Raw genomic sequence first — 56,949 nt, forward strand, 5'->3', positions numbered from 1 at the left:
CCCAGCATTATTTTCTTCACAAAAGGGGTTAAAGCAAGGTTGTTTAGTTGTTTGATTTCTATCCACTGTGCCCCATCAGAGTCTTGTCCGTCTCCATCGGTCTTAAGCTCAAAGTTCACATCTAACAATGAAACATTATATATGATCCCTATATGGTGTAATTCTTCTAACTGGGTATCACTGTATGGATAAATTAACGTATAGGAAATGGAATCATGAAGCAATCCTTTTAAACTTGTAATTCCGGTCTCTTCCCAAAACTCCCTCTTAAGGGCCTCATACGGCTCCTCTCCAAACTCAATAGAACCCCCTGGAAAGTCCCACTTCCCCGTATGAGGGCCTCTTGCTTTCTTAATTAGTAATACTTTATCGTTCTTCACTAAGACTCCATACACTCCAAGCTGAGTATATTTTATCATCTCCATAAATCTACCTCCCCCACAAATACCGCAGTTCCAGAAATAAACACATCCATTCTATCAGAATCTAATCGATACACTTCTACATTTACTTTCCCATCTCTACCGATTTCTTGTCCTTGTTCTACAACAAATTGGATCGAGTCCAAATGCGGATCAATATATTTTAAATAATAAGCCCCCATGACTCCCGATGCTGTACCTGTTACTGGATCTTCAACGGTTCCTGAATAAGGAGATGAGAAATGTCTGGCATGCATTAAAGCGTGCGGATCAAGCGTTTGGAGTGAAAATGGGTGTACAGATGCTTTTGGAAGCTGCGTTAAAATCTCCGGAAACAACGAGTTAATCGGTTTCATTTTATTAAAGCTATCTATTCTCTTAATCGGGACTAATAGAGTCCATGCGCCAGTACAGCTATAAACAATAGGCAGATCCTCTTCTATCTCGTCAAGGGTTAAACCTATGGCGTGTGCAAGCTTCGCTCTATCGCCGTTAAATTCAATAAACTTCGGTTGATCTTGCTTCATTTTTATTAGTAAGTGATTATTGTTGTCCATACTAAATTGAATGGGTAGCACACCCACATTTGTTTCGATCTTTACCGAGCTAGCCTCTCCAAGAATACCCTTTGTTTTTAAAGCAAATAAAGATGCCATTGTTGCATGTCCACAAAGATTGATCTCATGGCCTGGCGTAAAATACTTAAGCCTTAAATCAGCTATTTCTGATGAGACTACAAAAACTGTTTCATTAAAACCGACCTTATGAGCTATCGATTGCATGTCACTTTCGCTTAAATGATCAGCTTCTAACACTACTCCCGCAGGATTCCCTTTGTTCGGATAGGGAGAAAACGCATCATAATGAAGCACTTTGATGTTGTTCACTGATAAGTCTCCTTTATTTAAATTCATATAGACTGACTAAGTAAGACACTCTGCTGTGACAATCTCTATTTCTCTTAAAACTTCTTGGGGGTTAGATATCGCATTACATATAAAAAAACGTTCTTTATTGTGCTCATAAAATGATTTAATCAAATTAGGCTGCTTGATGATTATCTCATTGAATTCTTTTTTAAGAGCTTCACAATCAATTTCAGGATGAGTATCATGAAGTTCCTTGAGTTCAAAAGCAATGACATCTTTTTTACACTGGATTATTTCACAGACCACATCTTTTGCGTATATACCGTGAGTTAATAAGATTCTCAATGCCGAAAGGTCATTGGCTTTTTCCTGTGAAATCTTAATTAATTCTGCTTGTATCTGTACGACTTGTACCGTATTCCAATGATTAATTAATACTTCAAAAATCCAGTACACCCATTCTTGATCATCGCTGTGTTGATTTAGTACATCTTTAACATATGGAATCATCGGATCCCCTATTTCAAGTAAAAAATCAGCTATTTCCCCCGCGCCTGGCCAATTCCTATCTTGTATCCATTCAAGTAAACCCGGCAATATGCTTTTCACACGTGGATATCCTAAACGTATGACTGTTTCAGCCGCTCCATCCCAATAGTCTTTTGATATAGGTTGTACTAATAAATGCAAATCTTCATCCTTTATGTATTGTAGCTTATTAATTGCATCTTCCTTTTCCTCTTGGGGTGTGTCCCATGATAATTTTTTGATTAGACTAGATACTTCTTCCACTAGATTCACCCTTCGAACTTGAATTTTTCACCTATTAAAATCAGTACTGTTCACTCTATTGTATTCTTCTACTAACTTGATATATCGATCTTTATCCTCGTTTAACATCCATTCGAATAATCCCTGTAAATCTTTAAAAATATATGGTTTTACTTTATATGGAATAGCCTGCAAGGTACTTTCATCTTCAACTAAATGTTCATAAAAGCCAACACAAATAGCATTATGCATATAAGGACTTCGCTTATATTGGTTAAAACACCACTCCGCATAATTATAAATTTTCTCCTGTTCTGTCAAATCATTATTTCTATGCGCTTCTATAATTCTATCTCGCAGAAATACCAATAAAGAATAGATAGAATCATCTTTATGATTAAAATGAAACCTGAGATCATAAAACAATTTTTGGGCAATTCTCCTCCATGCACTCATAGTTATCGCTTATTCCTTTCTCTCTACGTAAACCCAAAGAAATGCAAAAATAATTACACAAACAAAAAAAACAAGTACAGAGTTATCTCATTTCACCACGCCGTTCTAGCTACAACACTGCTTTCTTCCGCTTTATTATCCAAATTATTAATAAGACGATAACCGATGTCCCCAATAAGAAATACATCCAAATCGTTTTTTTAACCAATTCATCATTGGGATAATGGCCTTTATTATAAGCTTTTACAAAGATATCCTCTTGGGTCTTAATAGCAATAAAATCTTTTGGATCGGTATTGATAATTGAGTAGTAGGGCGTACCTTTAGGATAAATATTCGAGAAATTCCCCCTGTACGTGCCTTCCTCATCGGAAAATTTAGTTACATGCCCTATCTTCTTATCGATTTCTTCCGAGGGGATGAGTTCATCGTCTGATATTTCGTAGATGTCACCTGAATAAACAACAAACGAACCGGCCCAATCCGCGGAGACCGTATGCAATGGCAATAAAGCAATTATGGCTAGAATTACAATAATGAATTTCTTCATCTCAACCTCCTAGCTTTGGGATTCGATTGATTTATAGATTGTTTTGAACTCTTTTCCATTATTTAATCCATCAATAAGCTCCACTAAACCTGACTTTCCAACGATTCCAAACCATCTATTAATTTCTGAATGGGCGATCTCATAATTTTCTTTTACATGTGAGGGTTCATAAAAGTCATCTCTACTACTTAGCTCATTTATCTTGTCAAAACTTATAAACTTATCGCTGTTATATCTATAGTCAACTAAGGTAGCCAAACCTTCATCAAACCACACAGGAACCTTATCCTTATTCTTCAACCTCTTTCTTAACTCACTATGCATCAATTCATGGGCGATCACATCCGCGTTAAATCCGTCTGGACCAATAACAATGTAATTTCCCCAATAAGTATAATAAGTCTGGCCCGTTCGATTCTTCTGAGCATACTTCTCTAGAGCGTGTGGAGATTGAACAAAAAGAAGGGTTGGATTGTCTTTTAAATCTTCGAAGAACCCAGGAACTCTCTCCCTCGATTGTTCGAAATCGTTCAAAAGTATCGTTGTTGTGACCTCTGAAATATCTGGTTCTACATAAACATGCTTACCTTGCTTCTCCATACTAGAAAATTCTACCATCATTGCATTAACAGGTTGAGGATTTATCATATAGACTACAATCAGCATCAGAAGTAAAAAGGAAAGAAATGCGGTGATGATTATGGGTTTCTTTGATTTCATATATCTCACACTAATCATAGTTTTTAATGAAAATCTTAAACGAGCTCTCAATAGCGTCAAAATCAGTCGAGCCAATAATTTGATCCATAACCTTGCCATCAGAGTTCATAAAAAACAACGCAGGAAAAGCTTGTTCACCAAATTGTTTATGGAGATCACCTGTTTCATCTAGGAGAACGGGATACTTAATGTTGTAATCCGCCACGTATTGTTCTACTTCAGAAAGATCATCTTGATAAAGCAAATTGATTCCGTATATGTTCACTCTATCTTTATATTTCTCATACAATGAGACAATCTTAGGAGCGTCGTCATTACAATATGGACACCATGAGGTGAAAAATACGAATACAGTGGGTTTCTCCGAGAAGTCCACTTGTATTTTGTTTCCATTCGCCAACTCTTTTAGTTCAATGTTTTCAGGATACTTAATGGGTTTAGCAGTGTTGTTTACCACGACAAATATAATCGAGCTTAATGCAATCAATAATATAAATGTACTTACAATAATAGATGTTTTCTTCAAAAATAATCCGCCCTTTTCTAATCTATTCACCCACTGCTATACATTCTCTTCCACTAAACCTATATCCTCCATATTGATCATTGAACAGCTCAAAACAGCCCCTACTTCAGAAATTTCTCTTAGGCGGGGGCTTGATTTATACTTCCTTAGTTACATTGAGCTTTTTCCATTTACGAATCTTCGAACGAAAAGTCTTGAACGGTGCAACGGAATTGATATGAATCCATTTGACCATAGGCCATCTTGGATTCTTCCCTGTCCAATTCCGGACTCCTTGTGTAAAGAGCTCTTCATCACTTAAAGAATCAATCCAGTTCTGCCATTGCTGTTCTGTTTCTTTAAATAAAGATCTTAATTCGTCTAATGAGTAGGTAGCATATGTATGATAAAACGATTGATATAATCCGCCAAGTTGATTCCATTTATAGTCCGGTGAAGGCGTAATGACGGTTTCACCTGCTTTTTCATCCCTATCCCATTTCATTACAAGGTTCAACCAACCCAATTGATAGGCAAGGATTTCTGCAGGAGTACGATCGCCCCCTTCCATTCGAATGTCTTTTTGAGCATTCTCAATGCCCTCAAATTCATGATCAAGAGACAGGTAGGCCGTATGTATAGCATTTTTCAATGCTTCTTTAGATGGATAGTCGTTTGTAGACATCTTAACTCTCCTTTATGTGCTTAACTCCAGAACATGCCTCTACTATCGTTATCAACAATTTCCAGTTGCTTCTCAAAATCATCTTGGGGGGCAAAATCATCGACAAAATGCCACATTTCTTACTATCTCTCCAATAGATTTTCCATTTATTTTCTTCAAATCGAAATTGTGCGATGGGTAACTCTACCCATACTTCACTCATATATGCAGGCCTTTCTTCATTTAAAGTAACGCTATTCCCTCTGAACTTATAGTTAAGCCTGATTTGGTTTCTTACATGCTTTGGAATCTTCGCTTCAATGTAAGTCGACAATATCTTTTCAATTCTCTTTTTAGTAAATGAATCCAGCAACTGAACACCCTCTTAGTAGTAAATTTGATCTTATAAAGTTATATTCTCACCCACAACAATACACTTACTGTCACTACCATGCCCGATCTCGTTCGTCTTCACGATAGGAATCCCGCTGATTTCCTTCAAATACGCTTCAACGATTGAAAATTCATTATAGCTCTCAAGCTCAGTAAACGACCCAAGAATCACTCCAGCACATTTATCAAAAGTTCTAGCTTGCTGAAGCTGAGCAAATAAGGAGACGATTTTGTTAGCTCTGCCACTTAAACTCTCTAAGAATAAAATCTTGTTCGAAGGGTCTGGAAAATAACTTGTTCCTGCTAGCTTCATAAAACATCGAATATTGCCGCCAATTACAATCCCACTCATCTGGTTCCCACGGACCCAATGAAAGTCGAAATCGTAAAGATCGTTATGTCCTTCGAAAAATGTTCGATAAAAAGCAGCTTGCTGCTCCGCACCATCAGAAGATACGAGATTCATCAACTGATAGTGATAGGATTTTGAATTACTTTGCGTATGTAAAGCGTTCAAAATAACGGACAAGTCACTCATTCCGAAAAAAGGCTTCGGATGCAAACGAATATTATCGTAGTCGAGATATTCCAAGATCTGGTTCGCGGAATCCCCACCTGAAATATCAAAAATCGCAAGAATTTCATCATTATTAAATAGACGATTCAACTCCGTTGCTCTTTCCTTAGGATTGCCACTGAAATAACCATCTCTTCTAAACAAGGTGTTAGACATTACTACCTCTAGACCAACTGAGTTCAGAATTCTAATTAATTCTTCTACTTTAGGCAGGTTCTCCAGTCTCACACCATCAGAACAAGCGATAAGTCCTACTTTATTCCCTGGAGTGAGTTTTAAAGCTTTGCTCATCTTAGTTAATCCTTTCATTTCTAATATAACCGATTCTCATAGCTATCCTTTAATCCCTTTGATACATCCTCTTGAGAAATCCCAAGCTCTTTCGCATGTTCTGCAATGATTACTGAGGGTTTAGGCAGCTCTGCTTTCAATGGCCAATACGTATCATCCCATAGATGTGATCTTTTAAAAGCTTTAGCACAATGCATATAACACTCTTCCACTTCAACGGCAATGCCCAATTTCGGTAGTTTACCTTGAGCCTCCATATGAACCATTATTTCTTGATCTTTGATAATCCTTGCATGTCCATTTATTCTTAAGGTTTCTTCAAGACCGGGAATAATAAATATCAAACCCACTTTTGAATTTAAAAGGATGTTGCGCAAAGAATCAAACCGTCGATTACCAGGTCGCTCAGGAATCACTAAATGTTTGTCGTCTAACACATATACAAAACCTGCAGCATCCCCACGCGGAGATACATCACAATTGCCTGATGAATCACTTGTTGCTATAAAGAGTAACGGTGATTTGGATATATAATCTCGGCAATGATGATCGATGAAGGTTATACTCTTATTGTTAACCAATTCACTGGGATACCCATACATTGACCTTAACTCTTCTTCAGAGTCTATAACTTCTTTGAAAATATTATGGTTCATCTTTCTCCCCCCTATTTTCGCAGTTTAAAAACCAAAAAATCGCTGCAGCGAAAATCCTCCTCAAAAGACGGATACTTCTCAAGCATTTCAGCAGATGGCTTCGGCTCGATCATTTCTTCAATTTGAAAGCCAGCCCGTACAATCGTATTTACATAACTGGATAACGTCCTATGAAAAATCAGAAACTTTTCCTCTTGATCTATAGGGAAGATCTGATTATAAGTGCCCTCGTAAAAATAATTATCTACTTTCCAATAAAGCTTCTCACCAGTATCCGACTTCACCCATCCGCTACCAGGGGTTACAAAGCAAGGATGTGGAATTGAGAATATAAACGTCCCTCCATCAACTAACAACCGATACATTTCATGAATCGCCATCTCATAATCAGATAAGTCATGAATCACCATGTTAGAAACGATGAGATCATAACTCTCATTCTGAAGAAAGCTGAGATCTTCACAATTGCCATGATGGAAGTTTATCTTTAATTCCTCTGGTGATTTACTCTTGGCTATCGTTATCATGTTCTGCGAGTAATCAACGCCAGTGACTGAGGCACCTGCCTTAGCTAACATTCTGCTTAAATATCCTTCACCACAGCCTGCATCTAGCACCTTCTTATTTTCAACAGAACCCATAAGACTGAATAAAGCTGGATTCAAAAAAATTTCTCGATGGATATCCCCGTTTTTGCTGTACGAAGTTGAGATTAGTTCTGCGTATTTATCCCATCTTTTTATGGCCTCTTTACTGCCCAATTCATCATTCATTTGATCACCTCTAAATTTCTGAAATAATCCATTTTACTGTCGATAAATCCATTGTCAAAGTCAGCTGCACCAATAAGCTCACCTTCACTGAAACATAAAGCAAATAACCAAAGCTGTCTAAGCGCAACGAACATAGGTACAGCACTAATATCATTGTCACTGAGATCTCTTAAACTTTTATATCCATTTAAAAATGATGCCCATAACCGTTCTACTTCATCTTTATCATGGCCGCTATGAATCTCTCTTGCCAATCTAAACTCAGCGATATCATAGGCTCTCCATCCGTAACCACAAATATCGAAATCATAATGAGTTAATTTCCCTTCGTCCGTGAAAGTCACATTCGTATTCCCATGCAAATCGCCATGGCAGATGCCCCAGTCGAGCCCCGCTTCCAGATGTACTTCAATCTGCGCTTTTAATTGTATGGCAAGGTCATACAGGAATTGATAATCCTCTTGTCGATGGCTCATATGCAGTTTGATCGTATGAAGCGGTTCCTCAATTAAATGTTCAAAATCAAGCTTACCTCTTACATGTTCACTCTTAAAGTTGTCCGTAGCTGTGTGGATTTGTGCAACTGACTGACCAAATAAATAGCTGTCTTCTACCGCATGAATAGGCTTTTCATTTCCTACAGCAAAACTAAACATAACGCCATACTTCACACCCTCAGGCACCAAAAATTCATTAAATATGATCCCATCTTTTCGAGGAATAGGAATGGAGACGTTTACACCTTTTTCGTGCAAATCGTTCAACAATTCTAATTCAAAATCAATCTCCGATCTACTCCGTCTATCCGCACGATAAACACGAAAGATGTATTTTTCCAATGCCGTTTCTAAGATGTATGTATCGTTCATGCCTCTAAGAAAATACTGCAACTGTACTGGTTCTGGAATCTCATAATGCTCTTTAATATGTAATAATGCGTCTGTTGCCAACAGTGAGTATGTAATAGGAAAAAAACTCAAGTGTATCCCATCCCTTTAGGTTATTGATAGTAATACTTACACCATACCATATTTAGGGAATTGAATCATTTCCTTCTTGAAGCTGTGAAACTAATGTATGGTAATATAAGTATAATAATACAGAATCAATTACATGGAGGTGTTCGAATGCGTAAATCACCGTTGATATTGAGTATGATTTTATTATCCCTAACGTTAATTATGGGCTGTAGTTCAGAAGTGGATGATGCCACTAAAGCCGCTGAGAAGTACAAAAATGTTGAATATACCATTAAGGTTTCTGATGACTTATTTTCTGAGGAATCCATTCTAGCCCGAAATGAAGAAATGAAACCGTACTTTACTGAATACTATACCGAAAAAGCTATAGGAAGCCGAATCACAACTATCCCTTTTCAAATCGCTAATAAACAAAAGCTTTCTTTAAAACCAGATAATCTAAAGTTCACCCTTTCCGAACAAAAGAAAAATATTGTTGAGTTAAAATATACTTGTGATCTTGTTATGTTGGATAAGGATGACAAAGAAAGTAAACGTGTCCCTTTGGAGGGAATACTGACTATGTTTGATGTGGATGGTCAATGGTTAGTGCAAGGAGATCGTTTTGACTCGGAGGCTTTAATGAAATTGATTTATGACTAATCACCCTTCATATACCATATTATTACTGGAACATATTATCTAACAATAGTAATATTAATTTCCAGTACATTGTAATATGATAAGGAGCTAATGAGTCATGAAGCGAACTGCGTGGATCATAGTAACATTACTTTTATTATTGGGGAGTATTCCAATTACTGCGTCAGCAAAAGCAGCAACTGCAAAATCATGGAAGACACTTTACTCTGAGTATATCAAGAAAACGTTAATGGATGCTACTAGAGATAGGTCTTATGACGGCGACTTCAATTATTTCACTTTAGTAGATTTGAACTTTGATGGTACTCCTGAACTTATACAGGGGTATTCTTTACGATTCATTCAGCCCATCAACATTGCTCTAACCGTCCAAAATGGAAAAGTCATTCCATTCAATTATCAAGGAAAACTGAAGGATATTTCAGAGGGTATATTTAATGTAGGTATGGGTGGATTTCTACCGCGCGATGAAAATCGTGGCCTGCATCTCTATAAGAACAAAAAAGATGGAACATTACGTTATATCGCTTTTGTAGATGGCAGTGGTTCGTACAATTCTAATTTGCAGGTTTTCGAGATTAGTTTCCAAGGAACCAAATTTAATGACAAAGAGATATTCTTGGTCGACATTCCAGATCAAGAAAAAACGGATGATTTGCCAAGCTATTATGTAAATCAAAAAGAAGTGAATAAATCCGCCTATGATAAGGCGTATAAGCAATATTTTTCAAACTTGACGTTAGTACCAAGTAAAGTTATCACTGCAAACTATACAGACCTGTTTAATAATGAAGTTAACAAATTCGTTCCAAATGGAATCGCTAATTTTATAAATCGTTATTCTTCATCCAAATAAAGCTTGTTGATTGATCCTCCTTCAATAGATAAAAAAGCAGACTGCTCACCATAGCAATCTGCTTTTTTGATTAAATTAGCTTTTTACTCATCCGATAATTAACTAACAGTACTCCTTTTCGTTCTACACTTTGTTTCATCATAAGCTGGTATCCCTGTCGTTCAAAAAAGGGTCTAGCTGTAATACTTGCTTCGGTATCCATTTCATGAAGACCAAGCTCTCTCGCCTTCATTTCAAGCTTGTTCACGAGAGCAGAGGCTACGCCTTGGCCTTGGAAATCTTTGTGGACATAAAGACAATCCAAATGTCCTTCCAACGTCATATCCGAAAAGCCAACTATGTACCCGTTAATTTCGGCTACATAAGTAATATTTTGACGTAAAGAAGTGCTCCAAGCATCAAGTTTGAGGGTCTTTTCCTCTTTAGGTGCCCAAGCATCAAGCTGTTCTTGTGAATAATGTTGTTTGTTTACGAAATGAACTGTCTCATAGAACAATGAGATAAGCTGACTAATATCCGATTCTTGATAAGCTCTAATTTCCATTGCTTGTTCTCCTTGCTGGCATTGCTACAACCCCACTACATCTTTAAGCTCCAGAAGAGAACTAATCATATAGTTAGGCTTGAGGTCTTTAGGAACCTCTATATTCTGGCGATTGTAATAGCAGAAGTCAATGTCAGAATTCACAGCACCATGGTAATCATCTTGTAAAGAATCCCCAACGAACAGCACTTCATGATTGCTTAGCTGTAGATCTATTAAAGACATTTCAAAAATCCTTTTATCAGGTTTTCGGATGCCTACCTCATCAGAGATCATTATGGATTTGAATATTTCATAGATCTTACCGGCTTGCAGTCTTTTTCTTTGTGCCTCACTGATCCCATTGGTGATAATCCCCAGAGCATACTTATCTTTAAATGAAGTTAAGATCTGTTCCGCTCCTTCTTCAAAATAACAGGAATTGCAAAAATAATCCCAATAAGTATCTGACAGTTTGCTATGAAAAAGCTGATCCTGTTTAAGGGTGTCTCTAAAAGAATACCTCAATACCTCTCCTATAGTCTTCACCTCACCACCACCCACAAAGTTCATCCAATGGCGAAAATTATGACCTGAAAACTCTCCATAAAATAAAGACCACGCCTCAATATCTTCTACGAAGAGATTATGATCGTTACAGGTTCTTTTCATCGCTTCGATTTCACAAGCACTATAATTTATTAATGTATTATCTAGATCAAATATAATGGCTTTGTACATAATATCCTCCCCGAATAATGTTCTTATCTATCATAACATGAACATTAAAGTTTGGATAAAATTAACAAAAGGTTTTCATCACTCTGAGGTACTCATGAACTCTACTAGATCAATTTTCTGACCTGTTTTAGCACTTTCCAGCGCTCCAAATACCATTGCCATACTATACCGATTATCTCTACAATTTGTCTCTGCTGGACGCTCTTCTGCTAGTGAAAGGAACATTTCCTCCAAACATCCTTGATGGAAGGTTTTGTCCATATTAACAGCTTCTCCATTTACACGCTCTACATCACGAATAAATTTATCACTCTGATCTCCTGATACGACTACCTCTGCATATGGCATCTCATGACCATCCCAAATCGCAGTTCCTTTTTCCCCATTCAGACGCCAAGCTGCTTCCCAAGAGGTAGAGGCACCTTCTGCACACCAAGACCCCTGATAAGTAAATACAGATCCGTCCGACATCTCAAAGATACACACTGCCGACGCATTCCCCTTATACCATGATCCGGGAGGATTAAACTCCTGACAGTAAACGGAAATCGGATTGGCTCCACTAATAAATCGGGCCTGATCAAAGGTATGAATCGCCATATCCAGCAGCAGAGGACTTTCCATGACATCACGGAACCCTCCGAAATGAGCGCCGAGGAAAAAGCTAGAACTGATGTATCCTACTCTACCAATGGTGTCAGACTCGATTAAGTTGCGCAAAGAACGAATACGAGGGTCATAACGTCGGTTCTGCATCACAGCATGGGCATTTCCGGTTCTTTCAGAGATCTCAACAATCTTAGTGCACTCTTCCATAGTCTCGGCCAGTGGCTTCTCACTAAACACATTACATCCGAGTTCTAATGCAGTGCTAGAAATGCTGTAATGGCTTCCTGGAACTGTAACGTCAAACACAAGATTAGCTTCAGTCGCCTGAATTGCTTCTTTAATGTCAGTAAACGTCAGACAAGAAATCTCATGCTTTGCCGCCATCGCTTGTGCTGACTCCAATCGTATATCTATAAGTGCAACAATCTGAGTATCTGAACGTGATAAAGCGTATTCAATCCAGGCGTTAGCCATTCCTCCGCAACCTGCAACCGCTACACGGTACTGTGCTGTCATCATTCTCCCCCTCTACGGTTACAGCGGATTAGGTACAAAGCTACCGCCCCGGCATTGTTTTAAATAATTTAAAGCATGTACTTGTCCCATCATTTCCAGCTCATCCCGATAAACAGGATCATGCCAGCCTTCAATATCAATCGTACCTTTATAACCTGCCTGACGCAAAATAGAAATAACATCAGTCCAGTTCGTATCTCCAAAGCCGGGAGTACGGTGCCATACATAAGGATTGGGGCCATGAATTCCATATTCTTTTACGATATCCCAAGCGATGGTGGCATCCTTACCATGTACATGGAAGATCTTATCTGTCCATTTACGAAGCTGCGGAATCGGATCAATTAATTGGACCATCTGATGACATGGCTCCCATTCGAGTCCTATATTATCAGCAGGCACAGCATTGAACATCTTCTCCCAAGCTAATGGATTGTGAGCAATATTCCAGTCACCTGATCCCCAGTCTCCACCCATGGAACAGTTCTCGAAGGCAATTCGCAAACCGCGATCCGCTGCTCTTTTGGACAACTCTCCAAACACCTCGGTGAACTTCGGAATAGATTCATCAATGGATACCCCTGGTAACCTTCCTGTAAAACCTGATACCATATCCGTTCCGAACAAATGAGCATGATCAATCAGTCGCTCCCAGCTCGCGATTGCATCGGAATTATCACCAGTATTCGTCAATGGATTGCCGAAGATCCCAACAGATGAGATCACGAAGTCATGTTCTGCTGCAAGCTCTTGCACACGCTTTCCAGTTTCCACGAGATCTGTTTTCCCTGTAGTTTGCCAGAAGGTTAAGCTAAAAGATTCAAATCCATGTCCTACTATTTGTGGAATCACTCTTACAGCGTCGCCGCCGCCTACTAATGTTCCAATTCGCATTGTATCCTTCATCTTGTGACCACTCCAATATTGGTTTATAGTAAGTGCTATAACCCGAGTATATACTGCTTCTGAGCTTAAAACTCTTATTATCTTGTGTTTATATAGTCGTATCTTGTGGGAGTTGAGTGAATTATGAGTTATCCTAATGATCTTAAAGAATATCCTCAATTAGAAGAAAAAACGTATCCATTCCGTTTATTTTTTAATGAATGCAAGAACGCAAAGATCGGTCAGAATATCCTGTATTTACACTGGCACGAGCATTTCGAAATCATCATTATGCAAGAAGGCAGCGCCATTTTTCACATAGACAGCAAGCCCTATGAACTGCATGCCGGAGAGGTATTGTTTGTTCCCTCTGGAGGTTTGCATGTTGGGTACAGTCTGCGGGATGATCATGTTCGTTTTATCTCCGTCGTATTCCATAGTTCTTTATTTAAAGATTGGAAGCAGGATCCTCAGCATGAGCAGTTTGTAATCCCTTATTTAGAGAATCGTTATCAGCTGCCGGTCAAACCTGCAGAGCTTGTTCCGACCTGCTCCACATATTTTTCTCTTCTGGATACCATCGTTGATGAAGTACTGCAGAAGGGACCTGCTTTTCAACTGGTCATCAAGAATCAACTGCATTTACTCTTTGTGCTGCTCTCTCGCACCTTTCTACCTGAACAAGTATCCGGTAGAACGAATGAGCGGCACTCCTTTAATCGCGAACGTTTTAAGCCACTTCTAGAGTACATGGAGAATCATTTCGATGACAAAATGACCGTAGAAAGCGCCGCAAGATCCGTAAATCTAAATCCATATCATTTCTGTAAAACCTTTAAGAAGCTAACAGGTCGAACCTTCATCGATTATGTTAATCTTTGCCGAGTAAATGAAGCAGAGCGATTGCTGCTCGAGACCAATTTTACAGTGACTGAGATTGCAGGTAGAGTCGGCTGCGACAATCCCAATTATTTTACCAAGCTGTACAAGCAGTACAAAGGGATCACCCCTTCAGGGGTTCGAAAATAGGCGATTCTCTCTATTCACGAAAAATAGCACCGTTTGCCTCTCCCAAACGGTGCTGGCTATTGGATTATTCCGTAGCATTAAGCTGTAACCTCCGCACACTTGCAAGCGCGGGAAAAGATTCATCCACCATACCGGTACTCCATAGCTCAACCTGCTGTCCAACCTTCAAATCCTTAAAGCTAATCGATTCTCCAGCTTCATTAAACATTGTTGACTTCTGATTGAATGAGAACCAGTAAGAGGGATCTTCCATGCCAGGTTCAAGGATGAGAATCCGCTTCGCCTGTTTGGTATCGATATCTACGATTTGACCTATTACATGTGGTTCGCCTAGCTCTGAAATGTCGTAGGTCAACATATCAGGAGCGATCCATTTTTCTATCTCAAGTATGGCCGTTTCAGCATAATCAGATGGAATTGTAATCGTTACTTTATTACCAATCGTGTCCACACCGGAACCGTATAGATTAAGCTTCTGATAGAGTTCTTGTTTATGCAAAAGCTCTTGTGCAGCTAATAACTCTTGCATCGAATATTTAACATCATGGAGCTCATAAGTACCTGCCGCGAAAGTCTGAGCAAACCGCTGCTCAATCTGCGAGTTCAAACCCACTATATTGATATGAACCTTATTATCCTGTAGATAGATATCTCCGTTAGGAATCTTCTGAGCGGATAGGAAAGCTTTAATCGCTTCAGGATCACTGGAGTAAAGCACTTTTTCAGCTTTAGGATCTTCTATTCCAGCGCTCGCAGTAGGCGAGATATCTGGAGTTGCAGTAATTGCAACAGCTGGAGCCGGCTCCTTATTCGATTGTTGATCTTCTGAACATCCACTTATGAATAGTATAATAACAGAAATCCATATCCAGCCACCAAGCCACTTACGCATCCTTGTCACTCCCTCACTCTTTATCTTCTCAAACGGAGATTGGAAGTGATAGGTTGCAGATTCAGAATGAATTCTCTAATCTAATGTATAAGGAGCGAGTCCAATCGGAAGAGCTTCAGGACGGGTGCAGGTACTCTTCATTTCGTAGAATGAATGAGTATCTGAAGAATCATGGAATGCCCACATCGCTTCTAGTACATGATAAGCCAATTCTCCACTGGCGCGGTGCTTTCTTCCCGTCCGAATGGCATATGCCATATCCGCTGGACCAATTCCGCGTGTATTTTGATCATATCCAGATAACAGCGTTTGCTCTGTCCATTCATTCTGACCCATGAGCCTGAATTTCACCGGACCGCCAAAGTTATTAGGATCCGGAACTTGAATCGTTCCAAGTGTTCCGTAGATTTCTATATGCGGCAGGTTACTGCCGCCAAAGATATCAAAACTTGTAATCAGCGTTGCTATGGCTCCATTCTCAAATCTTAATGTTCCGGCAACGTGAGTTGGAATTTGAACAGGAATTTTATTACCCGATTTCTTCTCACTTGTAATCGTGCGTTCGACTAGCGCTTTACCAGTCATCCCGCTAACCGTACGAATTGGACCCAATAACTGCACCAATGCTGTCAAATAGTATGGTCCCATATCGAACATTAGACCTCCACCAGCGGCATAGTAGAATTCTGGATCTGGATGCCAATGCTCATGTCCACGCCCCATCATAAACGAGGTGGCTGCAACGGGCTGACCAATTACACCCTCATCGATCAATTTGAGCGCCGTCTGAATGCCGGTTCCAAGGAATGTTTCCGGCGCGCTGCCTACTAGTACGCCCTTTTCTCGAGCCGCTGACAGAACTTCGCGTCCTTCTTCTCTCGTCACAGCAAGTGGCTTCTCAACATACACATGTTTACCCGCTTCGATAGCTTTCAGGCATACATCCGCATGAACAGCTGGAATCGTCAGGTTGATAACGATCTCTATCTCCGGATCATTCAGTAATTGCTCTGTGGTGTAAACGCTTGGAATATTGTATTTATCGGCTTGTTCCTTCGCTCTCTCCAAGTCCAAGTCCGCACATGCAACTAGATCAAGAATCTCGAACTTCTGACAGTTCTCCATATATATGCTACTGATTTTACCGCATCCGATAATTCCTACTTTGACTTTATCCATTCGTTGATCGCTCCCAGAGATTATTGACTGTCTGCCATTCCGCTATAGCTACTACTAACCGCTGAAATTTGGGATTGTGCGCGAACTTTACCCTCGGCAGCCCATAGCAGTCCTCTGCGCATCATTTCCTTTACCTGTGGCATAGCTACAATATCGGCATGATGTCCGAGTGAATTATAATACACTCTGCCATGACCCCACCGTTTGGTCCAGGCTACTGGCATATCCACGGCTTTGTTGAAAGAATGTGGGCCTTCAACAACTGGAAAACGAGTCGTTGCAAGTACTTCTACAGCTGGATCTACATGCAGATAATATTGCTCTGAACAAACGGTGAAGTCTTCTAATCCTTCTACGAGAGGACTTGAGCTTTGGCAAATCTCTACGGTGTAGTTCACACCATCATTGCCGGGATGAGCTACCCATTGCCCCCCGGTCATAAACTGCCAATCCACATTATTTCGGAAAGAATCACACATCCCGCCATGGCAACCCGCAAGACCCGTTCCGTTCTGGACAGCTGCCGAGACATTATTCACAAGATTCTGTTCGATTGTACCCATCGTCCATACCGGAACGATCAAATCTAGTTCAAGAAGCTTCTCCGCATCGGCAAAAGCCTCAAGTGTATTCGATACCTCAACTTCAAATTGTTCCTTTTGCAGTACTTTAGCGAATATATCAGCTACCTGTTCAGGCTCATGACCATCCCAACCGCCCCATACTATCAATGCTTTTCTCATCTTTCGCACTCCTTCTAATAGAGATTGTTCAAACACGCATTTTTGTTGATTACATCTCAGAGATATCGACCCACCGGCGCTGTTCAATAGAGCGTTCTACCGCTTCTAACACAGCTTGGCATTTCACTCCATCATGGAAATTAGGTACAGGCTGACGTCCTTCTTCAATCGCGTTAGAAAGCTCCAACATTTCGTGAATAAACGTATGTTCAAAACCAATCGTATGACCCGGCGGCCACCAAGCCTCCGCATATTCATGAGCTGGGTCCGTTGCTAGCACACGCCGAAAGCCCTGAACATCCTCTGTATCTGAGGTTAAATAAACCTCGAGTTCATTCATTCGCTCGAAATCAAATTTCACACTTCCAAGGCTTCCGTTGATCTCAAAAGAATTGGTAGAGCGATGACCTGCTGCGAATCTTGTAGCTTCAAAACTACCTAAGGCACCGTTATCAAAACGGGCTAAAAACAATGTGGCATCATCTACAGTTACCTTGCCCTTAGGAGCATCCTTATCCCCTTTGGCACTTAATCCGGTCATTTCAGCAGCAAGTGGACGTTCTTTAATGAAGGTCTCACTCATACCGATTACTTCCTTCACATCACCTACTAAGAAATGTGCCAGATCAATGAGATGCGCACCCAAGTCACCATGTGAGCCTGAACCCGCAATCTCCTTCTGCAATCTCCACACTAACGGGAACTCCGGATCAATAATCCAGTCTTGTAGAAACCAAGCCCGAAAATGATAGATCTTCCCAAGCCGCCCGCTCTCTACTAGCTTCTTAGCAAGTCTAACCGCCGGTGAAAAGCGATAATTAAAACCAACCATATGTGTAACCCCTGCATCTTCAGCGGCTTGCAGCATTTCACGGGAATCCGCCAAGGTCAGTGCGAGTGGTTTTTCACAAAAAATATGTTTACCAGCTTTAGCTGCTGCTAGAGCAATCTCCTTATGTGCATTACTAGGGGCATTTATATCAATAAGATCGATATCCTCACGAGCGATTAGATCTTTCCAATCCGTAACACAATCCGACCATCCTAATTGAGTGCCAGCCTCTGCAAGCGCTTCAGCATTCCGTCCACAAATCACAGACATCTCAGGTTTAAGCGCTTTCGGGAAAAACATTGGCAAACTGCGATAAGCATTACTGTGCGCCTTACCCATAAATTTATAACCGATCATTCCAATGCGAAGCTGTTTCATCTTATTCCTCCTCAGATTTCTTAGATTTAGATGAAGCTCGTATTACTAGTTCAGTCGGTAATTTAATCTGGATGATTTGGGAGGGGGGTGATATTTCTGAGCGACTATTCCCGTGCAATTCTAATACCTTAGATACAGCAATTTCTCCTAGCTCATAAAAGGGAACACGCACACTGCTTAAGGCTGGTGTAGTAAGCTCAGCAGCATCTGAATCATCATAACCCACCATGGCTGGGATGCGATCTCTTGGGATGCCTAGTTCCTGTAGGCCTTGCTGCAATCCAATGGCCATTCGATCATTGGCCGCTACAATGGCATCAATCTCATTCAGCAGAGGCAACATCTTCTTGGCAGCAATAGCACCGCTTTTACGACTGAAGTTACCTTCGAATAGAAGTGATTCATCTAAAGGAAGGTTAGACTCCTCCAAAGCGCTCAAATAACCAGTTAAACGATCTCGGCTGTTCGAATAAGATGCTGGCCCGTTTAGAAAGGCAATCCTCGTAAAGCCCTGATCCAGTAAGTGCCTGACCGCTTGCCAGCTTCCTTCGACATGATCAGCATCCACCTCGTGAAAAGTCTCTCCTTCAAAATGCTGATTAATCAGGCAAAACGGATGACCTTCCTCCTTCAAACGTCGAAGTGAGGCTATCTCACCTGGATCCTCTTTGGCACCGAGTACAATACAAGCATCAATCTTCCGGATCTTAAACAATTCGTTATAGTCCACTCTCTCTTCGGCATTTCGAAACAGCATTAACAGATCATAACCCTCTTCTCGCGCCTTACTCCCAATTCCATTTAATATTTCTGAAAAATAATAAGTGGAGAACAAGCGTGCATTTGGCAAATAAGGCATTACTACACCAAGGTGCCCACTTCTTCTACGAGCAAAGCTCTGCGCGAGTGAACTAGGGGTATATCCCAGCTTGAGCGCAGCTGCCAACACACGTTCCTTCGTTTCTTCCTTGAGCGGGCCTACGTTGTTTAACACGCGAGAGACTGTGGCTTCTGACACTCCGGCAAGCTCGGCAACCTCTTTACGGCTGGCGATAAAAATCCCTCCTACGAAAGCGCATTTAGTAAATGTACGCGCGTACATTCTCTCATGAACAAAGTCCCTCGTCAACCCTTATTTTGGATATTCATTCATAATAAAACCCCTGAATTAATCAGGGGTTTTGCTCATTCTAAACGGTGTATTCTTAAGGTTCAGGGATGCCCCATCAACCACGCTTGTACATGCTTTAGGAACTTTTTAGTGGCGGGAGAGGCGTATTTCATAGAATGTACAGCGATTCCAAGTGATCTGAAACTACGTTCTTCCAATTCAAGCATCGTTACATTATAATTCTGACGGGTTAATACAAGCTCTGGCAAAATACTAATTCCAAGTCCCTTCTCCACCATGGCCATAATGGCATAATCATCACCTGCTGAGAACTTAATATTCGGTTTGATGCCCGCCTTATCCAGTACACGCCTTACATCATAATCTGAACCTGCCTTCGGGATGATGAAATCCTCTTTAGCAATTTGGGATAAGGAGAGAAAAGGTTCTGCACTAAGCGGATTTTCTTTGGATACGATTCCTAACATCCGGTCCTTTTTTAAGGGAATCACTTCGAACTTCTCACGCGTGGGCAGAGAAATAAAACCACAGTCAACGACTCCAGCCTCGATCCATTGCTCAACCTCTAAATAACCACCTTCCATCAACCTGATTTCGATATAGGGGTACTCACTGCGAAATTGCTTAATCATTCCTGGCAGCCAATGCACGGATACACTCGTGAATGTACCGATGGTAATGGTCCCGACCTCTAGCCTATGTATATCTGCTACTTCCTGCTTCAATTTTTCATTCCACTTCAGAATTTCACGGATAGGCTGTAGTACTTGCTCCCCGTTTACCGTCAATTTAACGCCAGATCTATTTCTAATTAATAACGTGAAACCAAATTCCATCTCCAAGCTACTAATCGTGTGGCTAATTCCAGATTGCGTAAAGCCCAGTACATCTGCTGCTTTTGTTAAGCTACCTAGCTCTACAACTTTTAGAAAAATCTCATACTTATTGATGCTCAACCTCTATCCCTCACCTTTTTAATTTACATAAGTTTTACTCATGTATCCTATGATAAACATTCAGTTACCTTATGTATAGAGCCGTATTATACTGAATTGAGTTGAAAATGAAGAAGGATGGATGACGCGATGAAACCGCTCAAAGCTGAGCTGATGCTGTTAGTTGTAACATTATTTTGGGGTTCCTCCTACATATTTATGAAAATGGGGTTAGGCACGTTAGGCGAATTCAATCTGATTGCACTCCGCTTCGGACTTGCTTTTATATTAGCCACAGTGATCTTCCACAAACGTTTAAGAAAAGTTGACATCAAAACATTGAAATATGGTGCTCTACTCGGATTCTTACTCCTCGGCGTGTTCACATGTATAACGTTCGGACTGAAGACTACGACAACCTCCAACGCTGGATTTTTAGTAGCCTTGACGGTCATATTTGTACCGATAATAGATCGTATACTTTTCAAAAAAAGAGTTGCACCTCCGCAAGTCTTTGGCTCCGTACTCGCTATAGCTGGCATTGGACTTCTTACATTAAATGCTACCTTAAAAATTGGACCAGGTGACTTCCTCTGTATTCTTTCGGCGGTGTTCTATGCGGTACAGATCTTATTTACAGGCAAGGCTGTAAAAGAGTGTGATTCACTGAATATTGGAATCTTACAGTTGGGTTTTGCCGGAGGGTTTGCTCTAGTGTTATCTGCGCTATTCGAGACACCTTCGCTTCCTTCGACCTTACCAGCATGGATTGCGATCCTCGCACTTGGGATTCTCTGTAGTGCCTGTGGCTTCATCCTACAACCCATTGCTCAAAAATATACTTCACCTACACGCACCGGACTGATCTTCTCCCTTGAGCCGGTATTCGCCGCGTTGTTTGGCTATTGGTTCGCCGCTGAAAAGCTATCGATACAAGGATATGCTGGTGCAGCTCTTGTTCTACTAGGCATTGTAGCATCGGAGCTACTCGGTAAAGTTACATTCAGCCCTAGGTGGGCTCAGAAGAAACCAGAACATCTATAGGATGATTTTCTCATACAAAAAAGGCGTCGTTAGCTATACAAGCTGAACGACGCCTTTTTTTATTATCTAAGATTATCGTATAAATTAATGTCCCATCATCATTGCTGCATCTGCTTTCTGACTCTCTTCGGAGGAGGAATCATTCGAGGAAAGCTTTGGTTTGCGCAGGATAATACTCATAAGTACACCGACTACAGCTATACAACCAGATAGAAAAAATACATCATCAAAACCTAGAACTGCTGCCGATAAAGGATTACTTCCTGCTTTCAATGCTCCCATATGCACAGTGATTTGACTTGTCAGATAACCCGTCAAGCCTGCTACGGCAAAGGCCACAACCACCTGCTGTGCCGCTGCTGTAAGCGATGTGACCCGGCTCACCAATTCACGCGGTGCGGCATTTAGAACATGTGTATTGAGTGGCATCATCGCTATACCCATCCCAAATCCTAATAAAGCAAGATACATCATAATGGTGTTTAGACTTGTAGTCATCGAAATCCCAGACAGTAGGAATAGGGTAACTGTAATGATGCTCAGACCCACAAAAGCCAGCGGTCGTGCCCCTATCTTATCAAACAATTTACCACCAAGCGGCATGCCGATTACACAAGCTAAAGCTTGCGGAAGCAGAATCAGCCCCGTCTCTAGTGGTGTATAAGCCCGAATCTGCTGTAAGTATAGCGGCACGAACAGCATGGAACCAAACAGTGCGGCTTGCATGACCCATGTTAAAATAATGCCGCGGGTGAAATCTGAGGAGCGAAAGACGCGCAGATCCAGCAAAGGCTGTTTATGCCGCAGCTCAACGATTATAAATAGAATCAGTGCAACACCCCCAACAGATAATCCAAGGATTGCTGGAGTCGATGACCAACTATTCGACCCGCCTTCATTTACTCCATAAGCTAGCATGGAAAACGCAATCGGTGCCAGTATAATGCCAAGTATGTCGAGGTTGCCTTTACCGATCTTCTCCGTCTTGGGCAAATACTTAACACCAAGAATAATACCAACAATCCCAATCGGCACGTTAATCAGGAAGATCCAATGCCAGCTAACATATTCAACAAGCCATCCGGACAATATCGGGCCAAGTGCAGGTGCAAGCAGCATGGGAATCCCAAGCATTCCCATAATCGATCCTCTTCGTTCTGCTGGAGCTAACTTAAACACCATAGCCATCCCAATAGGAGCTACCATCCCCCCACCAAGTCCTTGGATCACACGAAAAATAACAAGCTGCGAAGAAGTTTGAGCCACAGAACATAACATGGAGCCGAGAATGAACAACGTGAGCGTCACCAGAAACACTTGTTTAGAACCGAAGCGATCTGTCATCCAGCCTGCGAGCGGTATTACAGCAGCTAAAGCTAACGTGTAACCTGTAATCGCCCACTGAATCGTTTTTAAATCTGAAGAAAAATAGTCCACCAGTTTGGGTATAGCCACATTCACGACGGTTCCATCCAGAATAACCATAATCATTCCGACGATAATAGCAAGAAGCGGGGGGAGGATCGCTCTTAGCGAGAAGGGCCGTTCTTCTGTCGGGCTACTCTGAGTAATTGATTTTGTCATCCAGTACTCCACTCTTTTCTCTAATTTAGTTAAATGCTTTAACAATTATTTCAAATTTTAATTTACCTTCGATGAATGTGAAAGTCAACAAATAAAACCCTTTTTTACAATAAAAATACATTGCATTTACGTTCATCTCAGTATGTTTATTGAAACACAAAAAAGGCTATGCATGGCTCCAAGAAGAAATCTCTTCTTAAGGGACGCACACATAGCCTGTTGTTCTAAACCTAAATCTTTATTATTCTCAAGATTAAATGGAAGGAAGGTTTCCTTTTAATTCAACAATCTTACCAGACTTATTGAGAACAAACTCAAGGGACGCATCCGTTACAGCAAAGCCAAGTACACATTGTATTGACATTTGATCTTCTTTTTGAATACTTTCAGTAGACTTTATCCCATGGTAAGTACCAGCTCGTGCAGTAAAATCAGCCCAATATTTCTGTAAACCCGTAGTGGAAAGCGAACGCTTCATTTCATCACTAAAGAATCGATTCTCTAACTCTTGAAATTGTCCAGTGCTCAGCAGTCCCGCTATCACACTTGCTGTAACCTCAGGCGCATAAACTTCCACTAGATTAGCTTCAGCATTATAAGAGGTTACCAGTCCTACACTAGTGAAAAAAGAGAGCGGAACATATAAGTGTTCCTTCCTAAACACAACATTATCCTTAAAGTCTCTTTTCTCTTTATCATTAATGGTAATATAGTCGTTTCCTACTTTATATTCAATCTTTTGTTTGACTCCGTTTAATGTAATGGTGTCCGTACTTTTTTGATAAGTGGTTTGATATTTCAAGACGCTTGATGCCTCTCTAAGGGGTAGCATGACCGTAGAACCGTTTGGATACGCTGAATATTGATCTGATTTCAGAACCTGACCATTCAAAACCACCTTTACTTCACTAGCATCTGCCCAAGCCGTAGAAGAGGTAGTTCCTCCAAATCCATTTACCAATAACAGTACACTTAACACTACAACAACCGCGATTTTGTTCATCCGTTCGAAACCTCCCTTTTTTTGACTATTAGTATTATGTGCGTTTCCAGCATCTGCTAATCCTAATGGTAGTAAAGCTCAACAAAAAAAGTGAATCGCTTCTTACATGGACATTCAAGTTCTAGGTTATTCCACCTTGAAGTCAAAATATTGTTTAGGATAAGGTTCCTTGATCAACGTAAAATGCCACCATTCTTTGCTGTAAGGTTTAAATCCCTGTTTTACCATCGCCTCTTTGAGGATCGCCCGATTTGCTTTCTGAGTCTTGTTGATTAAGGGCGTATCGTAATAGGAGATGTCTCCGAAAAAATCAAAAGGGCTTCCCATATCTACTTCAGCTCCCGTTTCTTTATTTACGATCGTTAAATCGACGGTGCTACCTCTGGAATGGCCTGATTTTTTAGCTATAAAACCAAGTTTAAATAGATTACGTTTATCCAGTCGCGGATAATATTGCTGTTTCATTTTAGTATCGACGGCATTCTGTGACCATCTTACAAAATGATTCACCGCCGTCTGCGGACGATAAGCATCATAAATTTTAAGAATATACCCTTTGTCCGCTAAATCCTCACTTACAGCCTTCAAAGCTGTTGCCGCTGTCCGCGAGAATATCGCTAAAGGCGCCTTGTAGCCATCAATCCGCTTCCCCACAAAATTATTATCTCCGTAATATCGAATCTCATATTGTGCCGTTGGAATCACTTCATCCAGATAGACAAAACCTTGCGGTAAATGGTTCTTCTTCTCCATATGCATTTGCTGCAGCACAGAGTCTGTTGAAGAGCCGACATAAGCAGCATCAGCACTACCCATAAACATACTGTTTGTCCACAACAACAGCACGACTGCGAAAACAGCGATTCTTATTCCTTTTGATCCTATTCTCAATTAATCCAGCCTCTTCTCAGATGTTGTCTTTACATACTCTAATAATTACGAGTTTACGGTTTCAACTAGAAATTTTTCTATTACAGGAGTGAATTTATTATTCGTAGAATTAAGTAATTGTAGTAGCTTTTCTAAAATCGAAAGAATTCTAGTATCAACTTTGCTGTTTTTCAGTGCATTCTCATACGCCTTTTTTACTTCTGGTTTGATAACTTGCTCATCATAGTCATATGCAGGTGTATTACTTGTTCCATACAATAAGCGGGACGTTGCAATGAGAAGTTCTTTTTGAAGAACGGTTGAACGGTTAGAAGCAGGATATTTCGTCACAAAATCCTCTATTGCAAGCGCTCTATTCGTTAACTCGGTCCAACTGATTACAATCGCTGCATCAGATACACTCGGTTGATTAGATTCGGTGGCCATGATGTCAATATAAGCTGCGATGTCCTTCGTAATATACGGCTTAAAGATCTTAAATCCCTCATAATGCATCACCGGATAGTACATGCCCTCACTGGTCTCCAGCTTATATCCCTTATCCCGGCCTTCAATTAACACATTGCGTACGTTGGCATCTTTGATCGTATTAAAGAGTGAGGTATAGGTTAGATTTTTGCTTTTGGAAAAAGCACTGTTTATCTCTTTCTGCATCTTGTCCGGAAAAACCTTTTCTGAGTATACAGATAAATGTGCCTTCTGTGCATTCTCGAGCTGAAGTGTCATCTGAGTCGCTGCCCAGGTATCCACTTCTTTGATATGGTTAATTAAATAATTACGTGCGTTAGCAAGAGATGTCGACTTCTGTACATACTGCTGGAATTGATTATAAACGCCTGCAGATTCCGTTGCCGTTGCGGCAGATACTGGCTCTATACCCAAAGTACTGAATCCTGTCACTGAACCAAGGGCTATAGCAATACTTAACAAGCCGGATTTTTTCCAGTTCAATAGATGACCTCCCTTTTGCCATATATGTAATTGTACTTAATATTTAGACATACGGGAAGATCCTGAATCTAATCCAGCACAGTATTATCTTGGACGCCTTCAATATCCTTCCTACGATAAATGCCCATCAAAAGTCCAATCGCAGCATATTCAAACCACACATGACTCCCATAGCTGAGGAAAGGAAATGGAATTGAGGTCAGCATCATTCCCCCACTCAAAACAGCAAGACCATAGGCAAATCTTATGGCAAGAAAAAATGCTAAGCCAACAACAAGTGCCTGTCCGTAAGGTTCACGAATCGCTCGTATCGTTGAAAGAAGCTTAATGAAAAGCCAGGTTATAACAGCTACCAGAAGCAATCCACCCGCCCAACCAAAGCAATGGATAAGATAGACTGGCAACATATCGGAGTAGACATACGGCAGCTTTTGTTCTACTGATCCGAATCCGTGACCCCACCAACCAGCTGAGCTAATCACTTCACGCATGACTTGATAAATATATCCATAACCTTCTGGATCTAAAGATGGATTTATAGCATTTATGAATCTAGCCAGTAAGTATTCACTATTTATAATAAAAAGTAGTCCAGCTATTAAAAAGAACCCTAACAACACGACGCTCTTTAACCAATCGCGAATAATCCATAAATACAGTACTAGTGAGGAGACAAGATACAACACTAACTCTGGAAGAGCGTTTAAAGAGATAAGCAACAAAGCGGGGAGTAACAAAATACCTACTTCGAACAGCCCACTTCGCCAAGTTTTCTTGATAGCTGCTTCCCTACTATTTACTAGAATCCCTACTAGCGCGACAATCAGCATAAAAGGACGATAGGATGTCATGTCAGGTAAAATGTTAAATATAGAAGGACCATAATTAATTCCATTTACTGTTACTCCCCAGAACATACTTGTTAAAATTCCTGTTATAGATAATCCATATAACACCCATGAAAGTCCCTTTAATCTTCTGAAATCAATGAAATACAATCCAAACATCAATACAATCCCAATGAGTATATTTATGGACTGCCGTCTAAGCGCATTATCTAAAAAAGAACCTTTAACAATATCACTATAGCCAGCATCCACTGAGCCCATTCCGATTAAACTAATCGCGGACAACAAAGCAATAACTCCAAACAATCCCCAAGGAACTCGTGGTTTATGTATTTGGTGAAGTTCCTTCCCTAACGTTTGCGGGTTCCCCATTTGTGCGATTGCCCAAGCTATTGCTTCATCCCGGGGCATGCCGGTCGCTTCTTTTTCACAGATCAAATCTTCTAGATGACTAGCTAATTCTTGGCGTATCTCTGGATGAGTTTTTTTCGCTTTAATCTCTGCACATACTTCGTCCAAAAATTGCTGCTGCCTCTCTTTCATCATACACCCCCCTCTCCCAGAACAGAATCAACTGCACCTTTGAACATAACCCATTCTGCCCTTTTCTCCTTGAGCTTCTCTTTACCGTCATCCAATAATCTATAGTACTTACGCTTTCTTCCGTCTACCTCCATCCAGTAGGCTTCCACCCAACGTTCGCTTTCCATCGCATGCAGAATCGGATACAAGGTTCCTTCTTTCAAAGAAAAAACACCCTCTGATCTCAGCTCCAGCTCTTTGATCAGCTCATAACCATATAATGGTTTCTCCAATAAAAGAGTCAGAATCAACGTACCCGTACTGCCTTTCAGCATTTCTTTACTTACTTTCAATGGTCTACACCTCCTGATCTCTAAATAACTCCAGTGACTAATATATCTGAATATCACGAATATTTTTTATTCTTGTATACCTAGGACAACTATACATCGTAAATCTATGTATGTAAAGTTCCCACAGTTTTAGTACGTAAAAAACTACATTAGCAATCTGGAGTTTTATGTTCCTCACCTTATTTATCAGGATTAGACACAATGATTTTGACAAATGAATATCCTAAAAAAAATAAAACAGATATATTTATTCAATATATATTGACACAATATATATCTAACCGATATATTATAAGCATGATATACAAATATTTCTAAACAACAAGGAGGTGCTATTTTGAACAGTCAGGATGTTATTTTAGGCATGCTTATGAAAGAATCGAAGACTGGTTACGAAATAAAAAAGTTATTGGAGGATGTATTCTCTAATTTCTATAGTTCTAGTTATGGAACGATTTATCCCACACTTGCTCGCATGGAAAAGGAGGGTTTGATAACTAAGGAAAATGTGCAGCAGGAAGGTAAGCCTAATAAGAATCTTTTAAACATCACGGATAAAGGAAGAGATAGTTTTAACGCCTATTTGCTAGCCCCACTAGAGGCTGACAGTATTAAGAAATCTGATTTTATGATGAGGCTATACTTTGGTGAATTTGTTGGGTATGACAAGGTTATTCTTTGGTTGAAGCAGGTACAGGAGGAATCACAACATAAGTTAGATCAGTTACTTGAGCAGTATTCACTTTATAAAGATGAAATGCATCCAGCACAGATCATCTGTATCCAAATTGGCATTGAAGAATATAAAGCAAAGCTCAAAATCATTGCCGAAGGGTTGTCAAACATGGAGCAGTTAGTGCTTACGAAGTAAGTTTTGTACGTACCAAGTGAAGATGTAACGCTCAGAAAACTTTTAGGAGGAATTGTTAATGAAAACAATTTTTATAACGGGTGCTTCGTCTGGCATTGGGAGAATTACAGCAAAACATTTTGCTGAAAGAGGATGGAACGTCGTAGCCACGATGCGTTCCCCTGAACAAGAAAGTGAACTTATTACACTTGATAATGTATTGGTTTTACAGCTTGATGTTGAGAAATCAGATACAATTCAACCTGCGTTAGCGGAAGCGATTAAGCGGTTCGGTAAAATTGACGTTCTTCTCAATAATGCTGGTTATGGAACAATGGGTCTTATAGAAGTAGCTACAGATGAGCAGATCAGAAGGCAGTTTGAAGTGAACGTGTTTGGTCTTATCAGTATGACTAAAGCCATATTGCCACATTTTAGATCTAATCAAGATGGTTTGCTAATCAATATCTCTTCTATGGGTGGAAAAGTAACCTTTCCTACAATGTCTCTGTATCATTCAACGAAGTTCGCCGTAGAAGGTTTTTCTGAATCCGTATCTTATGAATTAGCATCACAGAACATTAAAGTTAAGTTAATTGAACCAGGTGCTATTCAGACGGACTTTGGTGGAAGATCGATGGAGTTCTTTTTTAATGATACATTAACGGATTATAAACCCTTTACTACTGCATTTTTGGGTAAATTGGGTGAGATGGAAAAACAACCCACCTATGCTTCGCCTCCAGAAATTGTTGCGGAAACAATATATCAAGCCGCCACTGATGGGACAAGTCAATTCCGGTACATTGTTGGAGAAGATGCAAAAATGCTCATTCATATGAAAGAAAATACAGATGAAGAAGAGTATCTGACTAATATAGCCCAGCATTTTTCTTAAAAAGAAGTTAGGTGGCGGACGCTTCTCGGTATTCTACCGGGGAGAGGTCCCTCTTTCTTGTTATGATTTAAAAAATCCCCTCCGATTAACAGTGGTATGTTCATACGTACATGAACCTTCTCCACTATCTACCGTAAGGGGATTTTACAAATTTAATGATTAATGCATTGGTGTATTCATTTTATGATTAACGACTACTCTTTTCACGAAGAATGCAAGAATTAGACCTACAATCGCCATACTCATTCCAAAAATAAATGCATTTTGTACACCTTGCGTGAATGCAGGCAACATATTAGCTGGATCGGCTGGATCGGCCACAGTCTTCAAATAACTCTTAGAACCTGCGGACATAATGCTGACAGCTAATGCAGTACCGATCGCACCAGCAACCTGCTGCAATGTATTCATGATCGCTGTACCATCTGGATATAATTCTAACGGCAACTGGTTAATTCCGTTGGTTTGTGCAGGCATAAATACCATCGACACACCAATCATAAGCGTGCTGTGAAGTACGATTACGAATACGACCGTAGAAGCTACAGTAATACTGGAGAAGAACCATAAAGCTGTAGCTGCAATAATCAGGCCTGGAATAACGAGCCATTTGGGACCGTATTTGTCGAACAGTCGACCCATGATTGGGGACATCAATCCGTTAATAATCCCTCCTGGAAGTAGCAGCAAGCCTGCCTTGAACGCTGTATACCCTTGACCCTGTTGAAGATACATTGGAAGAATCAACATGGATGACAGGATAACCATCATACAAATAAACACCATAGCCACACCAATGGAGAACATTGGATATTTAAAAGCTCGCAGATTAATCATAGGCTGCTTCATCTTCATTTGGCGCAAACCGAACAATAAGAGTGATACCACACCTACTACGATAGCTATGATTACTTTTGGACTTCCCCAACCAGCTTCTTCACCGGCGCTACTGAAACCAAACACGATTCCACCAAACCCGATTGATGATAACACTATGGAGAGGATGTCGATCTTCGGCTTCGTAACCTTCGTTACATTCTGCATGAAGAGGATCCCGAATATCAATGCGATAACCAGGAATGGTAGTGACAGCCAGAAGATCCAGTGCCAGCTAAGGCTTTCAATTAGAAGACCGGCAATAGTAGGACCGATCGCTGGTGCTACCATGATAACCAACCCTATCATCCCCATCGCGGCACCCCGTTTTTCAGGAGCAATGATAATAAGGATCGTATTGAACATAAGTGGTAAAAGAAGCGCTGTACCCATTGCTTGTACCACACGCGCTGTTAATAGGAACTCAAAACTAGGTGATACTGCAGCTAAAAACGTTCCAAGTATTGAAAAACATAATGCAGCAACAAACAACTGTCTAGTCGAGAACCACTGAAGCAGCATACCCGAAATCGGTACTAGAATTCCCAGTGTAAGCAGATAAGCCGTCGTCAACCATTGTGCTGTTGCTGGAGTAATTTGAAGGACATTCATAAGATCACTTAAAGCTACATTCAGTGCGGTTTCACTGAACATTCCGATAAATCCTGCAAGTAGTAAAGAGACTAGAATCGGAATGGTTTTAAACTTCTTTACTTCCTTTTGTTGCTTTCCTTGCATAGTTGCTTCCACTCTTAATCCCCCTGATGTTCTTATCTATTGTCTATCTCTAACCAAGTATTGCTGGGATAATCTTCGCCGCCGCGAGAAGCGGCTGTTCATCCCGTAAAGTCAGCGTCTGAAGAAGCGCTCCTTCAAATAATGAGACTATTACTGAAGCCTTATCGGCTGCAGTGTTGCTCTCCACACCTTCTTCCAGAAGGCGTTTCTTGATCACATCCTGCAAGTCTATAAACACAGATTTACATGCAGTCCGCAGCTCCTCACTAATACAAGAGGTCTCCGCCGCTAACCAAAAACTAAATGGAACAATCCCCTCAAATGAAGATTCCACTGCATCCATAGCCATGCCTAGAATAAAATCCTCCATTGCTTCAGCTGCACTATTGCTGCTCTCCATATGACAGTTCAGTTTCTGAGCGACTGTTAGACTAGTCCGGTTAATGCATGTTAAAGCCAGCTCTTCTTTACCGTGGGGGAAGTAATAATAAAGAGATCCCTTCGGTGAATCGCTGTCTTTAATAATCTGATTTAGTCCTGTTGCATGATATCCCTGAGAAAAAAATAATTTCGAAGCGGTGTCCAGAATCGCCTCACGCGTATTCGGCTTGTTCGACAAGCTGACACTTCCTTTGCATTATAACAATTGGTCTACATAATAAAACCATATTTTTAAGAGATATGTCAACATATAAATTACTTAAATTCAAAGTAATCTACTTCCCATTCCCTCAACCTCAGCGTATACTATAATTATTCCAATAAGAAAGGTGTGAATAAAATGCAAGACGTGCCCAAAGGAATTCCACGACCATTAGTAAAGACTAATCAGGCGTTTATCGTCATTTCTGTAATATTGACATGGCTAACAGGACAGCACTGGATTCTTGCGCTGCCCTTGTTTGCCGGATTGCTCGGACTCTTGTTCGGCTATAATCCCATTATTAAACTGGCTGCTAAGTTTCTGACAAAAGAACGTTCGCACTATGTACTCGAAGACTGGTCACAGCAACAGTTCAATCAAACGATTGCTGTCTTCTGTCTCACAGGTGGTCTGATCAGCTTCATCGCGGGGTGGACGATTGCTGCTTATATTTTCACAGCGCTAGTTGCAGTGGCAGCCACTGTTGCGATACTTGGTTTTTGCATCGGATGTTTTATCCATTATCAGTGGAGAATGTACAATTACAGACGTAAACAGAGCAGCACACATTAAATCTTAATCTTTCTCTTCTCCAACAACATCCCAGCGATGGCGAAATTTTAGTAGCCTTGGATGAAGTGATGAAGGTGCAGATGGTAACAATAAGCGGATCTTTACAATCCATTCTTCAAAAGAGGAGTAAGACGCAAACTGATTCGCCACCTCAGGTGTTAGATACAGAAAAATCGGCGAAGGATAGATTTCTGCAAGATGCCGAAGCGCGGAATCAAGCGGAGTATATTTCTTTCGCTTTCCCTCCAAACTCTCTACCGTGATGAAGCTAAGTCCTTGCTCCCTCTTCCATTCATGCAGCCGGTCCTCACGCTTATAATAAGCGCTCACCGGCTCTTTGGTCATCCGTCTCACCGTTTCTTCATGAAGCGGATATAGCACTAGCTTAGTGAAACGCCGATCGGTGGCCGTTTTTGCCGCGATTACAAGCTCCTGATCTGTTATATGTTCAAAAGAATCGTAAAACACTAACGTCCCTTTACGTTGTTCAACCGGTGGCTCATAGCCGTAGGGAACATGCTGAATGTCTCTTTTCAATGAAATCCCTCCTGCTTGTTCTATTTATAAATCATATCATGTGACAATAGCAGGGCTATCATTCTTATCTTACAGCTTAAGCAGTTCTCATTTCCCACAAACCTCAAACAATTCCTGCTCTATCCCAAGCTAATTTAAATTCCGCCACACTCTGATACCGGTGTTCACGCTCCAGGCTAACCGCCCGTAAAGCAATATCGTAGTGCGCTTGGCTTGCTTCCCATTTTGCAAACGACCGGTCGGAGGCTCCTCCTAAAAGAACAAATGCTGTTGCGCCCATATTGAATACATTGGTAACTTCATCAATCGGTGCACCCAAGATAAACTCTTCCGGTGACTTGAATCTCGATGAGCCCCAGAAGTTCTCTCCCAGGTCATTTACAGTTGGCTTAGCTCTATAAAAATCAATATCACAAATCCTTGTTTCATCGTTCGCGAAATTATAAAGAATACTTCCATCGTAAAAATCGACAGCGACATAGCCCTGCAACTCAACATGTTCATGAAATGCAAAGATTACGTCTAAGGATGCTAAACGTTTTTCAATAGATAGTTGCTTATAGCGGTAAAAAGGCGATTCCGGATGGCTCAACTTAGCTTCTCCCGCAAACAGCCAATGCGAATGTAAACATTCACCTTCAAACCATTCAAACACCGCTGCATATCCTTCTCCAACTTCAAAATGTGACACCAGAGAGATCAGTGTTTCAGATTCAAGCATATTATACAACGGAATAGCTTTAATCAAATTATCAATAGCATCCGAGGAGTTCCCATCGTAAGTCAAAGGCTTTGCACCAGCAAATTTCACAAAATACTTCTGACCCTCCTTCTCCACACCAAAAGAAAGATTTCCCGAGTCCTGCTGATCGAACACTTTGAACACCCTGCCAAGTTTAGATAACCAAGCAAAATCACAAGGCTCTTGCAATTGAAAAGTTACTGCATCGATTTCGTATGTAAAATATTTTTCGCTCAAATGTACCTCCACATTTACTAACCTAAGTTAGCTCTATTTTCATAAAGATTCCAGCGATGAATGTTTCATGAGGACTTGTTCTTTTAACAATTTCATACGGCTTAAACCCTAACCTGGAGTATAATAACATCCCTTTAGTATTCACATTATGACAAACTAGATGTAACTCTTGAAGCTGTAAGTCCTCTTTAGCAGCAGCAAGCATGGTACGAATCAAATACTCCGCGGCTCCCTTACCTCTATAATCGGGTGAAACAATAATATTTCATAGCCAGTACAAATCTTGTTCTTGTCATATTGCGGCATAATCCGTAGATGCGGCTTTTCGATAACTGTACGTCATTCCGTTTCCTACCTTCTTAACTTCAATCATGATCTTGCTCGATATTTAAGCACTAGAATAATAACCAGCAACACAACACATAAGGACATCGTATTCGTAATCAAAAAAGCTAAACCTACTCCCGTAACCGCCAAACTTATCGCATATGCTTCCATTAGACTAATACCGAGCAGCATAAGTAAATACGACTTTAAATTTAAATCGGCTACGGATTTTGATTTAAGGATTTGAATAATTTGAGGAATCCATCCCAAAGACAGGATCACCCCACCTATTAATTGCATGATTGCAAACATATGAGCACCTCCACGGATTTTATTACTGTTGTATTCCGGGCGGCTCCATCTGGTTCCAGTTCATACTAAATTAACAATTATTTTTAGCTACTCTGCTTCTTTAAGCTTACTATATGCATAAGAGGCAGCACCAATAGTTCCGGCCCGACTTCCCAGCGAAGCTTGAACAATTTCACACTTACTTCCAGATAGCTTCAACGCATGCTGACTTACAGTTTCTCTTACAGGTTGGAGCAACTTATCGCCCGCTGCTGCCATCCCCCCACCTACAATAATAAGATCAGGGTTGAGCATATTCACTACATTCGCTAATCCAAAGCCAAGTATAGTCCCTGTCTCCTGCATGACCTCCATAGAGAGAGCGTCTCCGAGTTCGTAGGCTTCAGATATCATTAGCGCGGTAATTTGCTCTTCTTGATTATTTGTCCAGGTCTGAATCATGCTGGTTCGGCCTTCCTTCAGCTTCTCTTTAAAAGTGTTCACCATGCCAAGCGCGGAGACATATCGTCCCAAGCAGCCCGAGCTCCCACATTTACAAGGTCGTCCGTTCCTGTACATATTCATGTGCCCAATTTCACCAGCGCTATAAGACGTGCCGTAGATTACTTTCCCGTTGTTCACAATACCCGATCCTAAACCCGTTCCCAAAGTAATCAGAACTAGATTGTTATAACCTCTGCCTGCACCTTGCTGCCATTCTCCATACAGATTAACCCTTACATCGTTATCAATGAAAATAGGGAAATCATAAAACTGCTTCATCACGTCAACAACATGTACTTGCTCCCACCCCGGAAAATTAGGCGAGAAAAAAGAAATGCCCGCTACCGGATCAAGTAATCCGGGCACTCCGATTCCCATACCTTCTACTAAATCTAACGAAATATCCGCTTCAACCGTAATCAAACGTACAGCTTCTCTAATCCGTTCCAGCACATGTAACGGGCCTTTGGCTGCCTCTGTAGGTGTAGATATTTCTTTTACAGCTATAAAATCGAAATCATAAATTCCTGCTTTGATATTCGTTCCACCGAGATCAATTCCTATAATGTAGCGTTTCATAAGAACCTCCAGAATTAGAAATAACTTCACCTTTTATTATGAATGTCTGAAGGCTGAAACTATAGAGGGAACATACAAGTTATATGATAAAGTTCCAACATTTCTATTACAAATGACTACTACTAACTGTCGCTTCTACTTCGGCTAACATCAATCTGTTCACACCCATCTTAATCTGATTCTCAGTAAGATTAGAATAGCCTAGTAGAAACACAGGTCCCTTAGGTTTACTCTCCAGAAAATAAGAGGATGCAGGATATACACGAACTCCGTAACGGAGCGCCACTTCAGCTATACGATTCTCTTCGGCATCCGACTCCAGCTCAATCAGTAAGTGTAGCCCCGCTTCCTCGCCATAATATCGCACTCGACTCCCAAATTCAGTATTCAAGCTATTTACGAGACAGGCTCTACGAGAGGCATACAGCTTACCCATCTGTGTAACATGCCTTGCATAGTGACCATTCTGAATAAATTCAGCTAAAGCTTCCTGATCCAAAGCAGAAGACATGCGATCTGTAATCCATTTAACGGCCAAAAAAGGTTGAAGCAAAGCCGGAGGCAGCACAACATAACCTATCCGCAGAGAAGGAAATAATACTTTACTAAAGCTGCCTACATAAATGACTCGACCCTCAACATCTAGACCAGCAAGCGCGGATAATTTCGGACCCTCGTATCTATATTCACTGTCATAATCGTCTTCAATAATAAAAGCATGATTAGCTTTCGCCCAATCCAACAGCTGAACTCTTCGTTTCAAGGACAGTGTCGTCCCAAAAGGAAACTGGTGAGAAGGCGTAACATAGACTAGCTTTGGCGATTTTTTAAGATTACCTTCTTTATCGTTATCACTGTTTGTCTGGATCTCTTCCACACAGATGCCATCTTGATCTACTTTAACAGGTATGACCTCTACCCCAGCAAAAGAAAATATTTCACGCACAACGCTATGTGATGGATCTTCAACAATGACTTGATCACCTTTAAATAAGAAAATCCTCGATAAAATATCAAGAGCTTGCGTAGCTCCAGAAGTAATCACGATTTGTTCTGGAACAACGGGCATAGACCGCGTGGAACGTAATAAACGAGCAATTTCTCTGCGTAGTCCCAGTGAACCCTCCGCAGGGCCATAGCCTAAAGTATCCGGTGAAGCGCGACGGCATGCATTCATTAAAGCTTTTTGCCATTGATCCATAGGAAACGCATCCCAAGCAGGTACACCATGTCGAAAATCGCAAAATACCGGGTTCAAATGATCAACTTCTCTAGTAGAAGGAGGATTAAGCGTAAGGATATCAGGTCCCTTCGTTATAAAATTGTAAGGGCTCTCATAATCTTTTGTAACTTTCTCCTCCAACGTCAACTCCGCAATAAACGTTCCCGCCCCTTTTCTCATCTCCAGATACCCTTCTGCCTGTAGAAGCTCATAGGATTGAAGGACCACGCTTCTGGATACTCCAAGCTGATTGGCCAAAGTTCTAGACGGAGGCAGGGGGTCCCCCCCGCTTAAAGCTCCTGAATGGATAGCATTTCGAACTTGCTCGTAAATTTGACGGCTAAATGGTATCTGTCGTTCTTTATCGAGTGTGATCAGCAAATCATGCTTCATAAGAGGTCCTCCCCTTCTGTTCCGACTTTTGATTTAAAAATATAGGGTTAGCATTTTTACGAGTATTGCTGCGGAAACAGAGCCTAGAATCACGAAGGGCAGCGGAATTTTTCTAATTAATACCAGTATAACAGCGACAGTCCCTGATGCGATACCCACAAGATTAACATCTGGGTCTACCTGAATGATTCCAGGTACCGTTAATGCACTAAGAACCGCTATGGGCAAATACTCCAGTAGCGCTTGGACTTTGGAAGAACCATTCGTATGGTTCGTAAGCAGTAAAGGCACAAAACGAAATAAAAATGTAATAACAGCCATACCTATGATGATTAATATAGTCATATGGATACCCCCTTCTCCGCTTTGACTTGCCCTTTAATTAAGGAACCCACTGCCATGCCGATCAACATAGCTATAAGAATCGAAGAGTTTCCCAGCAAAGGGTTCAGTAGCCAAGATGATCCTGCAGCTGATATACATATAGCCATATTCCGTAAGCTGCCTTTCAATTGAGGTACAACAAGTGCAATTAGTAAGGCATATAATGACGTGTTTAGCGCCGGTAAATATAAAGCTGGGATATAGGAGGCAAGGGTGATCCCCGAAGCTGTTGCTATCAGGTTAGCGACATAGGGAGGGATTTGTAGGCCTAGCAGATAAGGAAGTCCTAATGGCTGGTTCATTTTTTCATTCTCCGTTTTACGATTTACTTCTTCTCGTGGGATCATACTAACGGCATATACCTCTTCTGTTAAACTGAAGCCAATCCAAGTTCTCGCTAGTACACTGATGTTACGATTTAACTGCCCTCCAAAGGATAAGCTGATAAACAAATATCTTAAGTTAATGATCAGAGTAAGCAGTAAGATCACTGGAGCGGCTGCTCCTGCGGCAAGCATTTTTACACCGATAAATTGACTAGCCCCCGCAAATACGAGCGCTGACAATAAGAATACTTCCAGACTTCCTAGACCTAACCCCTTACCGACCAATCCAAACGTAAAGCAAGCTGGGATAAATCCTGCAACAATTGCGATAGAATCTTTTAGCCCTGTTCTAAACATTACTTTTTGATCATTCATAAGTTTCTCTCCCTTATCGTTGTTACTAGAGAGAGCATACTTGGATACAGTTCCAGTGGAAATAACCACATTGGTGCGTATGTACCATACCAATTTCTTTTCTCACAAAAAAAGACCGCCCTCTAGAGAGCGATCTTAAATGTAGGTTTAAACCTCCAGTGGACTTTCAACAATCTCATTGATTTCCTCTAAAATCTGCGATTTAATCTGGTCTACTCGATCAAAATTCAGGGTAGAAGTATAGATTTGCTTTAATGCAACTAGGAATACTTTTGCGTCTGTAAGATGTTGTGTGGATTGTTTCATGGTACTCGAATATCGCTCTTTAATGCCGGCTATAGCTTCGGAATATTCTTCATCTGTACCAGGCAGTATACAGCGGGAATACATATCGACGATCTCGTCGGTTGCCCGATCAGGGTAGTACTCATGTGGAGCCGTACTATCAAAAATAGCAAATCCAAGCTCACGCACGATAATCATATCAAGGCTATTTGGATCGAAGCCACAGTGGTAAATTTCAACATCGAAACCACGTTTGATGCCTTCAGCCGCTATTTTCTTCAACAGTGTAGATTTTCCGGAGCCCGCACGTCCTTTAACCAAATATCTTTTTAGTCCTGAGGTTAGATTAGGAACAAAATCCACTGCCCCCTTAGGCGTCGCCGCACCTAAAAAACGATGATCTACCCGGCTGGATTTTTCAGATTTCTGATCACCATACAGAAGCTTAATATACTCCTGTGTCAGTTCGTCGGCTGCTTGAAAATCCATTTTCGCGATATAAATTGCTTCCCATTCGTCATGAATGCGAAGAGCTTCTGCAAAGCCAGCATAAGCCAATTCATGTTCTTGTTTAATGGCTCCGACTAAATTATCGATTTCCAACTTCTGCTGGCACAACTGGAACTGATCAGCGGCCTGCTCCAAATCTACAAATACGATGGACTCTTCAGGCAGTTCAGGGTTTATTACTCGCGGAGCTGTTCCATCCACAATTCCTATATTTAATTTGGGAATAATCACACCGTCGAATGAATCGTTATCTGATGCAGTGTGGATGAACCAGATCTCATAACCTTGTTGATTCAACTGCTCTCCAATTTCTCTAATCAGTTTGGTCTGCCCCGTACCTGGGCCTCCTTTTAAAACATATAGACGCGTTAAACTTTGCAATGACGACTCATAGAGGCTGTAAAAGCCGTGAGCCGTATTCCCGCCAGCAAAGAAATTGAGGATTGTTCCGTTCATAATCGCACACCTTTCCGGGCTAATGTCATGGTTCATATTTCATCGTATTATGGTTCCCTGGGAAAGGTGACACTTTAAGTGAGATGTGGTCTTACTTCATAAAATGATCCATAAATCTCTTAATGACTGGAACATCAGGAGGTGATAACTCGCTAGGCAATTCTCCATAATTAAAAAAACGGACTTCTTGCACTTCAATTCCATCTTCTTTAAGCGCACCGTCAAATTCTGTACATAGATAAGCGGCTACAACATTATATACTTCATCACCGTTTGGATATTTGTAATAAAGCTCTTGTCCAGAAAACATGTCGAACAATTCAAGTCCTCTGGCTTGTAAACCTGTCTCCTCAAAAAGTTCCCTTTTAGCAACCTCTTCCAAAGTCTCCCCAAGCTCCATCGAGCCACCTGGCAACCCCCAGCAACCGTTGTCCATTCTACGTTGTAATAGTAATTGCTGCTCGCTACACAACAAAACACAGGCTCCTGCCATAATAAGCGGCCTGGTACCTACTAGTTTTCTTAGCTCCATAATATAATTGCTCATTACACAGCATCCTTTTCCTTAATGGCTTGTTTTTTTGTTCTTTTCCAGAAATTCAGCTTCAGTAAGTCCAGATCCGATCATCATCCTGCCAATAATAAATGCTGTAATCTATATCTCGCATAATACACTCCGAAAAGTAGTTATTTTAGTCTGTTTATATACTTAAATGCTGTTGAAGTTTTGAGTAATCATAAATATCCACAACTGCACCGTGTTCAAAATTAGGCTTAAACAAAAACTCAATGATTTGTTGTGCTGTTTCCTGTGCTGTTGTGAGCATCCCAGTATCCTTAACCACCTCAAATATCTCTGCTGATGGAAATGTTGATTTATCCTGGCTTCTAGCCTCTTTTTGCAGATTGGTATCAATCATTCCTGGCCAGATCGATACAATTCCAACTGGTGTTTTGGAGTGATTCTGTTCTAGTCCCACACATTGTGAAAAAACATCTAGTCCAGCTTTCGCTGCTGAATACAGACTCATGCCAGGATGATGATTTTTAGCAGAAGAGGATGATATATTTAAGATCCTTTTGTCGATTAGATGACCATTTGTATGCTTTATAAACATTGAGGTTAGTATAATGGGAGCTAATAAATTCACATTTATATTTCCCATTATTTCATCAACCCTAGCTGTATCAATAAATGAGACAGGAGCAATCATTGAAGCATTATTAATAAGGTAGATTCCCTCCGCTTTTGACACGTCAATAGAATTGAAAATACTCCCCATCAGAGATTCAATCAGATGAATGTGATTCAAATCAAATTCATAATAGGTTATATTACTATTTTTGCTTACTAAACTCTCATTTCTTTCACGTGAGATACAAAACAAATAGTGATCAGGAGAGACTAGTTGTTCTGCTATTGACTCTCCAATTCCTCTTGAAGTTCCTGTAATAATGAAGTATTTCATAAGGGCAATCCTCCTCGAATTATAACCTGATACTAATACCAACTACTAGAGTATCCCATTTAAAGAATCGCCTTGTCAAATACATCCATTCTGTGTATGTTCTCCCTAATATAAAAAAAGCTACCTCATGGTAGCTCTATAAATCCTGATTACTTGATATTTATTTCGTTTTTGGAACATGAAAACCATTGTTTTGCGCGTAATTTTCAATACTCCAGATGCCGATTCCCTGCTCTCTTGCTTTATCCTGAATAGCTCTAAATTGATCTACGTATTTCGTATTAGGTGCAAATACATATGCCACACGTGCATAACCCTGCTCTAGCAGAAGCTCATTAAACATTTTGCCATCGATATAGAGATAACAGAGTAGACGACCATATTTATCTCGTTCTGATACATCTAGTTCAATTTGCACATCTTTATTAGTAAGCATCTTTTTGGCATAATCAGAGGCTTCTATCGAAAATGGCTGTGGCTCAGGAATGTTCGGATTAACGGATTCAGGGGTATCGACTAGTAGCAAGCGTACTGTTTCTTTTTTACCGTCGATAGTCAGCTTCATGGTGTCACCATCAACTACCCGTGTTACCTTAGCATCTAATAAACGTCTGTTGTCCTCTTGTGTATTCTTTGCCGTAGCATCAGATTTAGGGCTAGGACTTGTTGTTATAGATGGAGCTTGATCTGAAGTAGACTGCTCGGTGAAAGTGCAAGCGGTAGCTGTTCCGAGTATGAGGGTGATGGCTAAGCAGATTTTTAATAGATACGTTTTACTCATGGATAAACCTCTTTCTTATACATATGCAATAGCTTCATGGGGTCTAATTAAAATAAATCAAAATAGTAAAAAACACAAGTATGTAATACTTAATATAATATAGAAAACAACGACAGCTATGTATCAGAAAAATAAGATACATGGCTGTCGCTGTTTTAATAAATTCATAATCTCCGTTAATCACCCAGCTTAGCTTCTGTTACGTTTAAGTTAGAAATTTTTATTTTGATTATGATCGATAAGAAAGCAAGCAGGGAAAAAATAATTCCAATCCAGAGGAGTTCATGTATACCCGAGCGAGAAATAAACCAACCACCGATAGCAGTCCCTATAGTAATTCCAAGGTTGGAAAATGAAATAAACAAGCTGTTACCGAATTCGGGAGCTTCTTTTGCCTCGGTCGTTAACCATGCTTGACTGACAATGAGTCCGCCGGAATGTACTGCCCCCCAAATGATTATGATAATAACCATCGGAATGAAATAAGATCCTAGATAATAAACGAAGAGGTAAGTTACCGCATATAGCAGAGGAAACATGATGACGGTCTTTGGAATGCTTTTATGCAAAAGGCCCCCAAATAAAAAATTCCCAAAAATCATGACTATACCAAAGGCCATCAACATGATACTAATCCATGATCCATTCATATGTGTTACTTGACCAAGATACTCAGCGAAGTAACTATATACAGAAAACATAGCTGCAAAGATAAAAATAACAGTCACAATATTTAACCACAATAGGGGTTTGCGTAGTATACCAAGCTGCTTGCCATAAGACATTTTTTCTTTAACAGGCATGGAAGGAAGCCAAGCGAGTATCCCTAAAAAGGCAATTATACTTACAACAGCACCAAATAGGAAAGCAACTTCTAATGATATTTTGTCCGCGAGATAAGAAGTCAAAGGCACACCAAAAGCAAACCCGACTGTGATTCCGGCGAAAACCTTTGTAACTGCTTTAGTACTCTTTTCTGGTGGGACAAGTTGAGCAGCGGTCACAAGAGCAACTGAAAAAAAGACAGGATGAAAAATAGCAGGGATAATACGAAAAATCAGCATTACTTCAAACATTGTTGTATAAGCGTACACAACATTTGAAATTGCAAAAATAAGTACAGCCGTTAATAGAATAACTTTACGATTAATACCAGAAGCCAGTAATGTTAGAAATGGACCAGAAATAGCAACGACTAAAGCAAATATACTTACAAGCCATCCAGTCTGTGAAGTCGATATATTAAATTTTTGAGTTATCTGCGGTAGAACACCTATAATCCCCATTTCCGTAGTGATAATACCAAATACACCTAAAGCCAGAATAATGATAAGCAACGGGTTAATCTTTTTCATTTTTAAAATAATCCTCCATTTATATTCACATATACAGATTTGTAGATATGTATTATCAAAAAAAAGTCTTCCCTCCTCTCATTTATAGTTTCTGTTTAATATACTCGGAAAATTCCTGAATTGTCTTCTCGTTCCGACGATAGTACGTCCACTTCCCAATTCGCTCAGATTCCAACAAACCAGCTTTTTGCATTGTCAACAAATAACTCGAGATAACAGACTGTGCAAGTCCCGCTTTAGCTTGAATATCTCCCACGCATATTCCAGTTCGAAAACTAAGGCCTTGTTGTAAATAAGGCTTCTCATCAAAGAATTCCTCTGGAGTTTTTAACCACATCATAATCTGACTACGCGTCTCGTTAGACAAAGCTTTAAATATCACTAAAGGTTCCATGCATTTTATTATATCTACTTTTATAGATTTGTAAATGCAAAATTTATTTAGTGCATGAGATATTTCCAAATTAACCAGCAAATCAGTACGGATACCCAAGAAATGAAACCGAAAATCATCACGATTTTGTTTTCGCTCCATCCATATTTTAAGCTGAAATGGTAATGAATCGGAGCCATTCGGAACAGACGCAGCTTAGTTCGTTTATAGTACCAAACTTGTAATATGACCGACAACTGCTCCGCAAAATAGACGAAAAACAAAATCGGAATCAAAAGCTCGACCTTCTCAATGACAGCTAAAATGGAAAGAGAGCCACCGATCGCCAGCGATCCTGTATCGCCCATAAACGCTCTTGCCGGATAAATATTGTAAAGGAACAGCCCAAGCAGACAGCCGATCATAACAAGGGAAAATGTCTGCACTTCAGGTTTGTCCGAAATCATAAAAAAGAAAAAATACGTCGGAATGGCTACATTGATCAGTAGCCCATCAAGACCGTCCGTAAAATTGATGGCATTTGCGGAGCCCACCACAAACAGCAAAATGATTCCGACATAAAGGTACAAAGGCAATTGCAAATAGTCCCCTTGAAATAACCCAATATCGCTCGTCAGGCCGAACGAATGGAACAACACATACAAAATGGTTCCAGTAAAAATAAATTGTGACACTAGCTTTGAGCGACCGGTGATGCCGGACGGATTTTGCCAAAAAGCCTTTTTGAAATCATCGAGAAATCCGACTGAGCTGAACAACAAAAACGTGACGCATAAGAGTAACATTAGAGGTCCGGGATGAAACTGTAACGAGATCGCTATCCCGATAAGCAGGACCAACCCTGCCATAAGCGGTGTACCACGTTTGGCCTGATGATCCGCTGGTAACTCGGAGCGAATTGGCTGCGTTAGCCTCAGCCTGTGCAGTGTCCAGATCAACAACGGCGTAAATATCGCCACTAGAAGAAAAGACAGGCCGGAAATAGCCATAATTCCAAACATATAACAAACTGCCCCCTCTTTGAAAAACAATATTTTAAAACTTCCACTCCAAATACTCTACTCTGGAACCTAACTCACACTCACGAAATTGATTTGAGAGTTATTAAGATCGCTTGAATTATGTAAAGTTTTATCCCTCTCACTTGTATCTTTAGTAAAATGATATATGTAAATAAAACTTTGATAAAGAGAAAGTATTCTGTTTTTATTTCCTATTTTCGCTCCTCATTAAGAAATACTTCCGATCAATAAATAAAGGACTGCCTATCGGCAGCCCTTCATTTATTTCGCATCCCTCTCTGTTTTCAAATCGATAATTACCTAAGAGTCTAGCTCTGCTAATTCCTGAAGGATTTTCTCAATATCACCATCAGGATTTAACGCTTTGATCATCTCTTTCGTAATAGCTGCACCCTCATAAACTTGTGCAACAACCTCTAAGGGGAGTGTGAGTTCAAAATAACCTTCGGCAAATTCCACAAAATCCTCAGCTGTGCGGAAAATAGTCCCTAGCAAAAAATCCGAACCATCTTCTGTCCCCGCTGGAATCTCTACCTTCCCCTTTTTCCACGTCAAGTCATTATTTTCACGCCAAAAACAAAAAGTAACATCATCCTTAGTTATCGCCTCATCTTCCAGTAAAGACAATAGTGAGGTTGGGACTTCTTCATAGATTCCTGGCCAAACTTCATGTTCGTCGCGCGCATATGGACTTACTTCGGATTCATGATCAAAACCTTTAATTATCGTTCCTTGAGGTGTAAAAATAATAAACAAATGATCACCTGAGCCATTATCGATCGATGCTAGAGAAACATTCTTATCAAATTTAGAATCAAAACTATGATAGCGAAGCCATTCCTCTGAACATAGGACAATATTTAGAGAAGCAAGTATTTTCATGAGTTTTTTTAAGTTTTCGGGTGCTGGTAAAATATCTAACACATTCATCTATGATTCCTCCCCATTCTAGTTATTAATGATTTTAGCATATTGATGAATTAGGAGTGAAAAAAAAGACTACCCGAAGGTAGCCTTTCCAACTTAACAAGACAATAGCTTAGCTTAAGATCCCGCGCCCTTATATCTTCTAACCCCATAACTCCAAGCTAACAGACCAATCCCAAGGAATATCGCACCTACAACAGGTGTCATCAGCGCCAGGCTCGTCATTTCTTCACGCTGCAGGAAGAGCGCTGCTGGATATACCCCGACGAATGCAAACGGGATAATCCAAGTTAGAAGTACCTGGATAGCACGATTGTAAATCGTTACCGGATAACGGCCATAAGTCTGAATGTTGTACATTAACGGAAGAATGCCAGTAGGAGCATCCGAATAGAAAGACAATGAAGTCAATGTTGTATAAATCCCAGTATAGATGGCGACGGCACTTAACGTAAGAATGATCAGAGCCGGTATCGTCCACCATTCAAAGGGAAGACCCAGATTACTACCACTGATGGCCATAATAATAATACCTATGAAAGAGCCCATTAGTGCTGGTGGATCAACATTTTCCAAAAAGATCTGGAACAGATTATGCGCCGGACGTGTCAAAATACGGTCCATCTCACCTTTGACGATGTAACGCTCACTGAATCCCCATAGATTCACAAAACAACTAAACACCCCAAAAGGCACCATAAAGAACCCATAAACGAACACTACTTCGTTCTGATTCCAGCCGCCAAGGCTATCCGTATGCATGAAGATTACTAGTATAAAGATAAAATTTGTAGCCTGAAAGAGCAAATCTGATATGACCTCTACCCAAAAATCGGCGCGATAGGTGAGCCGGGACTTCATATAGTTTTTAATGTATTCAATTAATAATCCAAGGTAATACACGTTTCCTCAACCTCCCTGCACGAAGAGACGCTGCCGCGCCGCATGATATAACCAGACAATTGGAATCAGTAAGGCCAGGAACCAAACGATCTGTATCCCCAGTACATTCCAAATCCCAACCCCTTGCACCCGTCCTGTAAATACAGAACCCGGCAAGTAAGTAATCGCCTGAAACGGCAGCACCTTAAGTATAGAAGATAACCAGTCAGGAAACAGACTGATCGGCACGATCAGACCAGAGAACAGATCAACAATTACCCGCTTCATACGCATCATGCCCTCATTATTCTCAACAAAGAAAGCTGAGAGCCCAGTAATAATATTGATCTGTGAATTAATCAAAAAGCTGAAAAAGAGCATTACAAGAAAACCCGCCCAAGCAGATGGTGCTGTCGGTAATTGAACCGGGAACAACAACATCGCTATAGCCATACCCGGAATCATAAACAAGAGGAAGCGGAACATTCCCTCTCCGAGTCCTTGCATCATTTTGACTAAGACATAGTTATAAGGCCTTATAAACTGGATAGCGATACTTCCGTCTCGTATATCCGTAGAGATCTCGCGATCTAGATTATTAAAATAAAACGCACGAGCCATCCAAGAAACAGCGACATAAGACGTCATTTGCGTTGCGGTAAAGCCACCAAGTGAATCCCCATTACCATAGATGGCCATCCATGTGAAATAGTTAACCCCGATATTCAGTGAATAGATAAGAATACCTGAGTAGTAGTTAATCCGATAAGCAAGCATGGTAAGGAACCGGATCCGTATAAAATCTAAGTACGCCCCAAACAGTAATCTACGACTATTCTCTGGAGGACCACCTGAAGACGAACCTCCTGAGGACGAAGACATAGCTGTTGCAGCATTAAGCTTATCAGACATGTAAAGCCTCTCTTTCATCCTTCAGAGCGGCAGCTTGTTTCTCTGGTTTATCCGCAGACCCGGATTGATAAATACTGCGAACAATATCGTCCGTATTCGTCTCAATGATTTTGATATCAGTAATGTCGGCTTTCCCTACTACCCGTCCCAAAACATCGGATACATTAATATCCAGCGGTATCCAAACCGATGCTCCAAGATCGTTGTCTGCAGACCAAGTAACCGGCATCCCTTCAGTCCAAAGCTCAAGCAATTGCCGTTTCGTTGCATTTCCGAATTGAAATTGAACTTCACGTCCGGTTCCCCAGCGCTGTTTCAGATCTTCTAGGCCGCCGTCATAAATAATTCGACCATCGTCAAGCATGATCACCCGCGAGCAAAGGGCTTCAATATCTTGCAGATCATGTGTAGTCAACAGTATAGTTGTTCCATGCTCACGGTTCATATCTTTAAGGAATTCACGGATCTCTGACTTCACCACAATATCTAAACCAATGGTTGGCTCGTCCAGAAATACAATCGAAGGGTTATGAAGTAATGCTGCGACTAATTCACAACGCATCCGCTGACCGAGACTGAGCTTACGAACAGGACGATTCAGTAGTTCTTGCAACTGCAATCGTTCGACTAATTCATCCAGCCGTTTCTTGAAGTCTTGTTCAGATACCCGGTATACCTTGCGCAGCAGCTGGAAGGATTCAATGACCCCAATGTCCCACCATAGCTGGCTGCGTTGCCCAAACACCACACCGATATTCTTCACGAATTTCTCGCGCTCCAAATAAGGAACATAACCACCCACCGTAAGATTTCCTGAAGTGGGTACGAGAATGCCCGTGAGCATTTTGATCGTGGTTGATTTCCCGGCACCGTTCTCGCCGATATAACCACAAATCTCACCTTCGGGAATGGAAAAGGAAATATCCTTCACAGCAGTTACTTCCGTATACTCCCTTTTAAACAAATCAGCGAAGGCCCCTTTGAGACCTTCGCGGTTTTTTTGTACTTTGAATGTTTTGCGTAAGTCTTGTACTTGAATAGCAGTCATATTGTACCTCACTAAGCTTAAAGTTGGGTTCCAGTAACCCATTATAATTGAAGAAGTGCAAAAGCACTACCTCAATTTTTACTTAGCCAGTCTTCCTACAATTGGATTCGCTTCTTTCACTGCCTCTAAATGTCCTGAACGAGCCACTTTGGTGCGTAAGTATTTCTCGTTAAAAGAAGATACATCTCCCCACAGCGCTACTCTTTTCACAGCATTCATACCTGCAGTCTTGAGAGCTTCCAGTTTCTTCGGATTGTTAGTAATTAACGTGACTGGTTTTTGACGTAGCTGTTGTAGAACGCTGATCGCTTCTTCATAATTTCTTGAATCATCAGAAAAACCCAGTTCTAAATTAGCCTCAACTGTATCGTATCCTTCTTCTTGTAAAAGATACGCTAAAGATTTGCTAAACAGTCCAATGCCTCTACCCTCATGGTTAGCAAGATAGAATAACGCACCTGAACCGTGTTCGACGATCATTTTCATGGACTGATGCAGTTGGAAGCCACAATCACAACGTTTACTGCCAAAAATATCGCCGGTATGACAAATGCTGTGCATCCGAATCAATGCTTCATCTGAGCCTTCGAAATCACCATATACTAAAACACTGGATTGCTGACCATCTGCGAGGCTCATGGATGGTAACTTTGAAATCAAAGCGGCTGTTGCTTCACTATTATCACCAAGAAGCTCTGCATCCGTAGTGTTCAGCCAGTTGTACCATTTAAAAGTAACAGTCTCTCCGTCTAAATTCACGGGTAAAGTAATCGGTCCAACCAATATATTTGTACTGTTTTCTAAAGGAATCCGAGTAATTTTATTTTGTAGGATAGAAATAATATCTGGTTTTGTCATGTGTAACACCTTCCTCAATTTCATCTGGTATAGCTATAGCTATACATAAGGATCGAATATTAGTTAAAATATAAGTAACTATTTGTAAGTAAGTTTATCATTGTAATATAACTTCGTCAAGTTATAATATATCTTTAAATATTTATAATTACTTTATGTAAGTTTATGATATAATGAATGTCGAGGTGATATTATGAATGATTTCAACATGTGTCCTCGCTTTGAAAAAGCGGTAGACTTGCTAAGTAAACGTTGGGTCGCGCTGATCGTTTTCGTGCTTATGCCAGGTCCACGTCGTTTTGGCGAAATAGAAAGCTGTCTGTCCAATCTAAGTGGTAAAGTGTTATCTGACCGATTAAAAGAAATGGAAATCGAAGGTATTATTGAGCGAACCGTATATCCAGAAATGCCAGTACGCATTGAGTACTCCCTTACTCCAAAAGGAACCGCGTTGGCTCCTATACTTGGTGAAATTGGAAATTGGTCTACGGACTGGATTGAGCTTGGTGTTACAAATTAATCCGACTTATACTAACTTGAAGAGCCCTTTTTGTTCCGTAAATTCGGCAACAAAAAGGGCATTTTAAGTTCTTCGATATATTGTTAAACTGCTATAGATCTTTCCGTTGAAAACGATACAATCCGATTAAGAACGCGATTAGTGTATAGAAGATCGCATAGACGATAAATGTATTAGATGGGACTGAGGTGAAGTTATCTAACCCAAATAGACTATTGGAAGCGTTAAACATCCCGTTCATTTCGTTAATGCTAAACAGTTCAGCAGTCATTCTGCGCTGTAACCCATCTACAGGCATAAGTAAGGACATTATACCCGTCATATTATTTAGAGTGCTAAGTGCTTCGGGCTTAGATAATAATGAACTACTTACCTTGTCAATCATTCCTCCTAGCCATCCTGCTCCATAAAGCATCGTCATAAAGACTCCATTCCCAAGGGCTGAGAAGAATCCTGAACCCAGCATAGAAACAGTTATTAGCAACGGTACGATGGAAGAAAAGAGCAAAAATGATTTAAATAACGCTAATCCATCTCTTGGAATTGCAGTATGAGCTTGCGTAATTAGCAATATAGAAACAAATAAAATAAGTGCATAACCTATTCCTAGTGTTACATAACCAAGCCAACGACCTGCGTACCATTTCCAGCGTGGAATTGGTCTTGGAAGCAAGGCTTGCATCACTCCCTGCTCTGCCTCACCTGAAATGGCGGAAAACGAACTAAAAATTGCTAAAAAAGCAATTACAAATGCTCCGAAGAAAAATCCAAACGATAAAATAAATAAACCATTTGTAAAACGAATAAGGAGTTCTTCTCCGCTAGGAAAACTCGATCCGTGAGACATAGAACTTTGCCCGATCGTACCCGCAATAAACCAAAACCCAATAAGAAAGACCACGGTCATAATTAATGTCAGCACCATTACTCTTTTGCGCATCAGTTCTTTCCAGGTCATACCCATTATAATTCTCATTCGTGTTCACCTCTGTGGCTTAGTCCTGATACAGCATTCATAAACCACTCTTCCAGACGTTCTTGCTGATGTGAAACTTCATATAAGGTCATCCCTTGTTCTATAATCAGTGTATTCAGCCAACCCACCTGCTCTTCACTTTCCAGCTCCGCTTCCAACCAAACCCTACTACTGTCTATGGATTCTTCGGTATGGGAAGACACCCGGATCTGCAAGCCTGTCTGATCTTTTAGCCACGACAATAAAATAGGCGCAAAGCCGCCTACTTTAAATCGCCAGCTCATACGCTTGTTTAACACCTCGGACACTTTACCATGCCGGAGAATAACTCCGTTATTTAGTAGCGCCATTCGGTCGCAAAGTACTTCAACATCCTCTAACAGATGAGAGTTTAGAAATATCGTAACCCCTTTTTCTTTTAGATTCTGTAATATACGCCGGACTTCCTGACGTCCGATTGGATCTAGTGCCGATGAGGGCTCATCCAAAAATACGATAGCCGGCTCATTAACAAGTGCACAAGCTAAACCCAGTCTTTGCTGCATTCCCTTAGAGTAATGCTTCACTCGGTCACGTCCACGCTTACCAATTCCAACCTCATCAAGAAGTTGTGGAATTCTCTTATCTGCTACAGACCGCTGCATTCCGCATAGTCTTGCATGCAGCCTCACAACCTCCTCACCCGTTAGCCATTCCTGATAACGATACAATTCGGGTAAATAACCGATTAGTGATTTAGCTTCTAGCGAACCAATCTTATGCCCGAACAGAGTTCCACTGCCACTTGATGGATGAATAAGACCTACAAGCATTTTTACAAAGGTGCTTTTACCTGCACCGTTAGGGCCGAGGAAGCCAAAGGCTTCCCCTTTCCCTACAGTAATACTTACATTTCGACAACCGCGTCCGTTATCATATTCTTTAGTTAGGGACTTGGCTTCAATTGCTGCAGTACTCATGATTCAATCAACTCCTGAACCTTGGTCATAAGCTTCTCTTTACTCGAATAGAGCTCACCTGACAAATTGAATAGCTGTCCATCCTGAATCCATGTAGCTTGATATACAGGACCGCGGCTGTATTCATAATTGTCAACTATAACTAAAGTGTCACCCACAGTTATTTGCTCCGTATTTTCACCAGCGATTAACGGCATTGGGATTTCTCCGGATAAGACCCTGCTTTGCATTAAGCTAGTCTTCAAGTAATCTGGGAGCAGTGGGAAATTCATTACAGCTTCCAAAGCCTCTTCCACTTTAATAGAAGGATCAACGTTAAGTACAGGTGCATTCATCTGCGACAGACTTGCCCAGTGCGTTTCGTCAGATGAGAGATTGTAATTCACAAATTCCGGGATATGAAGTGTAATTGGTTTACCGTCAATCGATTCGGGCAGCAGATGTTCTGCTCCAATTTTCTTCAGGGCTTTGTTCACTTCGTCCACTTTCAGATTAAGCGTGATATCTTGTGAAGCACCCACCGTAACTGAATTATGCCCTTCCACTAAAGCAGCGGTTTTCGCTGGATAGCCTAGGGTAGCCTTCAGTTGATCCGCAGGCAACTCACCAATGTAAGCTCCGCTAGCGTTTGTAAACTCACCGAATTGATTAATTGATCGATTAAGTTCACCGTCTTCAGCCACCTGTGTGAAAATATTACGCAGATCACTCTCATGAACAACCGTAACCTGTTCCATCCTGAACTGATTCAGAATGGATGCCATTGCTGTGTTTCCTATTGGGGTCGCGAGAATGACTGCAAAAACAGCTACACTCGCAGCTACAACTCCTAGTTTCCGACGACGGTTCATACGCAGTCGACGCGGACGTTGTACTTTCTTATCATGGGTAGTTATAAGTATGTCCTGTACTACCGTTGGAGTTGACTCTGATTCAAGGTTCTCTACATTTTCTACCTGACTTAAGTTAACAGAATCCTCAGTTTGGGCTTCCGTATTTTGACTCCATTTTGCCCATTGAGGATTATAAGGTTCATTCTCTAACTTACTCTTTAGCTTGGCCCAGGCTTCGTCTGTACTTTGCTTATCTTTATCTTGCTTTCCTGAATAGTTATTCATTATTATACCTCCTGATTTTAAAGATTACTTCGTAACTTCTCCTCAAAAGAAGTCTACTTCGTCTGGGGTATCGCCTTCGTTGCATTTTGTCTTAGTTTCTCTGTCGCTCGGTGAAGCAGGGTCCCTACTACTGGAGGCCTTACTCCAAGCTCTCCCGCGATTTCCACATAACTGTACCCCGAATAGCGAAGAAGAAGCGCTTGTCTGTCTCTTTCAGGCAATTCATTCAGCCAGATGTGTACATCTTCCTGATCTAGCTTACTAATTATGACTTCTTCACCTGAAGGGGGAGATTCATTAGCATCATAAAGCTGCTCTTGTTTATTCTGCAGTCGCCGTTCCCTTGCTTTTTTGTCCAAATAATCATATCCAATACGAGTTAGGACTCTATGAAGCCAGGCACCCAGCGCTGCTGGATCATCTGGTGGATTACGGTACAATCTCAGAAAAACTTCTTGAGCTAAATCATCAGCCGCCGATTCATCACGTACCAAAGCGGCAAGCTTACGGCGGACAACAGGGTAATGTTCATAAAATATTGTTTTAAAAATTTTAGATTCCGGAATTTCCATCGTTTAAATCCTCCTTATCAGCTGCAGCTATAAGTAAGACGACTGTCAGTACATTTTTGTATCAGAATTCTTCATAATTATCATAATCCATTATAAAACATACAAAAAGACAGCCCCTAATTAATAAGGTAACTGTCTTCATTATTGGTCTTACCTATCTATTTTGATCCCAATTATCGAATTCGAATATATCGGTTAAGAATCTTCTTGGACAAAATACTCCGCTCCAGCTTAAGCTCCAGCAGCTGTTCTTTCCAATGTAACACTTCATCTGATTCTTCATTCTTACGCAGCTTCTCAAACAACTTCATGATCAATATGTTAACGGAATCAAACCGTGACCATAATTCTATCACACTTTCTTCTTGAACCTGAGGTTCTTCCGATACTGTGTTAAGATTCTTTAAGCTCTCTATGATGTCAGCCTGCCACTGTCCATCGTTAATTGCTTTGGCATAATTTAAAAGGTCCAGATAATCGTCGACTGACATATGTACCGACTCCTTTGCATGGTTATACCAAGTATTATACTAGGTATTGTGTATATTGCAACACTTTATACCTGTAAGTATACAAAAAAACAAGGGCTAGTATGCGGACTAGCCCTTGCTAATAAATTTAAACGGAGTACGTTAAGTTATAGTAACTTCTCGATTTCCTCTTTGTATTGCTCCGATTTCGGACCAAATACGATTTGTACAGCACCTTGACCAAGTCTCATTACACCGGAAGCACCGAGTTGTTTCAGTGCGGAATCTTTAACGGCTTTTTCGTCTTTAACGATCAGACGTAGGCGTGTAATACAAGCATCGATATTTTCGATGTTTGAAGGTCCGCCGATGTGCTCAAGAATTTGAGCAGCCTTGGAAGAAACAGCTGAACCTGTTCCGTTACCTCCAGTTGGTGCTACAAGCGCATCATCATCATCTTCGCGACCAGGGGTCTTAAGCTTGAACTTCGTGATGATAAAGCGGAACAACACATAGTACAGAACGAAGAAACACAGACCTACAGGGATAAGAATCCATGCATTGGTGGATAGCTTCATGTTTATCAGATAATCGATCAAACCAGCGGAGAAACCAAAACCAAGCTTAACATCCAGAATGTACATTAACGCCATCGAGAATCCTGTAAGTAAAGCATGAACTGCGTACAAGGCTGGTGCCAAGAACATAAAGGAGAACTCAAGTGGTTCTGTGATTCCTGTTAAGAAGGAAGCAATAGCAGAACCGATGAAGATGGAAGCTACCATTTTACGTTTTTCTGGTTTAGCTGTATGAATAAATGCAAGCGCTGCACCTGGAAGCGCAAACATCATGATTGGGAAGAATCCAGTCATAAACATCCCAGCTGTTTTGTCTCCAGCGAAGAAGCGATTTAAGTCACCGTTAACCAATTCACCCGCTGCATTCGTAAAATCACCAATTTGGAACCAAGCAATCGAATTAAGTACGTGGTGAAGACCTGTCGGAATCAACAAACGGTTAGCTGTACCGAAAATGAACGCTCCAACTGCGCCAAGTGACACTACCCAGTTTCCGAAATCACTAATTACATCTTGTACAGGGCTCCAGACCATCCCAATTAATACTGCAAGGACCATCGTGGAAGCTGCGGTAATGATTGGAACAAAACGTTTACCCGCGAAGAACCCAAGCCAATCTGGCATCTTTATATTGTGATATTTCTTATATAGAAATGCTGCCCAGGCACCGGCAAATATACCCCCAAGCACACCCATATTCAACTTTACAGCATCATCAATAAAAGAGAACTGAAGGGGTACGGCAATCAGAATCTTGTCTAGTACTAAGTATGCAATTACTGCTGACAAGGCTGCTACGGCGTCCTTGGCAAATCCAATGGCAACCCCTACTGCGAAGATTAGAGCAAGATTTCCGAAGATAGCACCCGAACCGGCATTTAGAAATGGAACAAAATAATGGTTCAGGAATCCACCTATCGTTGCCCCCAGAGGTATATCTTTTTCGTAGTTAATCAGACCTAATCCTTGAAGAATAGCTGCCGCAGGCAAAGTTGCTACCGGAAGCATAAGCGACTTACCTAATTTCTGTAGAAAACCCAACATAAAATATCATCCTTTCGATTCAATAGTAGTAATGCTGTATCAGCTTATTACTTTGAAGCCACTGTAAGAATCAGATCCTGTCCTGCTGTAACCTGACCATAATGTCCGTTCACTTGAGGTGGTGTTTCCTCCGTACTAGTCACGATTACAGGTGAAATTGTGTCACAGCCTGCTGCGCGAATAACGTCCAGATCAAATTCGATTAAGGTTTGACCTGCCTTCACTTGATCTCCAGAGGCAATATGACTAACAAATCCGTTGCCCTTAAGACTGACAGTATCGATTCCGATATGTAACAGCAATTGCACACCGGAGGAATGTTCCAGAATAACTGCATGACTCGATTTCACGATATGAGCAACCGTGCCATCAAAAGGAGCCTTTAGGATCCCCTCAGAAGGTCTGATTGCAACTCCGCTACCCATATGACCACCAGCAAAGGTTTCATCCGGAACCTCTGTTAATGAAACTGCTTCTCCACTGATTGGTGCCATGATTTCGATTGTATGTCCAGTATGTTTCTCTTCTTTTTTTGATTTCCATTTGGAAAACATATGCTCCACTCCTCTAAAGATGTTAGTTTTGTTTCACTAAAGTCTGAAATAATCGGTGTAAGTGCATCGCTAGGAAACACAGCTCTTCTTCCGGGATATCTACACCAAGAGATTTTTGCATCACTTTACCGAGCTTTTGAGATAACTTGTATTCCTCTTTGTATTCCTTCTTAATATGTTTCACAAAAGGATTATCTATTAGTGATCCTTTCAAAATACGTTCCAGCGAAAACCGCAAGTGGATCATTAATCGAATATGATTCATACTGCCATGCTCAAAAGTTATATTCCGTTCTTGCTGAATCATGTCTAGAAGTTCACTCACGATATTAGATGCTTTTACTAACTGACCCACCGATACATTGTTAACTGCGGAGTACACATGATAAGTTAGAAATCCAACCTCGTCTTCGGGAATTTGCACCTGAAATTCAGCATTGATCTTCTCTGATGCCTTGTAAGCGATATCAAATTCCTTCGGAAAAGACATCTTAGTTTCTTGTAAAAAAGGATTAATAATATCCATCCCGTTGCGCAGACGGTAAATGGTGAACTGAATGTGGCTCGGGAGTGCCAAATAAATCTTGTCGTTTAATTTGTCAGGAAATTGACTTTGGATATCAGCAATTATTTCATCAGTTATTCTCATCACTTTGGGATCTATGTCTTCCAGCAATATTTGATACTGACTCCAGGATTCGCGGTCTTCTAGACGAAACAATTTCTCAATACGAGGATCGTTTCCTTCAATCACACCTGAACCTTTCACAGCAAAACCAATGCCTTTACCGATAATGACATATTCCTTGCCGTTCTTGCTTCCCTGAACCATTACAACGTTGTTCCCAATCACACGCTGTACTTGAAATTGCTCGATCTCCCGCGACAAGCTCATCACTCCTTTCCCATATTATCGTCAATTAGGAACAAAAAAAGCCAAGAAATGTCTCATCGAGATGAAGACAATCCTTGGCTCATGCCCTTAACGGTAACACGCCACTAAAATATAAATGATCATTTATGAACATATCATAAATCATGAACTGCTA

At 40.8% G+C, this 56,949-nt stretch carries 67 protein-coding genes and 1 pseudogene (1 of these 68 running past the window's edge); 8 read left to right on the forward strand and 60 right to left on the reverse strand.

The genetic code is table 11. The features are described 5' to 3' along the window. The 14 genes and pseudogenes from MKX35_RS20795 to MKX35_RS20860 form a co-directional block, all read right to left on the reverse strand. Positions 1-425, reverse strand: the 5' portion of a protein-coding gene (locus tag MKX35_RS20795; RefSeq protein ID WP_256716255.1) for an NUDIX hydrolase. The gene continues 10 nt to the left of window position 1, outside the view; only the first 425 of its 435 coding nucleotides appear in the window; the start codon lies at positions 423-425; its stop codon lies beyond the left edge, outside the window. Continuing rightward, a complete protein-coding gene (locus MKX35_RS20800; RefSeq protein ID WP_076298924.1) occupies positions 416-1,309 on the reverse strand; it encodes a PhzF family phenazine biosynthesis isomerase in 894 nt (297 codons plus the stop codon). The genes MKX35_RS20795 and MKX35_RS20800 overlap by 10 nt, the downstream gene beginning before the upstream one ends. Before the next feature lie 36 nt (positions 1,310-1,345). Next, on the reverse strand, positions 1,346-2,083 hold the full coding sequence (locus MKX35_RS20805) for a DUF5071 domain-containing protein (protein WP_076298923.1): 738 nt from the start codon (positions 2,081-2,083) through the stop codon (positions 1,346-1,348). A gap of 27 nt (positions 2,084-2,110) precedes the next feature. After that, entirely contained in the window at positions 2,111-2,518 is a 408-nt protein-coding gene (locus MKX35_RS20810; RefSeq protein WP_143759367.1) for a DUF7674 family protein, read from the reverse strand. A 109-nt stretch (positions 2,519-2,627) separates the two neighbouring features. Then, positions 2,628-3,068, reverse strand: a complete 441-nt coding sequence (locus MKX35_RS20815; protein ID WP_179086670.1) for a hypothetical protein — start codon at positions 3,066-3,068, stop codon at positions 2,628-2,630. Positions 3,069-3,077: 9 nt separating this feature from the next. Further along, entirely contained in the window at positions 3,078-3,788 is a 711-nt protein-coding gene (locus tag MKX35_RS20820; protein WP_143759365.1) for a hypothetical protein, read from the reverse strand. A 10-nt stretch (positions 3,789-3,798) separates the two neighbouring features. Then, positions 3,799-4,314, reverse strand: a complete 516-nt coding sequence (locus MKX35_RS20825) for a TlpA family protein disulfide reductase (protein WP_076298920.1) — start codon at positions 4,312-4,314, stop codon at positions 3,799-3,801. A gap of 136 nt (positions 4,315-4,450) precedes the next feature. After that, positions 4,451-4,978, reverse strand: coding sequence for a ClbS/DfsB family four-helix bundle protein (locus MKX35_RS20830; RefSeq protein ID WP_076298919.1), 528 nt, complete (start codon positions 4,976-4,978; stop codon positions 4,451-4,453). Positions 4,979-4,998: 20 nt separating this feature from the next. Beyond that, entirely contained in the window at positions 4,999-5,094 is a 96-nt protein-coding gene (locus MKX35_RS20835) for a DUF3024 domain-containing protein (RefSeq protein WP_256716266.1), read from the reverse strand. A 62-nt stretch (positions 5,095-5,156) separates the two neighbouring features. Beyond that, a pseudogene (locus tag MKX35_RS31935) lies at positions 5,157-5,330 on the reverse strand (DUF3024 domain-containing protein); the annotation flags it as partial. 30 nt (positions 5,331-5,360) lie between these two features. Further along, positions 5,361-6,218: a S66 family peptidase gene (locus MKX35_RS20845; protein ID WP_076298918.1), complete on the reverse strand. Its 858-nt coding sequence runs from the start codon at positions 6,216-6,218 to the stop codon at positions 5,361-5,363. Positions 6,219-6,238: 20 nt separating this feature from the next. Next, positions 6,239-6,874: a pyridoxamine 5'-phosphate oxidase family protein gene (locus MKX35_RS20850; protein ID WP_076298917.1), complete on the reverse strand. Its 636-nt coding sequence runs from the start codon at positions 6,872-6,874 to the stop codon at positions 6,239-6,241. 11 nt (positions 6,875-6,885) lie between these two features. Beyond that, positions 6,886-7,647, reverse strand: coding sequence for a class I SAM-dependent methyltransferase (locus MKX35_RS20855; RefSeq protein WP_076286376.1), 762 nt, complete (start codon positions 7,645-7,647; stop codon positions 6,886-6,888). Next, complete coding sequence (locus MKX35_RS20860; protein ID WP_076298916.1) at positions 7,644-8,627, reverse strand: phosphotransferase enzyme family protein; 984 nt, start codon at positions 8,625-8,627, stop codon at positions 7,644-7,646. The genes MKX35_RS20855 and MKX35_RS20860 overlap by 4 nt, the downstream gene beginning before the upstream one ends. A gap of 147 nt (positions 8,628-8,774) precedes the next feature. On the opposite strand from MKX35_RS20860, the gene MKX35_RS20865 reads away from it, so the two are divergent. Then, positions 8,775-9,269, forward strand: a complete 495-nt coding sequence (locus MKX35_RS20865) for a hypothetical protein (RefSeq protein ID WP_042187835.1) — start codon at positions 8,775-8,777, stop codon at positions 9,267-9,269. 97 nt (positions 9,270-9,366) lie between these two features. Beyond that, a complete protein-coding gene (locus tag MKX35_RS20870; protein WP_076298915.1) occupies positions 9,367-10,125 on the forward strand; it encodes a hypothetical protein in 759 nt (252 codons plus the stop codon). A 70-nt stretch (positions 10,126-10,195) separates the two neighbouring features. Here MKX35_RS20870 and MKX35_RS20875 read toward each other — a convergent pair whose 3' ends face one another. From MKX35_RS20875 to MKX35_RS20890, 4 genes are all read right to left on the reverse strand, one after another. After that, complete coding sequence (locus MKX35_RS20875; RefSeq protein ID WP_076286379.1) at positions 10,196-10,669, reverse strand: GNAT family N-acetyltransferase; 474 nt, start codon at positions 10,667-10,669, stop codon at positions 10,196-10,198. Positions 10,670-10,693: 24 nt separating this feature from the next. Continuing rightward, the gene (locus tag MKX35_RS20880; protein WP_076286380.1) at positions 10,694-11,389 is read right to left on the reverse strand and encodes an HAD family hydrolase; all 696 of its coding nucleotides are present in this window, start codon (positions 11,387-11,389) and stop codon (positions 10,694-10,696) included. Between the two features lie 78 nt (positions 11,390-11,467). Next, positions 11,468-12,514 carry a Gfo/Idh/MocA family protein gene (locus MKX35_RS20885; protein WP_076286381.1) on the reverse strand — a complete coding sequence of 349 codons (1,047 nt, stop codon included), beginning with the start codon at positions 12,512-12,514 and terminating at the stop codon, positions 11,468-11,470. Between the two features lie 18 nt (positions 12,515-12,532). Continuing rightward, positions 12,533-13,420 (reverse strand): sugar phosphate isomerase/epimerase family protein, encoded by an 888-nt coding sequence (locus MKX35_RS20890; protein ID WP_076286382.1) that lies wholly within the window; start codon positions 13,418-13,420, stop codon positions 12,533-12,535. Positions 13,421-13,543: 123 nt separating this feature from the next. Between MKX35_RS20890 and MKX35_RS20895 the strand changes: the two genes are divergently transcribed. Then, positions 13,544-14,428: a helix-turn-helix domain-containing protein gene (locus tag MKX35_RS20895; protein ID WP_042187825.1), complete on the forward strand. Its 885-nt coding sequence runs from the start codon at positions 13,544-13,546 to the stop codon at positions 14,426-14,428. Between the two features lie 64 nt (positions 14,429-14,492). Here MKX35_RS20895 and MKX35_RS20900 read toward each other — a convergent pair whose 3' ends face one another. From MKX35_RS20900 to MKX35_RS20925, 6 genes are all read right to left on the reverse strand, one after another. Then, positions 14,493-15,320 carry a hypothetical protein gene (locus MKX35_RS20900; protein ID WP_076298914.1) on the reverse strand — a complete coding sequence of 276 codons (828 nt, stop codon included), beginning with the start codon at positions 15,318-15,320 and terminating at the stop codon, positions 14,493-14,495. A 75-nt stretch (positions 15,321-15,395) separates the two neighbouring features. Further along, complete coding sequence (locus MKX35_RS20905; RefSeq protein WP_076298913.1) at positions 15,396-16,499, reverse strand: Gfo/Idh/MocA family protein; 1,104 nt, start codon at positions 16,497-16,499, stop codon at positions 15,396-15,398. Positions 16,500-16,519: 20 nt separating this feature from the next. Continuing rightward, a complete protein-coding gene (locus tag MKX35_RS20910; RefSeq protein ID WP_076286385.1) occupies positions 16,520-17,242 on the reverse strand; it encodes a ThuA domain-containing protein in 723 nt (240 codons plus the stop codon). Between the two features lie 49 nt (positions 17,243-17,291). Next, positions 17,292-18,452, reverse strand: coding sequence for a Gfo/Idh/MocA family protein (locus tag MKX35_RS20915; RefSeq protein ID WP_076298912.1), 1,161 nt, complete (start codon positions 18,450-18,452; stop codon positions 17,292-17,294). Between the two features lies 1 nt (position 18,453). After that, positions 18,454-19,554: a LacI family DNA-binding transcriptional regulator gene (locus tag MKX35_RS20920; protein ID WP_179086669.1), complete on the reverse strand. Its 1,101-nt coding sequence runs from the start codon at positions 19,552-19,554 to the stop codon at positions 18,454-18,456. A 110-nt stretch (positions 19,555-19,664) separates the two neighbouring features. Continuing rightward, the gene (locus MKX35_RS20925) at positions 19,665-20,540 is read right to left on the reverse strand and encodes a LysR family transcriptional regulator (protein WP_076298911.1); all 876 of its coding nucleotides are present in this window, start codon (positions 20,538-20,540) and stop codon (positions 19,665-19,667) included. Positions 20,541-20,669: 129 nt separating this feature from the next. On the opposite strand from MKX35_RS20925, the gene MKX35_RS20930 reads away from it, so the two are divergent. Next, positions 20,670-21,563, forward strand: coding sequence for a DMT family transporter (locus MKX35_RS20930; protein ID WP_042187811.1), 894 nt, complete (start codon positions 20,670-20,672; stop codon positions 21,561-21,563). Between the two features lie 84 nt (positions 21,564-21,647). Here the strand turns inward: MKX35_RS20930 and MKX35_RS20935 are convergent, their stop codons facing one another. From MKX35_RS20935 to MKX35_RS20960, 6 genes are all read right to left on the reverse strand, one after another. Beyond that, on the reverse strand, positions 21,648-23,147 hold the full coding sequence (locus MKX35_RS20935) for a DHA2 family efflux MFS transporter permease subunit (protein WP_042187809.1): 1,500 nt from the start codon (positions 23,145-23,147) through the stop codon (positions 21,648-21,650). A gap of 253 nt (positions 23,148-23,400) precedes the next feature. Further along, complete coding sequence (locus tag MKX35_RS20940; protein ID WP_076286390.1) at positions 23,401-24,150, reverse strand: stalk domain-containing protein; 750 nt, start codon at positions 24,148-24,150, stop codon at positions 23,401-23,403. 126 nt (positions 24,151-24,276) lie between these two features. Then, complete coding sequence (locus MKX35_RS20945; protein WP_218641855.1) at positions 24,277-25,041, reverse strand: M15 family metallopeptidase; 765 nt, start codon at positions 25,039-25,041, stop codon at positions 24,277-24,279. Positions 25,042-25,086: 45 nt separating this feature from the next. Then, complete coding sequence (locus MKX35_RS20950; RefSeq protein WP_076298910.1) at positions 25,087-25,992, reverse strand: hypothetical protein; 906 nt, start codon at positions 25,990-25,992, stop codon at positions 25,087-25,089. Positions 25,993-26,060: 68 nt separating this feature from the next. Beyond that, positions 26,061-27,386, reverse strand: coding sequence for an FtsW/RodA/SpoVE family cell cycle protein (locus tag MKX35_RS20955; protein WP_081382797.1), 1,326 nt, complete (start codon positions 27,384-27,386; stop codon positions 26,061-26,063). After that, a complete protein-coding gene (locus MKX35_RS20960) occupies positions 27,383-27,715 on the reverse strand; it encodes a PadR family transcriptional regulator (protein WP_076298908.1) in 333 nt (110 codons plus the stop codon). Before MKX35_RS20960 ends, MKX35_RS20955 begins: the two co-directional genes overlap by 4 nt. 337 nt (positions 27,716-28,052) lie before the next feature. On the opposite strand from MKX35_RS20960, the gene MKX35_RS20965 reads away from it, so the two are divergent. Together MKX35_RS20965 and MKX35_RS20970 are read left to right on the forward strand one after the other, a co-directional pair. Then, positions 28,053-28,586 carry a PadR family transcriptional regulator gene (locus MKX35_RS20965; RefSeq protein WP_076298907.1) on the forward strand — a complete coding sequence of 178 codons (534 nt, stop codon included), beginning with the start codon at positions 28,053-28,055 and terminating at the stop codon, positions 28,584-28,586. Positions 28,587-28,644: 58 nt separating this feature from the next. After that, positions 28,645-29,463, forward strand: coding sequence for an SDR family oxidoreductase (locus MKX35_RS20970; protein ID WP_076298906.1), 819 nt, complete (start codon positions 28,645-28,647; stop codon positions 29,461-29,463). 159 nt (positions 29,464-29,622) lie between these two features. On the opposite strand, the gene MKX35_RS20975 is transcribed toward MKX35_RS20970, so the two are convergent. Further along, positions 29,623-31,077: a DHA2 family efflux MFS transporter permease subunit gene (locus MKX35_RS20975; protein ID WP_042193817.1), complete on the reverse strand. Its 1,455-nt coding sequence runs from the start codon at positions 31,075-31,077 to the stop codon at positions 29,623-29,625. A 49-nt stretch (positions 31,078-31,126) separates the two neighbouring features. Beyond that, a complete protein-coding gene (locus MKX35_RS20980) occupies positions 31,127-31,696 on the reverse strand; it encodes a TetR/AcrR family transcriptional regulator (RefSeq protein WP_076298905.1) in 570 nt (189 codons plus the stop codon). 162 nt (positions 31,697-31,858) lie between these two features. Between MKX35_RS20980 and MKX35_RS20985 the strand changes: the two genes are divergently transcribed. Then, positions 31,859-32,293, forward strand: coding sequence for a DUF4395 domain-containing protein (locus MKX35_RS20985; RefSeq protein WP_076298904.1), 435 nt, complete (start codon positions 31,859-31,861; stop codon positions 32,291-32,293). Between the two features lie 3 nt (positions 32,294-32,296). Here the strand turns inward: MKX35_RS20985 and MKX35_RS20990 are convergent, their stop codons facing one another. The 20 genes from MKX35_RS20990 to MKX35_RS21080 all read right to left on the reverse strand — a co-directional run bounded on the left by MKX35_RS20990 (position 32,297) and on the right by MKX35_RS21080 (position 49,109). Then, a complete protein-coding gene (locus MKX35_RS20990) occupies positions 32,297-32,830 on the reverse strand; it encodes a hypothetical protein (protein ID WP_042187799.1) in 534 nt (177 codons plus the stop codon). Between the two features lie 103 nt (positions 32,831-32,933). Next, the gene (locus tag MKX35_RS20995) at positions 32,934-33,809 is read right to left on the reverse strand and encodes a serine/threonine protein kinase (protein WP_076298903.1); all 876 of its coding nucleotides are present in this window, start codon (positions 33,807-33,809) and stop codon (positions 32,934-32,936) included. A gap of 22 nt (positions 33,810-33,831) precedes the next feature. Next, complete coding sequence (locus tag MKX35_RS31940; RefSeq protein ID WP_081382796.1) at positions 33,832-34,071, reverse strand: GNAT family N-acetyltransferase; 240 nt, start codon at positions 34,069-34,071, stop codon at positions 33,832-33,834. Positions 34,072-34,178: 107 nt separating this feature from the next. Beyond that, positions 34,179-34,448, reverse strand: a complete 270-nt coding sequence (locus MKX35_RS21000) for a PQ-loop domain-containing transporter (protein ID WP_076286400.1) — start codon at positions 34,446-34,448, stop codon at positions 34,179-34,181. 87 nt (positions 34,449-34,535) lie between these two features. Next, a complete protein-coding gene (locus tag MKX35_RS21005; RefSeq protein ID WP_076286401.1) occupies positions 34,536-35,510 on the reverse strand; it encodes an ROK family protein in 975 nt (324 codons plus the stop codon). A 106-nt stretch (positions 35,511-35,616) separates the two neighbouring features. Further along, complete coding sequence (gene pdxR / locus MKX35_RS21010; RefSeq protein WP_076286402.1) at positions 35,617-37,125, reverse strand: MocR-like pyridoxine biosynthesis transcription factor PdxR; 1,509 nt, start codon at positions 37,123-37,125, stop codon at positions 35,617-35,619. A gap of 33 nt (positions 37,126-37,158) precedes the next feature. Continuing rightward, positions 37,159-37,470 (reverse strand): AzlD domain-containing protein, encoded by a 312-nt coding sequence (locus tag MKX35_RS21015; protein WP_076298902.1) that lies wholly within the window; start codon positions 37,468-37,470, stop codon positions 37,159-37,161. Then, positions 37,467-38,210, reverse strand: a complete 744-nt coding sequence (locus tag MKX35_RS21020; protein ID WP_076286403.1) for an AzlC family ABC transporter permease — start codon at positions 38,208-38,210, stop codon at positions 37,467-37,469. The genes MKX35_RS21015 and MKX35_RS21020 overlap by 4 nt, the downstream gene beginning before the upstream one ends. 147 nt (positions 38,211-38,357) lie before the next feature. After that, the gene (locus MKX35_RS21025) at positions 38,358-39,461 is read right to left on the reverse strand and encodes a PRK06851 family protein (protein WP_076298901.1); all 1,104 of its coding nucleotides are present in this window, start codon (positions 39,459-39,461) and stop codon (positions 38,358-38,360) included. Between the two features lie 91 nt (positions 39,462-39,552). Continuing rightward, a complete protein-coding gene (locus MKX35_RS21030; protein WP_076298900.1) occupies positions 39,553-40,008 on the reverse strand; it encodes an NUDIX hydrolase in 456 nt (151 codons plus the stop codon). A gap of 154 nt (positions 40,009-40,162) precedes the next feature. After that, a complete protein-coding gene (locus MKX35_RS21035; protein WP_076286406.1) occupies positions 40,163-40,930 on the reverse strand; it encodes a (S)-benzoin forming benzil reductase in 768 nt (255 codons plus the stop codon). Between the two features lie 160 nt (positions 40,931-41,090). Continuing rightward, entirely contained in the window at positions 41,091-41,711 is a 621-nt protein-coding gene (locus MKX35_RS21040) for a thermonuclease family protein (RefSeq protein WP_076298899.1), read from the reverse strand. A 176-nt stretch (positions 41,712-41,887) separates the two neighbouring features. Continuing rightward, positions 41,888-43,066, reverse strand: coding sequence for an MFS transporter (locus tag MKX35_RS21045; RefSeq protein ID WP_076298898.1), 1,179 nt, complete (start codon positions 43,064-43,066; stop codon positions 41,888-41,890). 82 nt (positions 43,067-43,148) lie between these two features. Then, entirely contained in the window at positions 43,149-43,460 is a 312-nt protein-coding gene (locus tag MKX35_RS21050) for an ArsR/SmtB family transcription factor (RefSeq protein ID WP_060624147.1), read from the reverse strand. A 47-nt stretch (positions 43,461-43,507) separates the two neighbouring features. Then, entirely contained in the window at positions 43,508-44,461 is a 954-nt protein-coding gene (gene mraY, locus MKX35_RS21055; protein WP_076298897.1) for a phospho-N-acetylmuramoyl-pentapeptide-transferase, read from the reverse strand. A gap of 321 nt (positions 44,462-44,782) precedes the next feature. Continuing rightward, positions 44,783-45,412, reverse strand: coding sequence for a hypothetical protein (locus tag MKX35_RS21060; protein WP_076298896.1), 630 nt, complete (start codon positions 45,410-45,412; stop codon positions 44,783-44,785). Between the two features lie 114 nt (positions 45,413-45,526). Then, positions 45,527-46,270 carry an ABC transporter permease gene (locus MKX35_RS21065; RefSeq protein ID WP_179085851.1) on the reverse strand — a complete coding sequence of 248 codons (744 nt, stop codon included), beginning with the start codon at positions 46,268-46,270 and terminating at the stop codon, positions 45,527-45,529. Positions 46,271-46,318: 48 nt separating this feature from the next. Beyond that, a complete protein-coding gene (locus tag MKX35_RS21070) occupies positions 46,319-47,068 on the reverse strand; it encodes an ABC transporter permease (protein WP_042193809.1) in 750 nt (249 codons plus the stop codon). Positions 47,069-47,195: 127 nt separating this feature from the next. Beyond that, the gene (locus MKX35_RS21075) at positions 47,196-48,251 is read right to left on the reverse strand and encodes an ABC transporter ATP-binding protein (RefSeq protein WP_042187774.1); all 1,056 of its coding nucleotides are present in this window, start codon (positions 48,249-48,251) and stop codon (positions 47,196-47,198) included. A 78-nt stretch (positions 48,252-48,329) separates the two neighbouring features. Then, positions 48,330-49,109 carry a GTP cyclohydrolase II gene (locus MKX35_RS21080; RefSeq protein ID WP_076298895.1) on the reverse strand — a complete coding sequence of 260 codons (780 nt, stop codon included), beginning with the start codon at positions 49,107-49,109 and terminating at the stop codon, positions 48,330-48,332. Between the two features lie 193 nt (positions 49,110-49,302). On the opposite strand from MKX35_RS21080, the gene MKX35_RS21085 reads away from it, so the two are divergent. After that, entirely contained in the window at positions 49,303-49,629 is a 327-nt protein-coding gene (locus MKX35_RS21085; RefSeq protein WP_042127276.1) for a winged helix-turn-helix transcriptional regulator, read from the forward strand. Positions 49,630-49,720: 91 nt separating this feature from the next. Here MKX35_RS21085 and MKX35_RS21090 read toward each other — a convergent pair whose 3' ends face one another. The 8 genes from MKX35_RS21090 to MKX35_RS21125 form a co-directional block, all read right to left on the reverse strand. Further along, positions 49,721-50,605: an ABC transporter permease subunit gene (locus tag MKX35_RS21090; RefSeq protein ID WP_076298894.1), complete on the reverse strand. Its 885-nt coding sequence runs from the start codon at positions 50,603-50,605 to the stop codon at positions 49,721-49,723. Then, entirely contained in the window at positions 50,602-51,564 is a 963-nt protein-coding gene (locus MKX35_RS21095; RefSeq protein ID WP_042187768.1) for an ABC transporter ATP-binding protein, read from the reverse strand. The genes MKX35_RS21090 and MKX35_RS21095 overlap by 4 nt, the downstream gene beginning before the upstream one ends. Continuing rightward, positions 51,561-52,682, reverse strand: a complete 1,122-nt coding sequence (locus MKX35_RS21100) for a hypothetical protein (RefSeq protein WP_076298893.1) — start codon at positions 52,680-52,682, stop codon at positions 51,561-51,563. The genes MKX35_RS21095 and MKX35_RS21100 overlap by 4 nt, the downstream gene beginning before the upstream one ends. Before the next feature lie 53 nt (positions 52,683-52,735). Continuing rightward, positions 52,736-53,254, reverse strand: coding sequence for a sigma-70 family RNA polymerase sigma factor (locus MKX35_RS21105; RefSeq protein ID WP_076298892.1), 519 nt, complete (start codon positions 53,252-53,254; stop codon positions 52,736-52,738). Between the two features lie 173 nt (positions 53,255-53,427). Further along, the gene (locus MKX35_RS21110; RefSeq protein WP_042187762.1) at positions 53,428-53,745 is read right to left on the reverse strand and encodes a hypothetical protein; all 318 of its coding nucleotides are present in this window, start codon (positions 53,743-53,745) and stop codon (positions 53,428-53,430) included. A 146-nt stretch (positions 53,746-53,891) separates the two neighbouring features. Beyond that, entirely contained in the window at positions 53,892-55,346 is a 1,455-nt protein-coding gene (gene nagE / locus MKX35_RS21115) for an N-acetylglucosamine-specific PTS transporter subunit IIBC (protein ID WP_042187760.1), read from the reverse strand. A 47-nt stretch (positions 55,347-55,393) separates the two neighbouring features. Next, positions 55,394-55,900: a PTS sugar transporter subunit IIA gene (locus tag MKX35_RS21120; protein WP_042187759.1), complete on the reverse strand. Its 507-nt coding sequence runs from the start codon at positions 55,898-55,900 to the stop codon at positions 55,394-55,396. A 22-nt stretch (positions 55,901-55,922) separates the two neighbouring features. After that, the gene (locus MKX35_RS21125; RefSeq protein ID WP_042187757.1) at positions 55,923-56,795 is read right to left on the reverse strand and encodes a PRD domain-containing protein; all 873 of its coding nucleotides are present in this window, start codon (positions 56,793-56,795) and stop codon (positions 55,923-55,925) included. Between the last annotated feature and the right edge of the window lie 154 nt (positions 56,796-56,949).

The sequence above is a fragment of the Paenibacillus sp. FSL R5-0923 genome (assembly GCF_038009145.1).
GTDB lineage: Bacteria > Bacillota > Bacilli > Paenibacillales > Paenibacillaceae > Paenibacillus_AQ.

Excerpts from the sequence above, each read along its gene's own strand:
- MKX35_RS20905 (WP_076298913.1), bottom strand. The coding sequence starts at position 16,499 with ATGGATAAAGTCAAAGTAGGAATTATCGGATGCGGTAAAATCAGTAGC.
- MKX35_RS20895 (WP_042187825.1), top strand. The coding sequence starts at position 13,544 with ATGAGTTATCCTAATGATCTTAAAGAATATCCTCAATTAGAAGAAAAA.
- MKX35_RS21025 (WP_076298901.1), bottom strand. The coding sequence starts at position 39,461 with ATGAACGGAACAATCCTCAATTTCTTTGCTGGCGGGAATACGGCTCAC.
- MKX35_RS21070 (WP_042193809.1), bottom strand. The coding sequence starts at position 47,068 with ATGCTTGCTTATCGGATTAACTACTACTCAGGTATTCTTATCTATTCA.
- MKX35_RS20815 (WP_179086670.1), bottom strand. The coding sequence starts at position 3,068 with ATGAAGAAATTCATTATTGTAATTCTAGCCATAATTGCTTTATTGCCA.
- MKX35_RS21060 (WP_076298896.1), bottom strand. The coding sequence starts at position 45,412 with ATGAATGTGTTAGATATTTTACCAGCACCCGAAAACTTAAAAAAACTC.
- MKX35_RS21095 (WP_042187768.1), bottom strand. The coding sequence starts at position 51,564 with ATGAGTACTGCAGCAATTGAAGCCAAGTCCCTAACTAAAGAATATGAT.
- MKX35_RS20900 (WP_076298914.1), bottom strand. The coding sequence starts at position 15,320 with ATGCGTAAGTGGCTTGGTGGCTGGATATGGATTTCTGTTATTATACTA.
- MKX35_RS20885 (WP_076286381.1), bottom strand. The coding sequence starts at position 12,514 with ATGACAGCACAGTACCGTGTAGCGGTTGCAGGTTGCGGAGGAATGGCT.
- MKX35_RS20930 (WP_042187811.1), top strand. The coding sequence starts at position 20,670 with ATGAAACCGCTCAAAGCTGAGCTGATGCTGTTAGTTGTAACATTATTT.
- MKX35_RS21040 (WP_076298899.1), bottom strand. The coding sequence starts at position 41,711 with ATGAGTAAAACGTATCTATTAAAAATCTGCTTAGCCATCACCCTCATA.
- mraY (WP_076298897.1), bottom strand. The coding sequence starts at position 44,461 with ATGTTTGGAATTATGGCTATTTCCGGCCTGTCTTTTCTTCTAGTGGCG.
- MKX35_RS21030 (WP_076298900.1), bottom strand. The coding sequence starts at position 40,008 with ATGAGCAATTATATTATGGAGCTAAGAAAACTAGTAGGTACCAGGCCG.
- MKX35_RS21050 (WP_060624147.1), bottom strand. The coding sequence starts at position 43,460 with ATGGAACCTTTAGTGATATTTAAAGCTTTGTCTAACGAGACGCGTAGT.
- MKX35_RS20955 (WP_081382797.1), bottom strand. The coding sequence starts at position 27,386 with ATGATGAAAGAGAGGCAGCAGCAATTTTTGGACGAAGTATGTGCAGAG.
- MKX35_RS20880 (WP_076286380.1), bottom strand. The coding sequence starts at position 11,389 with ATGTACAAAGCCATTATATTTGATCTAGATAATACATTAATAAATTAT.
- MKX35_RS21035 (WP_076286406.1), bottom strand. The coding sequence starts at position 40,930 with ATGAAATACTTCATTATTACAGGAACTTCAAGAGGAATTGGAGAGTCA.
- MKX35_RS20875 (WP_076286379.1), bottom strand. The coding sequence starts at position 10,669 with ATGGAAATTAGAGCTTATCAAGAATCGGATATTAGTCAGCTTATCTCA.
- MKX35_RS20835 (WP_256716266.1), bottom strand. The coding sequence starts at position 5,094 with ATGTGGCATTTTGTCGATGATTTTGCCCCCCAAGATGATTTTGAGAAG.
- MKX35_RS20970 (WP_076298906.1), top strand. The coding sequence starts at position 28,645 with ATGAAAACAATTTTTATAACGGGTGCTTCGTCTGGCATTGGGAGAATT.
- pdxR (WP_076286402.1), bottom strand. The coding sequence starts at position 37,125 with ATGAAGCATGATTTGCTGATCACACTCGATAAAGAACGACAGATACCA.
- MKX35_RS21085 (WP_042127276.1), top strand. The coding sequence starts at position 49,303 with ATGAATGATTTCAACATGTGTCCTCGCTTTGAAAAAGCGGTAGACTTG.
- MKX35_RS20975 (WP_042193817.1), bottom strand. The coding sequence starts at position 31,077 with ATGCAAGGAAAGCAACAAAAGGAAGTAAAGAAGTTTAAAACCATTCCG.
- MKX35_RS21125 (WP_042187757.1), bottom strand. The coding sequence starts at position 56,795 with ATGAGCTTGTCGCGGGAGATCGAGCAATTTCAAGTACAGCGTGTGATT.
- MKX35_RS21020 (WP_076286403.1), bottom strand. The coding sequence starts at position 38,210 with ATGAATGATCAAAAAGTAATGTTTAGAACAGGGCTAAAAGATTCTATC.
- MKX35_RS20810 (WP_143759367.1), bottom strand. The coding sequence starts at position 2,518 with ATGAGTGCATGGAGGAGAATTGCCCAAAAATTGTTTTATGATCTCAGG.
- MKX35_RS20915 (WP_076298912.1), bottom strand. The coding sequence starts at position 18,452 with ATGAAACAGCTTCGCATTGGAATGATCGGTTATAAATTTATGGGTAAG.
- MKX35_RS21075 (WP_042187774.1), bottom strand. The coding sequence starts at position 48,251 with ATGACTGCTATTCAAGTACAAGACTTACGCAAAACATTCAAAGTACAA.
- MKX35_RS20910 (WP_076286385.1), bottom strand. The coding sequence starts at position 17,242 with ATGAGAAAAGCATTGATAGTATGGGGCGGTTGGGATGGTCATGAGCCT.
- MKX35_RS21100 (WP_076298893.1), bottom strand. The coding sequence starts at position 52,682 with ATGAATAACTATTCAGGAAAGCAAGATAAAGATAAGCAAAGTACAGAC.
- MKX35_RS21000 (WP_076286400.1), bottom strand. The coding sequence starts at position 34,448 with ATGTTTGCAATCATGCAATTAATAGGTGGGGTGATCCTGTCTTTGGGA.
- MKX35_RS21015 (WP_076298902.1), bottom strand. The coding sequence starts at position 37,470 with ATGACTATATTAATCATCATAGGTATGGCTGTTATTACATTTTTATTT.
- MKX35_RS20870 (WP_076298915.1), top strand. The coding sequence starts at position 9,367 with ATGAAGCGAACTGCGTGGATCATAGTAACATTACTTTTATTATTGGGG.
- MKX35_RS20830 (WP_076298919.1), bottom strand. The coding sequence starts at position 4,978 with ATGTCTACAAACGACTATCCATCTAAAGAAGCATTGAAAAATGCTATA.
- MKX35_RS20935 (WP_042187809.1), bottom strand. The coding sequence starts at position 23,147 with ATGACAAAATCAATTACTCAGAGTAGCCCGACAGAAGAACGGCCCTTC.
- MKX35_RS20890 (WP_076286382.1), bottom strand. The coding sequence starts at position 13,420 with ATGAAGGATACAATGCGAATTGGAACATTAGTAGGCGGCGGCGACGCT.
- MKX35_RS20985 (WP_076298904.1), top strand. The coding sequence starts at position 31,859 with ATGCAAGACGTGCCCAAAGGAATTCCACGACCATTAGTAAAGACTAAT.
- MKX35_RS21080 (WP_076298895.1), bottom strand. The coding sequence starts at position 49,109 with ATGACAAAACCAGATATTATTTCTATCCTACAAAATAAAATTACTCGG.
- MKX35_RS20865 (WP_042187835.1), top strand. The coding sequence starts at position 8,775 with ATGCGTAAATCACCGTTGATATTGAGTATGATTTTATTATCCCTAACG.
- MKX35_RS20920 (WP_179086669.1), bottom strand. The coding sequence starts at position 19,554 with ATGTACGCGCGTACATTTACTAAATGCGCTTTCGTAGGAGGGATTTTT.
- MKX35_RS20850 (WP_076298917.1), bottom strand. The coding sequence starts at position 6,874 with ATGAACCATAATATTTTCAAAGAAGTTATAGACTCTGAAGAAGAGTTA.
- MKX35_RS20940 (WP_076286390.1), bottom strand. The coding sequence starts at position 24,150 with ATGAACAAAATCGCGGTTGTTGTAGTGTTAAGTGTACTGTTATTGGTA.
- MKX35_RS20855 (WP_076286376.1), bottom strand. The coding sequence starts at position 7,647 with ATGAATGATGAATTGGGCAGTAAAGAGGCCATAAAAAGATGGGATAAA.
- MKX35_RS21105 (WP_076298892.1), bottom strand. The coding sequence starts at position 53,254 with ATGGAAATTCCGGAATCTAAAATTTTTAAAACAATATTTTATGAACAT.
- MKX35_RS21045 (WP_076298898.1), bottom strand. The coding sequence starts at position 43,066 with ATGAAAAAGATTAACCCGTTGCTTATCATTATTCTGGCTTTAGGTGTA.
- MKX35_RS21065 (WP_179085851.1), bottom strand. The coding sequence starts at position 46,270 with ATGAAGTCCCGGCTCACCTATCGCGCCGATTTTTGGGTAGAGGTCATA.
- MKX35_RS20845 (WP_076298918.1), bottom strand. The coding sequence starts at position 6,218 with ATGAGCAAAGCTTTAAAACTCACTCCAGGGAATAAAGTAGGACTTATC.
- MKX35_RS20820 (WP_143759365.1), bottom strand. The coding sequence starts at position 3,788 with ATGAAATCAAAGAAACCCATAATCATCACCGCATTTCTTTCCTTTTTA.
- MKX35_RS21090 (WP_076298894.1), bottom strand. The coding sequence starts at position 50,605 with ATGAGAATTATAATGGGTATGACCTGGAAAGAACTGATGCGCAAAAGA.
- nagE (WP_042187760.1), bottom strand. The coding sequence starts at position 55,346 with ATGTTGGGTTTTCTACAGAAATTAGGTAAGTCGCTTATGCTTCCGGTA.
- MKX35_RS21120 (WP_042187759.1), bottom strand. The coding sequence starts at position 55,900 with ATGTTTTCCAAATGGAAATCAAAAAAAGAAGAGAAACATACTGGACAT.
- MKX35_RS21110 (WP_042187762.1), bottom strand. The coding sequence starts at position 53,745 with ATGTCAGTCGACGATTATCTGGACCTTTTAAATTATGCCAAAGCAATT.
- MKX35_RS21005 (WP_076286401.1), bottom strand. The coding sequence starts at position 35,510 with ATGAAACGCTACATTATAGGAATTGATCTCGGTGGAACGAATATCAAA.